Here is a 57,671-nt window from a genome sequence, read left to right as displayed (position 1 = left end):
CTTCTTTTGAAAAAGTTGGCAAGGTTTCGGGAACATACAAACCGCCGTCAGGCGCGAGGCCAGTTAAAACTACTTCTTCAAAAGAAAGCGCTGGCGCTATGCCGCGAGTACTGATGTATTTCACTTTATTAACCTTTACGAAATTTCAAAAATTAAGATTTGGCGCAATTTACTTTAGAGATTCGACACGAATACGAATCACTGGAGCAGAAATAGAATCCAGTGATTCAATTTTGCTAATTGCCGCAATCATTTTCTTTTCTTGCACACGATTGGTGAGCAATATCAGCGGCACAGTCGACTCACCTTCTTTCGCTTCTTTCTGAATCATGGCTTCAATACTGATGCCTGAATCACTCAAAATCGTAGCGACTTTTGACAAAACACCGGGCTTGTCTTGCGCAGACATACGCAAGTAGTAAGCGGTTTCAATGTCATCCATTGAGAGGTGTTGTTGTTCGGTGACAAACTCATCCTGGAACCCAAGATAAGGAACACGATGCGCTGGGTCTGCAAGCAAAGTACGCGCAACATCAACAATGTCGCCCACCACAGAAGAGCCCGTTGGCTCAGCGCCTGCACCAGCACCGTAATAAAGAGTGGGGCCCACAGCATCGCCTTTCACCAACACCGCGTTCATCACGCCATCGACGTTTGCAATTAAACGTTTTTCTGGAATCAAGGTTGGATTAACGTGCAATTCAATACCACCCGCTGAACGACGGGCAATACCTAAATGTTTAATGCGGTAACCCAGCTCTTCGGCATAATTTACATCTTCAGTTGAAATTTTGGTGATGCCTTCGGTAAAAACTTTTTTCACATCCAGCGGAATACCAAACGCCAAGGATGCCAAGATCACCAACTTATGGGCAGCATCAATACCTTCAACGTCGAACGTAGGATCAGCTTCGGCATAACCGAGCTCTTGCGCTTCTTTAAGTACATCTTCGAATGTGCGACCTTTATCGCGCATTTCAGTCAAAATGAAGTTGGTGGTGCCGTTGATAATACCGGCCAGCCACTCAATGCTATTCGCCGCCAAACCTTCGCGGATGGATTTGATAATTGGGATACCGCCTGCAACTGCAGCTTCAAAGGCAACTGTTACGCCTTTAGCTTTGGCCGCTGCGAAAATCTCATCGCCGTGGTGAGCAATCAGTGCCTTGTTAGCGGTGACAATGTGCTTGCCGTTGGCGATAGCGGTTAATACCAAATCCTTCGCCACTGTGGTGCCGCCAATTAACTCAACCAATACATCTACTGCTGGGTTGTTAGCCACTTCGAAAATATCACGCGTTACCGCGTAGCCGGAGGTATCCACTTTTGGATTGTCACGACGCGCACCAATTTGCACAATGGAGACATTGCAACCTGAACGAGCATCAATCAGGCTCTTGTTGCGTTTGAGGATGTTTACAGTGCCGCTGGCGACAGTTCCAAGGCCGCAAATGCCCACGTTGACCGTGCGCGTAGATTTGACTGAACTCAAGTGAATTCCCCTAAGCAAGAAGCAGATTAAAAAAGGAAAGGAACACGAACTTTAATGCCGACTTTCAAAAAAGACGGCCACCATACTCACGGAAGTCAGGGCTGTCAATGTGCCAGCCCTGCGGAAAAGCGAAGTTCTAAGGAAAAAGGAAAATCACAAAATTCCCAGCTCTTTAGCGAGCTGTTTGGGCGGTAAATAACCCAAGCGGATATTGCCGTCAGGCATCCAAAGCGCAGGAGTTGCATTCACCCCCAAACTCACGCCCAAATTGAATTCGGCTTCCACTGGATTGGTGCAGGTAGCCGCAGGTACGTCATAACCTTCCTTGATCTTGGTTAGCGTGCCCTGCTTGTCCTTCGAACACCACGCCGTTACAAGCCTATCGGCTGATGGGCTGGGAATACCCGCTCGAGGGAAAGCCAAATAACGAATCTCAATACCCAGCTTGTTGTAGTCCGCCATTTCACTGTTTAACTTACGGCAGTAACCACAATCCACATCGGTAAACACATAAACAACCGCTTTCGTAGCCGCAGGCTTAAAGATAATCGCATCTTTGGGATTAACAGTTGCGAGCATTTTTTTGCGCTCCGCAACCAAGGCAGGATCTTCCCATTTGGTGTAACCAGCCGCCGTCACATTAAAGATATCCCCTTGGATAAATCTGCTGCCATCGGCAGTTACTAGCAAATCACTCCCACCCACTGTGACCAAATACAGCCCTTCAATTGGCGATGGACGGACAGACGTAATTTTGTACTGAGGAATGGCTTGTGAAATCTTGGCGGTAATCACGGCTTCCGGTGTTGGGCGCTTGATGAGATTACCCGGCGCATCAGCAGCCAAGGCAGCACCCGCGCAGCAAAAAGCCGCAAAACCAAGCCAAGCAGATAGGCGTTTAACAAACATAACTAACTCCAACAATAATTAACCGCGAGGATGATGCGCAGCGTGCTGTGCTTTCATTCGCGTACGTGCGATATGGGTGTAAATCTGTGTTGTTGATAAATCACTATGCCCTAGGAGTAACTGTACCACCCGCAAATCGGCTCCATGATTCAAGAGATGGGTTGCAAACGCATGTCGCAGCGTGTGCGGTGATAAAGGCTTATCAATACCTGCCACTGTAGCCCAATGTTTGATGCGATGCCAAAAAGTTTGTCGTGTCATGGCCTGCGCACGTGTACTCGGAAATACTACTTCATCAGGCAGATTATTCAGCAAAAAAGGTCTCGCCTCACGAAAATATTTCTCCAACCAGGCCGCCGCTTCTTCGCCCATGGGAATCAAACGCTCCTTACTGCCCTTCCCCATAACCCGAATAACATTTTGTCGTAAATTGATTTGCGGCATAGTCAGGGTTACCAATTCAGTGACGCGCAGACCGCACGCGTAGAGAACCTCTAACATAGTGCGATCCCGCAAACCTACAGGATCATCCAGATCAGGCGCGCCCAACAAGGCTTCGACATCAGCTTCGGTTAAAGATTTCGGAAGGGAGCGAGGTAATTTCGGGCTTTCGATCAAAGCCATGGGGTTTTCTTGCAAAACACCTTCGCGCAACTGATGGCGATAAAACCCCCTCATACACGATAGAAAACGAGCACTGGAACGACTCTGGAGCTTTTGTTCCAATCGGTACGCAAGGTATAACTGTAAATCGGCCGAGGAAACAGCCAGCAAATTTTTTCCATGAACGGAAAGCCATTGCGCAAACAAAGTTAAATCTGTTTTATAGGAATCGAGCGAGTTTTTACTCAGGCCTTTTTCCATCCAGATTGCGTCAAGGTAAAGCGCTATGACGCTTTCCTCCTGAGGAGATAAGGCCTGCATTGCAGTTACATCATGGCTCATTGAACGATCCAAGTTTTCAAAACCTACAAAACAAAAAAGCCAGAGCAGTTACCTGCTCTGGCTTTCGCGGTAATAGCAAGCTGCTATTAAACCAATTTTTCCTTAATACGTGCAGCCTTACCAGTAAGGTCACGCAAGTAGTACAACTTAGCTTGACGCACATCACCACGACGCTTCAAGGTGATGCTCTCGATTTGGCGAGAGTGAGTTTGGAAAGTACGCTCAACACCTACACCGTGAGAAATTTTGCGCACGGTGAAAGCAGAGTTCAAACCACGGTTACGGATAGCAATTACAACGCCTTCAAAAGCCTGTGAACGCACGCGATCACCTTCTTTTACTTGCACTTGAACTATAACGGTATCGCCTGGTGAAAACTCGGTAACGTTAGCTTTCAATTGTTCAGCTTCGAGAGCCTGAATAATTTTGTTAGTCATTGATATTCTCCTAAGAGTCTATAGCTTCACAGCTAGAGTATGTCGTTATCAAGGTCCCGACGATAATCCGTCAACAGCTTTTGCTGTTCCTCGGTTAAGTTTATTGCTTGCAATAAATCTGGCCTTTTCAGCCATGTTCGCCCTAACGCTTGTTTCAAGCGCCAGCGCCGAATCAGTTCATGGTTACCAGACATTAAAACCTCTGGAACCCTCATGCCTTCAAATTCTTCCGGCCGAGTATAGTGCGGGCAATCTAACAAGCCCGCCGTAAACGAATCTTGCTCCGCTGATAGCGCGTGCCCTAAAGCCCCCGGAATTAACCGTGTTACCGCATCTATCAACACCATCGCCGGCAACTCGCCACCGCTTAAAACATAATCACCGATGGACCATTCCTCATCGATAACCGTGTCGAGCAAGCGCTCATCTATGCCTTCGTAGCGCCCTGCAACCAAAATCATGTTGTTGTAACTTGCGAGCTGTACAACACCTGCTTGATCGAGCGTTCTACCCTGTGGCGACAGGTAAATCACTTTGGCTTCACCGCCAGCCCAAGTTTTAGCTTCCTTTATGGCATCGCGCAAAGGCTGAACCATCATCACCATGCCGGGACCACCACCGAAGGGGCGATCATCCACCGTTGAGTGGCGATCATGAGCAAAATCCCGTGGAGTAATGGTTTTCAACTCCACCAAACCTTGCTTGAGCGCGCGGCTGGTAATACCAAAGTTGGCGATAGCGCCAAACATATCGGGGAAAATTGAGATGACCGCTATCTTTAACGGTGACTCGTTTGTCTGTGGTTGATCGTTCTGTGATTGATCTTCCACCACAACCCCTCAATGCTTTTTAAATCTTCTTGTTTAAAATTCTGGATCCCAATCAACCAGTATTTCGCCTGCAGTTAAATCTACAGAAAGTACAAATTGCCCGGGAACATAGGGCACTAAACGCTCTTTTTGGTCGATGGACTCGGTATCACCTTGTACCACCAACACATCGTTAGCACCTGTTTCAAACAGCTTAGACACAACCCCCAAACGCTGACGCGAACCGGAGAATTGTGTGTATACCGCTAAACCTTCAAGCTGGCTCCAGTAGTATTCTCCGTCATCCAGCTCTGGCATCAGATCGCGTTCAATCGCTATATCGAAACCGGTAAATTCCATCGCCAAATCGCGATCATCTACACCAACGATATGCGCGACGAAGGCGTCGCCATGAGGTCTTGCATCATCAATCTCAACCTTTTTAACCCCATGTGCAGTTTTTAACCACCACGGATGATACTCAAAAAGGTTTTCTTGCGGCTCAGTGTAGGAGTGGACTTTTACCCACCCTTTAATTCCAAATACCGCAGTAATTCGCCCGACGTTAACCAGATTCGATTTAGTAGACATCAGGCAAACGCGTCAATTAAGCCGCTTTTTGGCTTTTTACGAGAGCAGCAACGCGGTCGCTCAATTGAGCGCCTTGGCCAACCCAGTGAGCCAAACGATCAGCATCAATACGCAAAGTTTCTTCTTGACCACGAGCAACTGGGTTGAAGAAACCAATACGCTCAATGAAACGGCCGTTACGAGCACTGCGGCTGTTAGTTACGGTCAAGTGATAGAATGGACGGGCTTTAGAACCGCCACGTGACAGACGAATAGTTACCATTGAGGTCTTCTTCCTGTGTTTATTTAGAGGAGAGCAAGAATGCTCTCGGTTAGAAAAATGTTAATCGCACAACAAGGTATGCGAAAGGCGCGGCATTTTAAGGGAAAGCTCTGGGTTTGTATAGACTTTGTTTAGCCTGTCAAACACTAGATATAGGAAATAACCACTCCAAAAGAGGGCTATTCCCCACTATGACTACTTGGCCGTCATATCCGCAAATCGATTAGGGAGCTGCAGATCGACTGGATGAGCAAAGCCCGGCAAGGTTACTTGAGATTGGCTCAGCGTGATTTGGCTTTCGTCAATCAGGTTTTTGCCAAAGTTGTAAATCGTCTCATAGTTGCCTGCAAGCGCCTGTTGATCATAAGCCTTGGCTTTGGCTGTAGTCGCTTCGCGGCGCGCAGCATAGCCAGCTACGGCCTCTTTGCCGTAACGACGTTCCAGCATAGATTCCACAACATGGGGCGCCAGCACATTCGCGGTAGCGTTATTGCCACCGAAGCCTTTGGAATTTAGGAAGGCGATATCCAAGGGAGCATTTTTACGGTCAACATCAGTGGTAGAAATCTGCAAGCGATCTGCAAATACGTCATCCGCTACCTTATCAATCGTCTTAATACCCGGGATTAAACCGTATTTGAACACCCCAAGGCTCGCGATCAACTGCTCGCCACTCGCCGCTGACAGAGAATGCCCAACATAGGCTTTTACCGCGGACACAGGCCAACTCGTAATACCAAACGTTTGCGCCACCAGATCAAAAATCTGCGACTCAGTGACGCGGTTTGCTGGAGTACTAGAACCGTGCGCCTGAATCATAGAACGCTCGCGAACTGCTTCATCACCAAGCAACGCGCGCGCCGCGGCTACCGCTTTTGCCATGGTGATGTAGTTGCCCGGACCGGGAGCCGAAATAGATTTTTTAAAACCATCAGCATTAATAAACACATCACTCACAGCTCCGTGAATCTCCGCGCCCAGCTCGATTACCAAAGCGTCATCCATCAGCACGATATATTGGCTGGCCTCTGCCATGGTAAAGCCGGCGTTTTCGCCGAAAGGACGGCTTGTACGGCGAGGATCAGCCTCTTCAGCGTTATCTAGCTTTTTAAGCTTGTCTTCACTAGCCAAAGCACCCATTGTGGCATAGCCGTCGATGATCTCAGGAAGGATAGGCGCTTCGGCGTTACCCACCACGGCTACACGGCATTTGCCGGCAATAATATCTTCAACGGCTGCGCGTAGATTGTAGAGAAACGAGGCACAAGCGCCCACGATTGCACCGGTATGCCCTACACTGCCGAGCACATAAGCGTTTACGAAATCCGCCGGCATGGTATTTAAACCCAGAGGACATTGCTTAGCGCTAACTCGGCCGCCTTTAAGACGCGACTGCAGCAAACCGCCAAAACCGTTTTCATCCATTTGGCTCATTACGTTACTGGCGTAAACGCCGATTTGGTCGGGATTAACGGCATCCATAACACGCTGCCATTCAATCCCCATGGATTGCACGGCATCAGACGCGCCGATTACAGCCAATTGCAGCGCGCGCGGATGGTAATGGGAATTGTAGAGGGCGCCAGGATTAAAACCACGTGGCAGTTGGCCAGCAGATTTAACGGGGATATCGCGGTAGCTATCAAACTTAACTTCAACTGCGCCAGAGGTGGCGACCCTTACGCGGTCATCATCCAACTCGGTCAGCTGCCAGCCAGCAGGAACTGGCTCAGGTAAATCGCGACGGCGCAGCTCAAACACCATAGGCTCATCGGCAGAACCCAAGACCGCATTTTTTTGCCAGTGCGCAGCATCTACATCAAAAAAAGTTTTTTCGATCCGACGAATCAAGGTGCCATCTAACACCGCCGCACCATACGTAGACTCGATTTGGGCAAGGTTCAGTGGTTGGCCATCCAAACTTTGGTATTCACCGCCTTCAGACTTAACCAAGCCCATCATAACCGCCAGTCCCGCAAGAGTTTCCTGGCGCTCTTGCGCTGGCAAGCTTTCAATGACCATGCGGCGGTATGCATGATGACCCGAACTACGGCCCGCAGCACTAAAACCACCGAAGCCAACGATAATAGGTAAATGCGACATCTGAACCTCTGCATTAATTGCATCCAATGCAGGCAGTGTATTGTGACCGACGTACAAAGTCATGGTCATTTCAGCCATAATGCAAGGCAATTTAGTCAATCACTATCACGAACATGCAAAATACCCGTATCACATTCGTTTTAATGGACGACATGCTCGCCACAAGCGCTACCCTGCCCTCAGAAATGCTGATGGCGGCTCAAAGTGCTGCTCTTATGAAACATAAGACATCCAACAATCCGACACCACCGCCCATTCAAATCAGCACTGTCAGTCTAACGGGTGAATCGGTACTAACTCGCTCAGGCTTACGCTGGCAGCCGGATAGCGCGCTTGAAGACTCGAGCGGCAGTCAGCTCATCTACATTCCTGGACTTTGGCGAAACCCTCGACCACTTATCAGAAAGAGCCAAGCACTACTGGATTGGTTGGAAAAGGAATATCAAAACGGCGCATTGATTAGCGCGGTAGGTACGGGGTGCTGCTTTTTGGCGGAAGCAGGATTATTGGACGGAAAAGCTGCAACGACTCACTGGCACTACTTCGACCAGTTCCAAAAAGATTACCCACTGGTACAACTTAAACGGCAATACTTTATTACGCAGGCGGGAAATCTTTATTGCGCTGCCAGCGTCAATTCACTTGCGGATTTAACTGTTCATTTTATCCAGCGATTATTTGGAAAAGAAATTGCAAATCACGTCGAGCGGCATTTTTCTCATGAAATCCGCCGCGCTTATGAAGCAAGTGGATTCTTCGAAAAAGAACACAATCTTCATCCAGATGAAGATATAACTCAGATCCAAATTTGGTTACAGGATAATTACCACCGCGATATAGTGATGGCGCAACTGGCAGAAAAATTTGGCATGAGCACGCGAACCTTAAACCGTCGATTCAAAGATGCAGTGGGCATATCGCCATTGGATTTTTTGCAGGAAGTCAGAGTCAATATTGCAAAAGATTTATTAAAAACCAGCAACCTTTCAATTAGCGAAATTGTAGATAAAGTGGGCTATCAGGATGTAGGATTTTTTACCGCTTTATTTAAAAAGCATTTGGCAACGACACCTATGGCTTATCGCGAAACAGTGAGGGCCAAGCTGTTTAGAGCATCTTAAAAAAACAAAAAACCCTCGGAGAGTTTCCGAGGGCTGGATAAACAAATAGATTAAGCCGCGACTATTGATGCATCTTTTGAAGTCGCATCATTTTCAGCATTTGCAGCTGCGACGTGCGTCAACTTATCTGGCGCGGAGCTTGTCCCAATTGGGATGGTACGTGGCTTCATTGCGTCGGGAATAATGCGCTGCAAATCGATATGCAATAAACCATTTTCATAATTGGCTGATTGCACTTGAACGTGGTCAGCTAATTGAAAGCGACGCTCGAAACTACGCGCAGCAATACCTTGGTGCAAATAGGTTCTTTGCTGTTCTTCTGCCGCTTTGTTAGCGGACACGGTTAAATTGTTTTGGTTAACTTCAATATTAATTTCAGAGCGATCAAAACCCGCAACCGCCATAGTGATGCGGTATTTATCTTCACCCGTGAGCTCGATATTGTAGGGTGGATAACTAGGCTGATTTTGTTCAGCACGGTTCAAACTATCGAGAATATTGGCCATACGATCAAAGCCAATTGCAGAACGGTATAATGGAGAAAAATCAAAATTACGCATAAACATATCCTCAATTCTGAGCAATATAAGAAAATGACTTATCACTGGGATCAAGTCGGATTATTGAGCAGCTCCCAAATGGGCAACTGCAATTGAGATATGTAGCCACTTAAAATCGTTTCAAGCCTTCCTGCAAAAAAAATTACATTTAATTTCGCACCATAAAAACCCACAACAACACCTAGCCTTCAATAGTTGCACCATAACTAGGAGATCGGCGAGCCTTATTCTTTATAAAACTTAAGAAAATAGGCAGAGACGAAAATGTTATTAAACCGACAAAACTTTGCCTTGCTATTTAGCCCTGAAGGGTCAATATTGAAAATGAGGACGACGGTTTAAGCCCCTCTCCTCTACCATAAAACGTTAAGGAGCTTAATGATGAAAACTGCTGTCGATGTTCTGTATCGTGATTTGGATTCTTCTGCCGCACTCAACGAAGTTATTACTAAGAAACTTGAAAAACTAAACCGCTTTTCCGACCAAATAATGCACAGCCGCGTTGTTTTAGACACCCCCCACAACCACAAACACAAAGGCAAACAATTCCGAGCCTCCATTGAAATCGACATTAAAGGGCACCCCATAGCGGTCACCCAAAACAACGAGTCCATTCACCTAGCTGTGCGTGATGCTTTTAATAGCGCAGAACGTAAGATCAAACAAATCACCGCCCGAAAAAGAACACTTCAATAGCAAAATTCCAATGCATAAAAAAGCCGGAGGCTCTCGCGAGGCTCCGGCTTTTTTATGCTTCAGAAACTTATTCTTTTGCCAACTGTGCAGACATAATGTCAATCAAACGATTGAAGTTAGAAAGAGAATTCATGTGAGCGTAAATGAGTTCCATACCATCTTTTTTGAAGAGATCTAAGGCTTCTTCATCACTAATCGCTTTTAAGTTCTCACGCTTAACCACAAAAAAACCACCAAGATTCAATTTAACCTCTTCCTTACCTTTGAAAGAGATATTGGCAGCCATAGGCTCCAGCAAACCCAAGTCGTGAAGTTTTTTGCTGAAATTACGTGTTAAAGGCGCGTGGGACTGATAGTCTTTTTGAAATTCGATAACAGCGTTCAAAAAGTCTGAATTAGTACCATCTTCTTTAAACAAACGCTCACCGCGGCTACCATCTTGAACAACAGCCGAACTGCCTTCATCAATACAAAGAGCCATCACATCCGCACCTTCTGAACCACCCAGAATGAACGGATAACGACGCACAAATGCGGGAACATAGCGCGTGATAAGCGTATTTTTTTCGTTCAGAAGCAGATTTTGTTCCTCTTTCAAACCCATAACTGCCAGAGGAACATACTCTCCCTCAACATTGGTTTTGGAAAAAATAATGGGGAATTCGGCTGCCGCAACAGATATTTCACTGGCGAGAATAGGCACAGAGTTTAAATGGCTGATATATGCGTGGTTTTGAACATCCACAGACCAGTTAGCGTGTTTTTCAGATAATGGTTGAATGTTGTCGTAAATCATTAATTGCTTTGACACAGGGATACCTCTTCTTATTTTGATGCACGGAGTGCTCTTATAAATGAACGCGTTTTGAAATGAAGGCGAATGGTAGCACTTTGACTCGCGGGTGCCACTAGATTGGAATTAAATCTTTAGAACAATTAATTCGCATATATTGAGCAATAAAAAAGGCGCTTATAAAAAGCGCCTTTCAAAAATGGTCGGAACGGCGGGATTCGAACCCACGACCCCCACACCCCCAGTATGGTGCGCTACCTGGCTGCGCTACGCTCCGACAATAAACTTGCCTGATCAGCACTGTCACCCAGTGCTTCAAGGGACGGGCATAATACCCTAAATCATTTGGATTGCAAGAAACTAATGGGACCAGTTTGAACCTATTTATAAAGGACTAAGATTCGCTCTTAGCGAGACTTCAATACCTTTAAAACTTGTTCCAACTCACCAATCATCTGCGTTACTAATTGCGAGAATTGATTGATATCTGTTTGAGAGGTTTCGCTACTCATTTGCAAGCGCGCACCACCAATGGTGAACCCTTGATCGTAAAGCAAGGAGCGAATTTGACGAATAGTCATAACGTCTTGACGTTGATAGTAACGGCGATTACCGCGGCGTTTAACGGGTTTTAATTGGGGAAATTCTTGCTCCCAATAACGCAACACGTGCGGCTTAACCGCACATAGCTCACTTACCTCACCAATGGTGAAGTAACGTTTCCCGGGGATAACCGGGAGTTCGTCGTTATGACTGGGTTCCAACATAAGCTTCTACTCGAGCCTTAAGTTTTTGTCCGGGACGGAAGGTCACTACCCTGCGCGCGCTGATCGGAATTTCTTCACCAGTTTTCGGGTTGCGGCCCGGACGCTGGCTTTTATCACGCAGTTCAAAGTTACCAAAACCGGATAACTTAACTTGTTCATTATTTTCAAGTGCGTGGCGAATCTCTTCAAAGAAAAGCTCCACCAACTCCTTGGCTTCACGTTTATTTAAACCGAGATCTTCATACAGCTTTTCAGCTAAATCCGCTTTGGTTAAAGCACCATCCGACATAGTTATTTTTCCTATTAAGAGCTGTCATAGGGCTATCTAAGGGTGGCAGCAAAGCTAGCCTCCAACGACTTAATGACCGCGTCTATGGAAGCGTTAACTTCATCCTCGTTAAGAGTGCGTGATGGATGCTGAAAGGTCAAGCCCAAAGCGACACTTTTTCTATGTGGATCAATGCCTTTGCCCATATATACGTCAAACACCTTTAAGTCTGTCAGATGCTCGCCAGCGGTAGCGGCAACCGTATCCATCAAGGTTTTGGCCGCCACTTGGCGATCCAGAAGTATTGCCAAATCGCGGCGCACTTCCGGGAAACGCGATAGGCTGGCGAAAGAAGGAACGCGAGCCTCAGTAATTGCAGACAACGTTAGTTCGAACAAAAACACGTTTTTGGGAATGTCCAACTGCTGCTGCAAGGTAGGATGCAAAGCACCTAGGTAACCCTGTAACTCGCCATTCAGATAGATAGCCGCTGTTTGACCGGGGTGCAACGCCGAATGCTCACCAGCCTGAAAGGTGAACTCTTTCGCATTACCCGTGACCGCCAATACTGACTCGAGATCACCTTTGATATCGAAGAAATCTACCGACTCAGCCACATTCGCCCAAGCTTCTGGCAAACGACTACCGTATATCAGGCCAGCCAACATAGCTTCTTGCTGTAAACCTTCAACACCGCCTTTTTCACTCGGCACAAAGCGCAAGCCTGTCTCGAACAAACGAACACGTTCCTGCTGGCGATTCAGGTTGTTGCGCAATACAGTCACCAAACCAGGTAGCAAGCTGGTACGCATAGCAGCAAGATCAGCACTGATTGGATTGCGAAGCACCACCGGCTCGCGTTTTGGATCAAACAACGCAGAGAGTTTAGGTTCGATAAAACTGAATGTGATCGCCTCTTGATAGCCACGAGCTACCAATTGACGGCGAATAGCTGACACGCCCAATTTTGCTTCGGGGCGCTCGTCAATTTGGATAGGCGTCGCCAAAGCGCGAGTTGGAAGACGGTTGTAGCCATATACGCGAGCCAACTCTTCAAGCAAGTCGGCCTCGATGGAAATATCGAAACGATAGCTAGGCACATTGAAAGTCCAGCCTTCGGCATTTTGGGAAACCAGGCTCAGGCCCAGACGAGTCAAAATATCTACTACTTCACTATCAGCCATCTCCAAGCTCAAACCGCTGATAATGCGAGCTTTACGCAAAGTCACTCGGCGCTCTTTAGGCAAGTGCTCGTTGGTAACATGAACTAGAGGGCCAACTTCACCACCGACGATTTCAAGTAAGAGTGCCGTCGCACGCTCCATAGCTTCAACTTGCAAATTGTAATCAACGCCGCGCTCGAAACGGTGCGAGGAATCGGTATGCAAACCATATGAACGCGCACGACCGGCAACCGCTAATGGATTGAAGAACGCACTTTCAAGGAAAATATCGCGGGTTTCAGTGGTTACTGAGCTTGGCTTGCCGCCGAATACGCCGGCGATCGCCAAAGCACCTTGTTGGTCGGCAATAACCATAGTGTCAGCGTTGAGTTTTACTTCCTGACCATCCAATAAGGTCAAAGCCTCGCCCTGATTCGCCAAACGAACGTCAATGCCGCCAGATAACGTCGACAAATCAAAAGCGTGCATGGGCTGACCGAGTTCGATCAGCACGTAATTGGTCACATCGACAACCGCATCAATGCTGCGCAAGCCAGCACGAACGAGCTTATCTTGCAGCCAAGCTGGGCTTGGCTTAGTGATATCGATATTGCGGATGACGCGACCAACATAACGGCTACAAGCGGCACCAGCGGACAATTTAACGGGGAAAGTATCGGTAATCGAAGCAACAACAGGACTGATCGCTGGCGATTGGACAGGAGCGCGGAACAACACACCCACTTCGCGCGCAATACCTTTAACGCTCAAGCAATCACTGCGATTTGGTGTCAAATCCACTTCGATAAGCTTGTCGTTGAGGTTCAAATACTCGCGAATATCTTTACCTACAGGTGCATCAGCTGCCAATTCCCATAGGCCCGTATCATCATCTCCCGCCTTAAGCTCGGTTTGGCCGCAGAGCATACCGAAAGACTCGACTCCGCGCAGTTTTGCCTTTTTAATGTGCCATTTATCTTCTGTAGCTTCGCTGGCGCCGGGCAATTCTGCACCAATGGTGGCGAACGGAATTTTGATACCGACACGTGCATTCGCTGCACCACACACCACTTGGGTTGGGCCATCTGGCAGACCTGCCACTTGAGTTACACGCAATTTGTCGGCGTCTGGATGTTGCTCGCAACCGACGATTTCACCGACGATGACACCGGTAAAATCACCGGCAACAGATTCAATAGCGTCAACTTCAAGGCCAGCCATAGTCAGCTGGGCAACCAGTTCATCAGTGGTAACAGCGGGATTCACCCACTCGCGCAACCAGGATTCGCTTACTTTCATAATCTTTTATTCCGTAGATCAGGTCAGCGGGACGCGTAACCCGACATTATTCTTTGGGTTCATCATGTCGGGTTACGGCTTCGCCTAACCCGACCTACAGCAGAATTAAAATTGCTTTAAGAAGCGTAGGTCGTTCTCGAAGAACAAACGCAAATCGTTTACGCCGTAGCGCAACATCGCCAAGCGTTCTACGCCCATACCAAATGCAAAACCGGTATAGGTTTCTGGATCAACACCACTCGCTTTAAAGACTTCTGGATGAACCATGCCGCAGCCGCCAACTTCCAACCAGCCGCTGTTTTTGCACATGCGGCAGCCTTTACCACGGCATTGGGTGCATTGAATATCCATCTCTGCCGAAGGCTCGGTGAACGGGAAATAGGAAGGACGGAAGCGCACAGGAACATCGGCCTCAAAGAAGGTTTTGAGGAACTGATCCATGGTGCCTTTTAAATCGGCGAAGCTGATGTCTTTATCAACAACTAAGCCTTCAACTTGGTGGAACATGGGCGAGTGAGTTACATCGGAATCGCAGCGATAAACACGGCCGGGACAAATCACACGAATCGGTGGAGTTTTGTTTTCCATGGTACGCACTTGTACGGGCGAGGTGTGCGTGCGCAATACGTGAGTGTCGTCCACATAAAACGTATCGTGCATGGCGCGCGCAGGGTGGTGCGAAGGAATATTGAGTGCTTCAAAGTTGTGGTAGTCGTCTTCAATCTCTGGGCCGACTTCGACGGTGTAACCCACCGCAGAGAAAATGTCTTCGATGCGCTGCAGGGTGCGCGTCACGGGATGCAAACCACCTGTATGTTGACCGCGACCAGGAAGAGTAACGTCAACCACTTCGCTCGCGAGTTTTGCCGCAATAGCAGCTTGCTCAAGTGTTGCTTTGCGAAGGTCCAAGCCAGCTTGCACAGCATCTTTAGCTTTGTTGATTTCTGCACCGGCAGCGGGACGCTCTTCTGGCGACAACTTGCCAAGGGTTTTCATCAGCGCAGTAATGCTGCCGTTCTTACCCAAGTAATCCACACGCACTGCGTCCAGCGCGGCAAGGTCTTGGGCTTCGCTAACTACTTTGAGCGCTTCTTCAGTAAGCGCAGCGAGATTTTCCATCTGCTATTCCACTAATTTTTAAGATTTTTCGATAGGTATTCTTGGGCGATTAATTCGTGATTCTGTACTACACGATCAATCACTTTACTTAATAATTCTCTCGCGAACTCAGGATCGAGTCCGTAATGATTTGCCAATTCAACAATTCGATTAAATTGGACGGCTTCACGCTGAATATCTTTTGCTGGTAATCCGTGTTTCGCCTTGTAGTGACCGACTTTAGTCGTCACTTTAAAACGCTCAGCAAACATTGCCACTATGGCGTTATCAATATTATCGATGCTTTTACGCAGCTCCTCGAGACTTTCCATAAATCCTCCGCACCGAAAACAAAAAAGGGAAGGAACCAAAGCTCCTCCCCTTTCATCGCGTTCACAGCGGTGTTAATTGCTTAACACCTGAAGTCGTTGGACGATTAAGCAGCCAGAGCTGATTTAGCCTTCGCAACAACTGCAGCAAATGCTGCTTTATCATGCACAGCCAAGTCGGCCAATACACGACGATCCAATACGATGTTGGCTTTTTTCAAGCCAGCGATCAATTGGCTGTAAGTCATGCCTTCAGCGCGAGATTGAGCATTGATACGAGTAATCCACAAAGCGCGGAAATTACGCTTTTTAACGCGACGGTCGCGGTAAGCATATTGACCAGCTTTAATAACAGCTTGCTTGGCTACACGGAATGTACGTGAACGTGCACCATAATAACCTTTTGCTGCTTTCATTACTTTCTTGTGACGACGACGCGCCTCTACACCACGTTTTACACGAGCCATTTTCTAAACCTCTTGATGATTTACTAGGTGAGCCAGATTAAATGGCACGGAACATACGCTTAACGCGTGGTACATCCACTGCATCAACGATGCTAGTACCGCGCAATTGGCGCTTACGTTTAGTAGTCATTTTGGTCAAGATGTGACTCTTGTTGGCGTGTTTGAACTTGTAGCCTGCGCCAGTTTTTTTGAAGCGCTTTGACGCTCCGCTGTGTACTTTAGCTTTGGTTGCCATGGGGTAAAACTCCACACATATAGATAAACGAATTAAATAATCAAGGCAGCTAAAAGCCCGACTATTTTCTCTTTTTAGGAGCGATCACCATAGTCAATTGCTTACCTTCCATCTTGGCAGCTTGCTCTACGGTGCCCAACTCGGTTAGGTCTTTCTCGATGCGTTGCATCATTTCCATTCCCAACTCTTGGTGGGCGAGTTCGCGGCCACGGAACTTGAGCGTTACCTTGGCTTTGTCCCCATCTCCTAGGAAACGTATCAGGGCTTTTAATTTAACCTGATAGTCACCTTCTTCCGTCCCTGGTCTAAATTTCATTTCTTTAATTTGCTGCTGCTTTTGTTTCTTCTTAGCAGCTGCTTTGGTTTTCTTGATCTCAAAAAGATGTTTGCCGTAATCCATAATCTTACAGACTATTGGATCGCTATCAGCAACGATCTCCACTAAATCCAGAGTGGCGGCTTGCGCCTGAGCCAGTGCCTCACTTAGAGGAACAATACCGACTTGTTCGCCTTCGGCATTGATTAAACGAACTTGTTTAGCTTCGATCTGATCGTTGATCCGCGCTTTTTTGGAATTTCCTTTAGCAGCGGGGGCGTTATCTCGTTTGATAGTTGTATCTCCAATTCATTAATAGGAACAAATCTTACTGGCCTGTTTACTGAGTCGAGGTTTCTTCGACAGAAAGCTCTTTTTTAAGGGGCAAGAACTCTGCCTCGACGCGCTATATCGGCGGTCAAGTGCTCGATGAAGGCTTCCAGATTCATTACACCCAAGTCTTTTCCGTCCCTTGTGCGAACTGCTACAGAGTTGTTTTCAACCTCTTTGTCGCCAATGACGAGCAGGTAGGGAACCCGCTGAATTGTGTGCTCGCGGATTTTAAAGCCGATCTTCTCATTTCTCAAGTCCGAAATGGCGCGGAAGCCCTTATCACGCAAGGTTTTTTCCACTTTCTTCACGAAATCGGCCTGATTGTCGGTGATATTGGCAACAACCGCCTGTACGGGTGATAACCATACTGGAAATGAACCCTCGTAATGCTCGATAAGAATACCGAGGAAACGCTCAAACGAACCGAGAATGGCACGGTGCAGCATCACTGGACGTTTGCGGGCGTTATCTTCCGCAACATATTCAGCATCCAAGCGCTCAGGCAACACATAATCCAGCTGAATAGTACCGCACTGCCATGAACGACCTAAGGCATCCTTGATTTGGTATTCGATCTTCGGACCGTAGAAAGCACCCTCGCCCGGCAATTCTTCCCACTCCAAACCAGCGGCGCGCAATGCTTCACGCAAACCATTTTCAGCCTTTTCCCAAGTTTCCAAGGAACCAGCGTATTTCTCTGGACGGAGCGAAAGTTTCACAGCAATGTCGGTGAATCCAAAGTCGTCATACACGGATTTGAGCATTTGGTTAAAAGCAGAAACTTCGCTCACCACCATGTCATCGGTACAGAAAATGTGGGCGTCGTCCTGCACAAAGCCACGCACCCGCATAATGCCATGCAATGCGCCGGATGCTTCGTTGCGGTGACAGGAACCGAATTCCGCCAAACGCAGCGGCAAGTCTTTGTGCGAGCGCAAACCGTGGTTGAAGATTTGAATATGACCAGGGCAGTTCATGGGCTTCACCGCAAAATCGCGCTTTTCCGACTCGGTAGTAAACATATTTTCGCGATAGTTTTCCCAGTGGCCGGACTTCTCCCACAAGGTGCGATCCATAATCAACGGCGTTTTAACTTCGTCGTAACCCCATTCGATTTGCTTGGCGCGCATGTATTGTTCAATTTGTTGCCACAAGGTCCAGCCTTTCGGGTGCCAGAACACCATGCCCGGAGCTTCATCTTGTAGATGGAACAGGTCGAATTTCTTGGCGAGTTTGCGGTGGTCGCGCTTGGCCGCTTCTTCCAACAAGTTCAAATAGGCCGCCAACTGCTTTTTATCGGCGAAGGCAGTGCCGTAGATGCGTTGCAGCATTTTGTTGTTGGAGTCGCCACGCCAGTAGGCGCCTGAGGTGCGCATTAGTTTGAAGTTAAGGCAGAAACGCATGTTAGGCACGTGGGGACCACGGCACATATCCACGTATTCTTCGTGATGATACAGACCCGGCGTTGCATCTTTGGGCACGTCGCGGTCGAGGATTTCCAGCTTGTAGGTCTCTCCACGCGCAGTGAAAACATCATAGGCTTCTTGCCAGGACACCTTCTTTTTCACCACGTCATATTCGGTTTTTGCCAATTCGAGCATGCGCGCCTCAAGCGCTGCAATGTCGTCCTCGGTAAGCTTTTGCTCAAGATCGATGTCGTAATAGAAGCCGTTATCAATGGTCGGGCCAATAGCCATTTTCACATTGGGGTACAACTGCTTGATGGCGTGACCGAGTAAGTGCGCACAGGAGTGGCGGATAATTTCCAAACCGTCTTCATCTTTGGGCGTGAAGATCACTAAGTTGGCGTCTTCAGTGATGAGATCGTGCGCATCCACACGCTGGCCCGATTTATCGCCATTTAAAAAGACGCGACCGCCCAAAGTTACCTTGGCCAAACCAGGGCCAATATCGGCAGCAACTTGGTACACGGACACGGGAGTATCGAATTGACGTTTTGAACCGTCGGGGAGAGTAATAACAGGCATTTCAATTTCCTCAGTGGTGACCCCTACCAAAGGTCACTTGATGATTAGTAAGTCGTAACGAGCTGCCCCAAAAAGGCAGGTCGGCGAGTATAAAAAGTGAAGCCACGTATAGCCAGCAAAATTTCATGTGACTGGGTGTAACATTCAGCTAACTGCCTTATCCAATACTCAGGGCTGCTCTTATGGTAATCTGCGCCAAAAATTAAGACCGAGCTGCAACCATGACGATGCCGCAACCCTTATACACGGACGAGCAAGTATTAATAGCCGAGCTGATAGCCGGTAATGATCGCGCTTTCTGTGAAATCATTTCCCGCTTCCAGCCAACCATGCTCACGATTGCGCGCGCGATTTGCGGCGATACCTTTGCAGACGATATCGTTCAGGATGCGTGGGTGGCGATCTATAAAAATATTCGTACGTTTGAGGGGCGTTCCTCGCTAAAGACTTGGGTTATCACCATTGTGAGTAACGAGGCAAAAGCGCGCTTGCGGCGCGAATCGCGCAAGTTGTCGCTGGATGAGCTGGACGGCGAAGTGCCCGGCAGTTATTTGGATGGCAACCGCTTCAAAAATGATGGACATTGGCAATCGGCTATTCCCATATGGAGCTGCGAATCGCCCGACGAATTATTGGAAGAAAAGCAATTGCACCATTGCATTAATAAAACACTCGAGCTGTTGCCCAGCGCGCAAAAAGCAGCGTTTATTTTGCGCGATATTGAGCAACAGTCTTTCGACGAGATTTGTGAAATTTTGCAAGTGAGCGCTGCTAATGTGCGTGTGCTTGTGCATCGTGCGCGTCTGACGCTTATGCAAGTCATTGATCGCTATCAGGAGACAGGCTCATGTTAATTTTCAAACTGATGAGCTGTCAGCAGGTTGCGAAAGTAGCGAGCGATTACCTCGACAACCAAACAGACGGAAAACTTAACCTCAAAATTCGCCTGCATTTGATGATGTGCGCCAATTGCCGACGTTTCGTGAAGCATTTAGGTCTGACTAAAACCCTCGCTCCACAGGTCGTGCGCACTCACCACGCACCTGTGGATGCCGAAGCAGTTTTGAAGAGAATCAAAGAGAGACCGCAGTAAAAACTAGATGCTGTAACTCAACTCATCCAACTCCACCAAGGTGATTTGGTTTCGACCATTTGCCTTGGACTTATAAAGCGCGTTATCGACTTGGCGATAAATAAATTCGGGCGATTTCGGCTGCGTGCAAACACCAAAACCACAAGAAATCGTCACGCGGTTGTAGGGCGGATTGGCTTTGTGCGGAATATTCAAGGCCTCTACTGCGCTGCGAATATTGTTCATGAGCTCAATGACATCCTCACGCGTGCGACTGTGATATTGTAAAAAGAATTCCTCGCCACCAACACGGTAAGCCGCATCAGACGTTCGTTGCAAATGCTCGCTAATGACTTTACCGATATTGCGTAACACATCATCGCCTGCCGAGTGCCCGTAGGTATCATTAAACAGCTTGAAGTGATCAAGATCGAAAATTGCAATCCCCACTACCAATTCGGGGCTGGCAGCAACACTCAATGATGAAAAATGGCGCTCGAATTTATTGCGGTTGAGCAAACCAGTGAGCGTATCTATATGGCTATAGGTTATGGATGTAACGTCGGTGAAGATCCAGATTCTGGATTGACCCAAATCACGATCCAAAAAAGATACGCTGCGGCGACGGAAAACACGCCCATCGCGCATACGAATTTCATCATCAAGGGTTTGCGTGGTTTGATGAAGAGCTTCCACAATGCGCATAAAACCTTCCGGGTCGACGAGCTGAGATAGAGCAAACTGCATAATCGCCCTACCCTCATCGGCAAGCTCTATGTCTTGAGGGATATGCCACATCTCGCGAAACCGCACATTGGTATAGACCACCTGGCGCTGGCTGCTGACAATCAAAATGCCGTCCGGCAAGGCATCGAGCACGTTTTCAAGTAACTCGGTGTTAAGAACTTGGTAATCCATAAATGTAGCCTGTTGTTTTTAGAAGCTGCCTAGTATTTGTATGGGAGGCAGCATAGCTCAAATCGCATGGTTCGCTGAGTTTGTTAGTACGCCATTATAGTTTGTTGTATAGTTTTACAAATAACGCATCATTTCACGACTCTACTTTGTACCCGCCTGCATGCTTAAATTCATCAATACCAAATCGCCGAGCTTAATCATCAGTGTGACAGCGGGCGTAGCGATCCTATTATTAGCGTGCTTTCCTGATATTTTTTTTCCATTCCTGAGCTTGGAGCGAACCAAACTTGAACAGGGTGAGGTTTGGCGATTATTGACCTGCAACTTCGTTCACTTTGGCTGGCCGCACAGCCTCATGAACCTCGCCGCCTTTGGGATTTTTAGCACTGCTTTTGCCGCAGTGTTTTCCGGATTGCGTTATGTGGGATTGATATTTTTTTGCTGCATTGCCGTTGGGCTTGGTGTTTACACTTTGAACCCAGAGTATGAAGTCTATGCGGGCCTCTCAGGCGCCATTCACGGGTTCTTTGTTGCAGGTTTATTGCTTAACAAGAAGCATGCGTGGTGGGTAAATTTTATGTTAGTCGCAGCGCTCTTCGGCAAAATTTTTATGGAACACCAACCCGGCTATCAAGCGACTGAATTACAGTCGCTCTTGCCCGTCGCCGTTGCTTACGACGCTCACTTATATGGTGCTTTGGCTGGATTGGTTTTTGGTGGAAGTTGTTTGCTACTGGATTTCAATCACCGTAAAAAAACTAATCGTTAGCGTCATCATCTCCCAAAACCATATTGCCACCAGCTTCTTTGCCCAAACGTAGCAAATGGCTTGCACTTTTAATTTGCGGATCAACCCCGTCGCGCATGTAATTGCTCACACCTGCACTGAAATACAGCCGCTTGGGCGCGCCATTAATAATGCATTCTTCTGATGACAATAATTGACGCACGCGGCTAATTAATGCCACGGCTTTTTCATTATCTAAACCCGGCAGCAACACATAAAAATCATCGGCATCCGCTCGGCAAATCAAAAAACGATCCAGCATATTGTTCAAGCAACGCGCCACATGTTTAAGCGCTATGTCGCCAGATTCATGACCGTATTTTTCGTTAAATTCGCGGAAGTGATCGACGTTAATTACAGCTAGAGCCAAAGGCATGGATTTCTCTTGTGCATTGCGATAAACCTCCCGCGCCGCATTAAAGAAATGGTGGCGGTGATATAAACCTGTGAGGTGATCGCGCTGAGCAGAACGTGTGATTTGCTCAACCAATTCCAGATATTCTAGGTTGTGAATAATGCGGCAGTAAAATTCTTCCGGGTGAAAAGGTTTGCGCAAAAAATCATTGGCACCGTGCTTAATAAATTTTGCAGACAAGGCTTCAGTGCTCTCACCCGAAACGCCAATCATAATCAAATCGGTTTTGTCGTACTTGTAACGTAGATTTTTGACCAACTCAAAACCGTCCATACGTGGCATGTTGTAGTCGGTAATGAGTAAACGTATGTCTGGATTTTCCAACAAGACTTTAATTGCTTCAACACCATCAATCGCTTCGACCACTTGAAACAAATGGCGGCGAAATAAATTGGCGACGTGTTTGCGTGACATATCGGAATCGTCGACAACCAAGACTTTAATCTGTTGGTTTTTTTCCAAACGCTCGATAAGCGCAACCGCTTTGTTGTAAGCGTAGCGGCCTTCTTTGGTTACGTAATCTACGATGCCTTTGTTAAACAGCTGCTCGCGCTTTTTGTCGTCGTAGCTGCCGGTCAGGACAATGGTGGGAATTTTTTGCGAGAGTGTGTAATCAACGATCTGACCGTCTTCAGCATCGGGCAAATTTAAATCCACCAAGGCAGCAAAGATCTCATTAGCATATTGAGCGACGGCGTCCTGTGCCTGAGCCATGTTGGATGCAAACACGGCTTGATAGTGAGGGTACTGAGCGACAAGATGCCGAAGCACCTTGCCAACCATGTCACTGTCTTCAACGATCAGGACTTTTTTCATTTGTGGCACTCAATAATTATTGGAATAACTTTGAGTGTAGCCCAGCCTTGAAAAAATGCTTTCTAATCAACAGGAAACCCGTTTTTGCTCCTGTATCACGCCCACAGAAAGGCGGATATTTTTGTATTAAACAAGAAACCGCTAAAGACTTTTTGCGCTGCTGGCGACGCCACCGATGCCGCGCCAAAACACACATGCAGCGGCAATAAATGCTCTTCGCGCGGGTGGCAAAAAAGCGCTTCGGGAGCTTGTTTCCACTGAATTAATCGCTCGTCCCGCTCCCTTTGGTTTAGCTCACCAAGCGTTAGAGTTTCGGTCAACCAGTCGTCAAAACGTTCACTGCGCGCAGGCGTCGAAGCATTACCGGAAAAGAAAGCATTCATGTTGTGGAATGACATACCCGAGCCCAAGATCAACACACCTTGCTCCCTTAAAGGCGCAAGTGCTCGCCCGATTGCGATATGAACGGCAGGATCCAGGCTTTTCAACAAGGACAACTGCACTACTGGAGTATCGGCCTCAGGATACATCAGCATCAAGGGTACAAAGCTACCGTGATCTAAATCGCGACGGGAATCTAAACGCGATTCAATGCCATTAGCCGCTAACAGATTGGCCATATGCTGAGCTAACACCGGGTCTCCGGCAACAGGGTACTTAAAAGCATAGGACTCTGGCGGAAAACCATAGTAGTCGTAAAGCATACCCGGCGCAGCGCTGCTGGAAACGCTCACCAGAGATTCTTCCCAATGCGCAGTGACAACCACAATCGCTTTAGGCAGAGGCAACTCAGCCGAAATGGATCGCATAAATGCTGTGAGTTCACGGTGATTAGGTTCGCCTAACAAGGGCATGGGGCCTCCGCCATGGGGAACAAAAAGTACCGGCATTAGGAAATTGCTCATAAACACCTCGTCATTCGGTTTTGAGCAGCATAATCAATTCGGTGAAAGATAGGGTTCGCTTTAAGCGATGGATTACAACGAAAAAATGAATCAATCCAGCAGGTGTAATTAATCCGTTAGCGGCATGGCCGACTTGTTGTGCTCGCGCAGGGATTCGTAGATGGCAGCCGTGACAATGATGGCTCCACCTACGAGTGTCGACTTATCGGGGATACTTTTCAAAATAATCATTCCATACACAACCCCGTAAACAGGCTGCATACAGGCGACTAACCCCACCGTCTTTGCTTTTAGGTAACGCAAAGCGTAGCCGAACAGGGTGTGTGAGAAAGCGGTAAAAAATAATCCCAAAATGACGATAAGAATCCAGTCATGCTCATTGGGAATATTTTTAGAAGTGAGAATAACGGGTGTCATCAAGAGCGCGACAACCAAAACTTGGTAGCTCATAGAGCGCGCCGACGACTGACCACTAAACCAGTAGCCCAGCAGCAAATTGCGTAACGCGAAGGTGAAGGCAGACAAAATCCCCCAAAGCACACCCTGCGTCATGGAGTTTGAGAAATCGAATTCGGGTACAAGGAAATAAATCCCAACCAACACAAACATACCGCTGGCAACGTCGCCCCAATCGATCTTGGTGCCTTTGAGCAGAGGCTCCATAAAAACCGTCATTACCGGGTAAGCGTAAAGCGACAACATACCAATGGCGATATTGGAAACCTGCATGGAATGAAAAAAGGTAATCCAATGGACGCACAGCAAAACACCGAGCAACAACATACGACGATAGTCACGCGCAGAATCCAACGCGACTCGCCCTTCACGCCACCACACCCACGCAAACAAAACGCCGGCCGCAATCCAAGTGCGGTAACCCGTAATGTCCCACGCAGGTAAATTAATGATCTGCGAAAACAACCCCGTAGCCGCCATTAAAAATGCGCCTACGTGCAGAGTTATTAACGCCGACTTTGTGGATGACATGAATTAAACCAACTCAACTTTATTACGCCCGCGAAATTGTTCGCGGTCTATCTTTGCGATTTGTTAACGACGCCCGCCGTTGCGGCCGCCCGTTCCGCGATTGCCACCACTGCGATTAGTTCGCGCGCCGCCGCGCGGACGATCCTCGCGTGAACCTTTGGGTGCTGGTGGTAAATCCGGTGGCGTTAGCAATAAATATTCAGGAGGTTGCTCGCACTTAATTTCTTTACCCAACAATTTTTCTATCGGTTCCAAACGGAAAGCATCGTCCTCACACGCAAAACTAATTGAGGTGCCCGACTTGCCCGCACGACCGGTACGGCCGATACGATGCACGTAATCTTCCGGCTCTTCTGGCAGCGTAAAATTCACTACGTGGCTGATATCACTAATATGAATTCCGCGTCCCGCTACGTCTGTCGCGACCAACACTTTCATATCGCCATTTTTAAACGCATCCAAGGTTGAAACGCGTTTGTTTTGCGTGATTTCGCCAGACAACAAACCTGCGTTTACACCGTGGCGAACCAATTTTTCCTGCAGATCACGGCATTCATCGCGGCGGTTGGCAAACACAATCATGCTCTCTGCATGTTCTTGTTGAATCAAGTTATAGAGCAAAGTGTATTTTTCTTCAGTCGATACCAGATAAACGTGCTGCTCCACCGTTGAGTTGGCAACGTTTTCGGGCTGAATATCAATGGTGACGGGCTTGTAGGTCCATTGCTCTACCAAGTTGCGAACATCGTCAGTAAAGGTTGCGGAGAAGAACAAGGTTTGGCGATCTTCACGCTTGGGTGTTTGACGCACGATTTGACGCACTTGCGGAATAAAACCCATATCTAGCATGCGGTCTGCTTCGTCAATAACGAGCACTTCTAGCTGATCAAGATACACATCTTTGTTGCCACAAAAATCCAACAAACGCCCCGGTGTTGCCACCAGAATATCCACCAAATCCTCATGCAAATGGCGCTGTTGTTTTACGTAATCCATTCCACCCACAAGCGTGTGAATTTTTAAATCCGTGTACTTACACAGCAGCTTTGCATCTTCCGCAATTTGTATAACCAACTCGCGCGTAGGTGCTATAACTAGCGCGCGCGCTTCACCCGCGTATCGCTTTTCGGCGATTGGGTTTTTCAATAAATCGTCGATAATTGCTGTTAAAAACGCTGCCGTTTTACCTGTACCGGTTTGGGCTTTGCCCACCACATCTTTACCTTGTAACGCGTGCGGTAAGGATTGCGCTTGAATCGGTGAGCAGTAGCTAAAGCCCAAGTCGGCAATAGCGTGCATAAGATCAGGCTCTAAATCCAAATCTTGAAAACGAGTCTTGCCCGGCACTTCTTCAACGACAAACGAAGCGGGATCCCACGGCTCACGTTTTACCGGCGGTTGTTTTGGTGTTGAACGAGGCTGTTGGGGGCGTTTGTTTTGAGCGGGGCGATCAGGCTTTGAGCGAGGCTTCTTGTCGCGGGTATTACTGTGCTCACGCGAACCAGAAGGCTTTTCCGACTGCCGGGGCTGCCGATTAGATTCGTTCTTTTTAGAGCCTGAAGCTGACGATTGATTGGAGGACGGAGCTTGCGATGCGGGAGCTTCGTTTGCGCCTACAAGTTTTTTTAGAAATTTAACGATCAAAGTGATTTACCGGAATGAAGATGAATGTGTTCAAGTATACAGATTAGTATGATAATTTGCCTGCAAATTAGCGGCCATTCCGCGCAAAAGCGAGCAAATATCGGCATTTAAGCAGGATTTTCCAGCCAAAGCCAAGCTTGCAGAAAAATATCCCTAGCGGTTAATCTCCTTCCAACTGCCATATCCCTTCACACTTTGGTGCCATTATGAAGTTTCACAGCCTGCAGCACGTTCCCTTTGAAGATGTTGGTAGTCTTCTCACTGATATTCAGACCAAGGGGCATAGCTTGACCACCACACATTGGTACAAGGGCGAGCAAGCATCTGATCTAGACACCTTTGACGCGCTGATCGTAATGGGCGGCCCAATGGGCGTTTACGATGAAGACCAATATCCTTGGTTAAAAGCGGAGAAAGAATTTATTCGCGAGACTATTGCGGCTGGCAAAAAAGTATTAGGGATTTGTTTGGGCGCACAACTCATTGCCTGTGTATTGGGTGCACCGGTCACACGAAACCCGCACCGCGAGATTGGTTGGTTTCCATTGCAAATAAATGAAAGCGTTAAGGACCATCCGGTAGCGAAAATCTTGTCAGCTTGCGAGAAAGTATTTCACTGGCATGGAGACACCTTTGCGATTCCCGCTCAAGCACAACTACTCGCGTCAAGCCAAGCCTGCGCTCATCAAGCCTACGCAATTGGCAATCAGGTTTACGGATTTCAATTTCATTTGGAAACTACGGAAACATCTGCCAGTGCTCTCATCCAAAATTGTCCAGAAGATTTAGACAATTCCATCTACGTGCAAAACGCCGATGAGATTATGCGAGACAAGAAAAACTTTGCAGCCATCAATGACGCAATGAGCGCTGTGTTTGCTCAATGGATCAGCTAAGTATTAAGGCAAACCTTAGGGATGATTTTTAAACTTGCACGCCAAACAGGTGCCCTACTGCGGCAGTTAACCCCATAGCGATAGCGCCCCAAGAGCACACACGCCAAGCCCCTTTTATAACACCGGCACCACCCACTTTAGCAGCCAAGCCGCCGAGAAATGCGAGTGCAATGAGCGAGCTTGCTGCAATTGCAGTGAGCAACTGTGACTCCGGTGCAAGCAGAACCACAATTAGCGGAATCAAAGCTCCGACAGCAAAGGTTGCTGCAGATGTTAGTGCGGCTTGTAGCGGTCGAGCTTGTAGAAATTCAACAATCCCTAATTCGTCGCGCGCATGAGTTGTCAGCGCATCGTGAGCGGTAAGTTTTACGGCGACTTGATGTGCGAGCTCGCGATCTAAACCGCGAGCCACATAAATTTCGGTGAGTTCGCGCAATTCTGCGTCGGGCTGCGTTGCTAACTCGTAGGTTTCACGCGCTATATCTGCCGCTTCAGTATCGGCTTGCGAGCAAACAGAAACATATTCACCCGCAGCCATCGACAAAGAACCCGCAACCAAACCAGCAATGCCCGTGAGCAAAATCGTATGACTTGAGGTTTGGGCCGCAGCAATACCCATCATCAAGCTGGCGGTAGAAATAATTCCGTCGTTTGCACCAAGCACCGCGGCGCGCAACCAGCCGAGATGTTGAACCTTATGGTTTTCGCCGTGACGCATGGTTTTTCTCCTCGAGAATGAGAGAACAACGACTAAATTATTTTTTCAAAAAAGACATACGCAACAGTGTATTGTCTTTTAATTTGTAATGATGAAACAACCCGGCGGCGGCGTGCAGTCCAATCAAAAAGTAACCCAAGCTTCCTCCAACCTCGTGGGCTTCATGCAGGAAGTGGTTTATCGATTTATTTTCTCCCATCAGCCTGGGCAACTCAGCCAACCCCCAAAAAGAAACGGGATAGCCGTGTGCGTTAACCATTAACCAGCCGGTAATAGGCATTGCAAACATAAATACGTAAAGTGCCAAGTGCATTAATTTAGCGAGCAATTCTTGTTTGGCATCGGGCGCGGGAATAATGGGCGGCACTTTGGTGAACACGCGCACTAGCACACGCACAACGACCAATAACAAAATAGAAACACCGAGAGAAAAGTGATTTGCTTTTAATGCAAAATGCTCTGGACTACCTTCGGGATAGGATTCACTGAGTTCCATTGTTACATAGGAACCAATAATCAGTAACAACATCAACCAATGCAACGAAATTAATGCGGGGTTAAATTTTTTTATTTGGGAACTGTTATCAGACATAAATACCTCACATTGCGTTAATTTTTTTAGTTGCGCACGAACGCCACCACTATTATGCGACAAACAACGCCACAGGTAAAACCAGTGCTTCGTTGTTTTACATCAAACGCGAGATATTTAATCCTTAAAAACAATAATGCTCGCCAAAGCGAGCATTATTAAATTCATTTAACCTAAACTTATCTTGCTTTTGGTGATTGCGGTTTTATATTGCCGCAATCGCCACCAAGCCACTTTCCAGAATGCGTTCCCTGAATGGTTTCCATTTTTCCGTTGATCTCGGTCGTAAACTTGGTGGTGCCTGTATAGGACTTATCGTTTTGGAAAACAATTTGCCCTTCGCCACGAGTTGGATGCTCGCCCTTACAAACGTAAGTAGCTTTTAAAACGCTTGCAGATACCTGAGTAATATTTTGCTCGCAATTTTCATCCGCTTGCGGCATATCGCCACGGTCTATTTCTTCTTGCGTGACGCATGCTTTTACGACTGTGCCATCTTTGGAGATATGTACACCTTGGGCTGGTATATCTATGCCTTTATCAGACATTTTTACCCCGTGCTTTGCCATCATATCCTCCATCATTTTGCGCTGTTCAGGCGGCATGTTGGCCATTTGCTTTTTCATTTCTTCCATAGCGTGGTTGGCTTGTTCCATTTGCGCTTCGTTTAAAGCTCCCACGCTGTTTTCATTCATCTTGAAGGTGTGCTCCCACAAGCCCGGTTTCATGTCCACATGAATCGCGTAGGCATTAATACTCATCGCTGAAGCTACAATGAGTCCTGTCAATTTAGCTAATTTCATTTTCATCTCCCATTAAATAATTCACGAACATTCTGAGTGTAAAAAAGCCGCTTGTAAAAGCGGCTTTGAAATCTTAATGCTTAAGCAATTTGAGCAAAGTTGGTTCCATTGCCTTAGCCCAAATCTCATAACCCTTTTCATTAGGATGCAACAAGTCAGGCATTATATCTTTCGACAAAATCCCATTTTCATCCAAGAACGATTTGTTGATATCAAGGAAATACACCTTTTTGTTATCCGCAAAGGTCGAAATAATGGCGTTGATTTTGGTATTGATTTGACGCAACTCGCCGTCGGGTTTTTCATCGCGCGGGAAAATCGCCAACAGCAAAATTTTGGTATTCGGTAAACGCTTTTGTAACTCTTCAATATCACGCTTGATTGCCGCTGCGGTAAGTTCAGGCTTTTCTTGACGGTGGCCAGTGTTGTTAGTACCAAACATCAACACCGCAACTTTAGGATTCAAACCTTCAACTTCACCTTGCAACAAACGCCACAATACGTTTTCGGTGCGGTCGCCACTAAAGCCCAGATCAATTGCATTGTATTTAGCGTAGTTACGATTCCAAACATTAAAACCATCGCGCTCCCAGCCTTGGGTGATGGAATCGCCAATAAAAATCAACTGAGCATTTTTGCGGGTTTTGATTTCTTCTAATTTTTGCAAATGACGTGGATGCCACCAACTTATGGACCACCATTCATTCAACATGGAAGGAGTAACAGCAACAGTTTTGTAATCCGGGCAATTCACGTTTGTGGTGCCAGATTTTTGAATATTTAGGTTAGCGATAGCAACTTTACCCTCGCCACCAGTTTCTAGTGAGAACGGCAAGCGCACAGCGGAAAAATCATCGCCATCTTGTAAGAAGCACTTCAGCGGTACACTTAGATGTTGCCAACCTTTACCGATTTGATCGCGGGCCTCTAACAGATAGGGAATCTTACGCTCACAACTTTCGCCAGCGCATTTGGACTTAAATGCTAAACCACCTTTTGCAAGCTCGATCACATTGAGATCAAAATTGACTACGCCATTAGTCATATATTCACGTAAATCCAATGGTGCAGTAGCTTCGAAATTAAGAGCTGCGCGCCAAGAGTCTTTCCACGCAAACGTAAGAGCATCGCCAACCGCTGCTTTGTCTGTTTTGGTTACGCTTACATCTGCATTAGGGGCAGATGAACCAGCAACCTTGGCAACTGACGCTGAATTTGCCTCAAGAGTTTGCTGACCAACAGGACTTTCAACAACAACACGAACAGACGAATTTGCTTGAGCTGAATATAGATTCACACCGGTCACAACCGGAGTAACTACTGCTGGCTTTTTCTCAGCAGATTTTTGCTCGCTGTGCGTGCAGGAAACCAACGCAAGACTTAAACATCCAATCATGGCTGTGCGCCACATTGCAGGTTGTTGTTGCATAAATATTCTCCCGTTATCTTATTAGAGGATTATGGATCGCCAAAAAGCAGAATTCCCGCCAAGCGGGAATTCTAACTAATATTTCGTTGAACAAACAAAGACTGGTTAACGGCCTTCGTTACTCAATGCATCTGCAATTTTACGCGCAGATACTTTAAGCCGCTCAATAACTTGTTCGTATGTAATTGATTGCGATTTGATAGTGATGAAGGGTACGTTAAGAATTGCTGTTGCGCCATTTAAACCCAAAATCGGCACACAAATATCTGTAACACCTTCAACGAAATCACTTGCGGATTGCACGTAGCCGCGCTCGGCAGCTACTTTTGATTTTTGCAAAAAGCGTTCAATGGTTTCAGCGTCGGAAGAAGCACGCAGTTGGGGCAACCAACGTAACTGTGTTTCAGCGGGCGCAAAACCATAAAGCAACAAGCCGGAATTAGCCTCTACCAGCAAACGACGATAACCAACACGCACCGAGAAACCCAAATCCATAGGGCTTTCAATTCGCCCCACCACTACGATTTGATCGCCAGAAGGAACAATAAGATGACACGACTGGCCGAGTTCCCGCGCCAAATCTTTCATCACAGGAAGGGAAGTTTCCAACAGTGAACGCGCTGAGCCCTGTGCAATACCTAGAGTAAATAGCTTATTCGTTAGCATATAACCATCGCGCCCATCGGGCGACGATTCTATGTACCCGCGAAACTCAAGCGCCAATACCATTCGAAATAATTCGCTCACAGAACGACCTAGCGTTACAGCCATTTGTGACGTTGTCATAGGAGCGCCATTACGGGCTAATAGCTCTAGAATATCCAAACCCTTTTCAAGCGCGGGTGCCCTATATTTCCGGTCTTCATCCGCTAATGATTCATTAATAGTGTTGTTAGCCATGATTTTTTATAAATGTAATTATGAAAATTGCCGATAGACTGCTGTTTAAGGCTCGCACGAGCACCACAATAGCAGATATTTATATGTGAAAACACGAATTGCTTGTAAAACGCGACCAGATAAAGTCATTTATACCATAACATAAAAATACGTAGGTGAGAGATGCACGGGATAGGCTATTTCTATCTTCTATCAAATTTCTTAACGAGTTGAACGCGAGACGGATTAATCAGGAGTATCAAAGCGAAGGGCCGAAGGCCCTTGCAGCCCACTATTAAAGACTGGCAGGATCTATCCAGAGTTCAGGGCGATCTATAGGTGTTTCTTTAGAGTTGAATGGATTGTTAAGCGGTATAACTACACGGTTTTTTAAATTTCCTTTCGAAATCGCCTCTTGTACGCTGGGAGCACTCAAAAACACTTTCTCAAATGAACCATCAGCTATGGCACGATTCAAACCCAGCTCCAAATCACGTGCAAGTTGTTTATTGTTCTTGCTGACAAATAAATAAAAATCCATTTTGTATACCAGCATTAAATGCTTTTCCACCGCGAGATTTAAATTGGGTCGCTTTTCAACTTCACTGAAAGGCTCAAACACAGCGCGGGGAAAGGCGTCAAAACGTCCGCCGTCCACCATAAAAAATAAATTTTGATACTTCATGGTTTTTACTACTTTTAAACCATTGGCTTCCAAAATCTTTGTGTCAATCCAAGCAGTACCTTGACCCAACGGAATTTGGCGCAAATCTTCAATGTTATTTACTTTATCGAACTTTGCTTGATCATCCTTTCGAATGATTAAAAGCCTGTGTCCCAACAAACCTTTAAACATGGGAATTCGAATAGGTTCAAGTTGATCTTCAAGTTCTTTGCTGGTACCAGCCCACATAATGTCTAACTTGCCGTTCAGGGTGTCTTCTTGCAGGCGGGTTTGCGTCATATCATCTGTGACAGGCTGAAATTCTACTTTCCGTCCTAAATGCTCAAACGCCAGCTTAATCATAGAGGCCATGTAGGGGCCATTAGGATCAGCATCCGATAAATTTATCTTATAAGTTTCAGCAGAAGCGGGATAAACAGTTATTAACAGAGCCGCTACAGATATAAAAAATGAAAAAAACTTACACATTTTTACGCTCATTAAGAACAACCCCAAATTTACATGCCGTGAGTATAGCTAGGTGAAATTAATCATAAGTTTAGTTTTGCTAAGAACTGGTAATTCATCTCAACAAAAAAAACCCTCTGCTGGCGACAGAGGGTCCTTATAGTCACAATGAAAATTATCGAGTTACTTAACTTACTCTTAGGTTAGTTCATTTTGGTTTCGATTGTCATTAATTTGTTTTATAGGTAGCCATACGAATTTTTAATACATGTGGGCGCTTGCCGAAATTCAATCCCCAATCCGTTTGGTCACCATTCCAAACGCGCTCCATTACCCACTTACCTTTTTCATAATGCCCCTCTTCAACCCGCTCAATCATATATTTGGAATCTTTTATTTCTGCAGAAGGTTTGAACTCAACGCGAGCTTTAAACGCCGTAACGAGATATTCGTTCTCACTCAATTGCGCTATAAGCGCACCGCCGCTAGCCACATCATTACCCGTTGGAGGTGCAGTGAAAAACATAGGGCGACCGTAAGTGACTTCTGCATTCCATTTCCCTAAATCCAATGTCTGCGTCAGCGATTCTGCAATTTTTTTGCTGGCAGCCTCTTTATCTTCTTTGCTTGCATCTGGCTTAGCCGCCATTTTTTTCAAAGCTTCGCTATCGACAGGTTCAGACACACCCCACACTTTATTTTCAAAGCTTAATTTCGCCCATTCACGGGCCATTGGTGCTAGCACACGATAGTGTTGCGCAAAATTTTCAATAATCTCGTCATCGTATTTAGCAGCACCAAGCGGATAATTTACATAATCGGTATCGTCCATACCGAATGGAGAAAAGCCTACACCGCCTTTACCCAAGGTATCAAAAAAATAACGGGCGTAGGCTTGGCTATTACCGATTTCTGGAACAAACAATGGGTTGTCTTCACGCGAATATTGCTCTAACCACTTCACCACTGTTTTATGATCTGGGTTGTAAATGTCTGGCGCTACGGCATCCAAACTTGGTGCGGCTGCTTTCCAAATATGGATAACATTATCTGTTGCGCCACCCTTCTCCCAATTGGTTGGATTGAATGGATCACGCAGCGCGACATTGGCGTACATGGGCAAAGATTTAATCGCCTTTCCTGCAGATGCCAATTCTTCGCAGAACTTTGCTATGTAGTAGGCATGAAAAAATTCGTCTGCATCCTTACCAAATACTTGCGGCCACGTGCCCGCTTTCACGCCAATTTTTTTTTTGAGATCTGCAGGTACCGCTGAATTGAATACCGCATTTGCCATTGGCGAAAAATCACGATCAGAACCCCAAGTACCAGCTTCGTTTTCAACTTGAACCATAATGACGGTATTTTGCTCGTCCACTTTTTTGAGATGAGTCATTAACTGCAAAAATGCTTTTTTATCAGCAGCGAGAGTATTTTTCCCCAAAGGCGATAAAGAATTTAAGGTATCGCCCGTTTTTGTTACCACACGCGGAAAACGTTCATTATTTAATTTCACCCAAGCTGGTGTGTAATGCGGCGCATTGTTTTTCCAAGTTCCAAACCACAACAACACTAAACGCGCATTTCGCTCTCTCGCTTGTTGCAGCAACGTATCGACATAGGAAAAATCAAACTTACCTTCAACCGGCTCAATTTGTTCCCAGGCAACCGGAATTTCTAAAGTGTTGGCTTGCATTTTTTCGAAGCTTGGCCACACATATTTTAAGGTGTCCGGATAATTGCTGGAGTTATTCGCTTGCATCCCCAGCATCAGAAAAGGCTCGCCATCCACCATGAGTGCGTGACGACCATTTTTGGTCACAAACTCCGGTGTAGATACTGCCTGAGCAATAAATGGCGTACACAAAAAACCACATAGAGCTAAAGTAGAAATTGTGGTCCTACGAAGATTTGATAGCTTGATCATGGAGGCCTCGCTAAATTTTATTTTTGGTTGATTTAAATCGATTATTTATGAAAACCCATGGTAACAAATTAACTCGATCCACCGAGCAAAACTAGGGTAAATATATGTCAAAAAATAAACCCCATAACGCGTTACCGTTACGGGGTTTATTCACACCTCACGTTTGCGAACTAAAATTAAAACTTAGCTCTCAAACTAATTGAGTAACGCGCATCTTGTGCATAAGAATAGGCAACATGATCACCGGCTTTTATTTGATCCATGATACCAATGGTTTTTGCTTTCAGCAGGTTACTCGCTTCTAAAGTAACGGTGTAGTTATCCATGAAGGTGTAACCAATAGATGCATCCAACTGACCATAATCATCGTTGTAAATTGGAATCGCTGCCTTGCCTGAACCATCTGGGAAATCCGGATTGAATCCATTACTACCCCACGCGATCAAATATTTACTGCGCCATGAATAGGCCAAGCGCGCAGAGATACCATCTTTCTCATACATCCCCACAACGTTGAATGCATTCTTAGACAATTGATCGATAGGCATCTGGCCGTATTGATCTTTGTTAGTATCGATTGGTGCAGCGCCGTTACCTGTACCTGGTTTGGGCAATGGAATATTAGCTTTGCTATCGATATAGGTGTAGTTAACATCCAAGCCTAAACCATCAAAAGGCGCTGGCAAGGTATCAAAGAATTTGCTGGCACCAACTTCCATACCCTTGATATCACCTGAACCTATATTGGCCAACCAGGTTGCGGTACCTGCAATACCATTAATATTGAAGTTCGATGTACCTCTTCTAAAGAAATCATCAACTTCCTTTTTGAAGAATGCGACGTGTGCCATTCCACCTTTTTCATCAAAGTACCATTCAGCAGAAACATCAAATTGTTTCGCCGTCATTGGTTCCAAATAGGGGTTGGTGTCTTGGCTAAGCGTGAAGTTGTAATCGCTAATACTGGTTGGTTTGGTGATTCCATCTTTAACTGCAGCACTAATAGTCATACGCGCTTGCATGTCAGAAAAACTTGGAGCCCAAATCGCTTTTGATGCCGCAAGACGGATAAACAAATCCTCAGTTGCTTTCACTCTCAAGTTAAAGCTTGGCAACACATGGCTGTAATCATTTTTCGCATCAAAATCACCGGCATTTGCACTTTGCAGAACCGTACCATCAGGCAACTTAACTTCGTTGGTGGTAAGGTGGCCGTGAGCAACATTGTCTGTTTTTACAACACGCACACCAATGTTACCGTCAACCGGCATAGACAAATCATCAAAGCCGTAGTTAACCATGATGTAACCAGAGGCCGTTTTTTCCTCTTGGGTATTTCTGTAGGCTTCGTTGGTCAAGGCGTTTTTATCGTTACCGCAATACCAGTCGTTACAACCCGCATTGACACCCTCGGTAGTTGCCCAGAAATTCTTAACAGCATTTTCGGAATAAATATAACCGGCTGCAGGAACTTGTACATCGCCACGTTGGAAATCATTAAACGAATAAAGCGTTAAATATTTTGACGCTTGATCCCCGGTAACCTTGGTAATTTGGTTTCGGTTACCGCCGCCCGCGGTCCATGTGTCGTAACGGGTTTTCCAATCGTAACCGGTGTTAATGTTGTCAGCGGTTTTCTCTGAATAACGTGCACCGGCTTTAACAGATTTAATAATGGAATCATCGAAGCTGTATTCCACATCAAAACGACCCGTTTTTGCATCGGCCTCGTTACGCTCGAAGTGAGTCATTGCTTGACCAAGCGTGTAATTCGCGTAATTAGTCATGTACTGAGGATCAATATAAATTGATGCGCTTTCAGTACCTACGCCATCCAAACGCGCGGTGGGTGGGAACAAAATAACACCGAGCGTGTAGTCGTCTTTGTTTGCTTCTGCCTTCACGTATTGTAAATCAGCCGAGAACTTCCAGTGATCATCTGGCGACCATTTGATGCCGGTCGAATAATCGGTGGTGGTCGAAGTGCCCGGAGTCCAGCGCGTACTTGTACCAAAGTTCAACCCCCAGTCAGCAGGATTTGCAACTGTAACATCACCGGAAATCATTTCGCCATTTGCGCCGTATTTCCAATTTTTTGCACTGGTTGGAACTATGGCGTTATCGCCGTTAGCACTATTTAAAAAGAATGCGTTTTCATCGTATTCAGATTTCAGTTTGCTTTGGAAACCAGTGAGATAAACTTCTGTTTCGTCATTAGGCGCCCATTGGAACGCAGCGTATTTGCCATCGCGCTGACTGAAATAATCGTTGCGACGCCAATCCACACCCTTAGAAACCCATTGATCTTTTCCATCAATAGTTCTTGGCAAGAATGGACGAGAGTAAACCTGGTCAGAACGGCTCGCCAATTTGGACGTTGATAAATCAATTAAAAAACCGAATTCACCTGCATCGGTAGACCAACGGTTGCTGTACAAGCCGGAGTATTCTCCGTTGGTTTCTTTAATTTGATCACCGTAGTTACCTTTGATGGTAAAACTCGCTAGTTGACCTGCTGAATCAAACGGCATACGAGTACGCAAGTTCACAGTACCACCCAGGCCACCTTCGATCATATCGGCAGACGGACTTTTGTAAGTATCCACCGCGTACATTAATTCCGCTGGAACATCCTCAAAACTCAAACCGCGACCGCTTGCCGCAGAGAAAACATCGCGACCATTTAATTCAGCGCGAACTTGCGTCAAACCGCGAATAGATACACCACTACCCTCTGCAGCTGGGTGTTCCGCATCATTATTGGTATAACGTCCAACTGAAACACCCGGTACACGTTGCAAGGCTTCCGTTACACTGCGATCAGGTAACTTACCGATGTCCTCAGCAACAATTGAATCTACAATAACGTTAGATTTTTTCTTTACTTCCTGTGCGCTTTGAACACTTGCACGCTGACCTGTAATTACAATCTCTTCCGTACTTTCGGCTGCTTCGGCAGCATAGGCTTGCACGGAACCCATAGCACCAAACACCAAAGACATGCTTGACGCAAGCTTGATGTAAACCGGTAATTTCTTTTTCAGAAATGTTTGTTGGTTTTTACTTATCATTGTCGTTCTCCAGTTAGAATAATTAACACCCAATTTTTTCGTCACTTATGATTGTGACTTTTTTGCAACTCCATACACTTGCAACTTCACACGCTTGCCTTTGATCTCGCATTGCGAAACCCAAGATCAATGTTTGACTGTATTTAGGAGATAGGTCTTATTCGCTGTTGCGACGAATGAACCTGTATCACCAGTAATGTCGACAGTGACTTTTTTACCGCTATCTTTTTCAATAAGTGAAAATGCCTTTCTGAAAATTGAATTTTTCAGCCTTACCTTTCCGCTAAGTCCCGCCGTTAAATCCGCCTCATCTAGCTCGCCATTTTTCCAAACCAAATCAACACCCCAATTACCACGTGCGCGTAAACCCTTGACTGAACCGTTTGACCAAACGCCAGGTAAAGCGGGAAGCAGTTGAATTTGATTGTTTTGGCTTTGAAGCAACATTTCGGCGATACCAGCGACTGCGCCGAAGTTGCCATCAATTTGAAAAGGTGGATGGTTATCCCATAAGTTAGGTAGAGTGCTCATGACAAGCTGATCTGATAAAAGCTTGTGTGCGCGGTCACCATCTAAAAGGCGAGCCCAAAGATTTATTTTCCAAGCCTGTGACCAACCCGTGCCGCCATCGCCGCGCGCATTTAGGCTGGTGCGCGCTGCTTGAAAAAATTCTGGTGTTTCCGCTGAGTCGATTTGACGTCCAGGATGCAAGGCAAATAGATGGGAAATGTGGCGATGTTGATTTTTAGGATCATCAATATCTTGTTGCCACTCTTGCAACTGCCCCCATTTACCGATACGCAAACCGGGATCTAAATTGGTGAGAACAGCGCTTAACTTTTTCGCAAAATTTTCATCGCCGAGAGTATGTGCTGCCTCAGATGTGTTACGTAAAAGATCGAACACGATCTGTTGCGACATAGCAGCGCCTGCAACAAATGGCCCCTGCTCTGGTGAAAAACTAGGTGATACCACCCACTTACCACTGGGATCTTTTACCAAAGCATCCAACCAAAATTGCGTAGCACCTTTCATCAATGGATATGCGTGCACGCGTAAGAATTTTGTGTCACCGCTAAATAAATAGTGTTCGTAGAAATGCTGAGCCAACCACGCACCCGCTTCCGGTTGCCAAAACGCCGTTGGCCAATCGATAAGCCCCGTGAATCCCCAAATATTGGTATTGAGAAAAAGGGTCCAGCCACGCGCACCAAATAGTTGTTTGGCGGCTTGTTCGCCTGGCAAGACCAAAGACTCTACAAAATCGAAAAACGGCGGTAATGTTTCAGGCAAATTTGTGGTTTCGGCTAACCAATAATTCATCTGCAAATTAATGTTTACGTGGTAATCATCATTCCACGGAGGGGTGTTAGACGCATTCCAAACGCCCTGCAAATTTGCAGGTAAAGAGCCTTTGCGCGACGATGAAATTAATAAATAGCGCCCGAACTGAAAATAAATTGCTTCCAGAGTTCGATCTAAATTCGCGTCACCTTTGCGATATTTATTAAGTATTTGAGGGGTCGTTAAATCTGTTGATACTTGCCCCAAATCCAAGGTCACACGACCAAAAATTTTTTGATAATCTGCCTGGTGATCAGCCAAAAGTTTATCGAAAGACTTTTTGCTGACACGATCCAATGTGCTTTCAATGACTTTTTTGGGGTCTTCGCCACGATATGATGGATACCGTTGAGCGTAATTAGTACCGGCTTTAAGAATGATAAGCGCAGAGTCAGCGCCCACCACTTTCACTTCATTTTCTGTTTCGCTAACCGGCGTGTTGGCAATAACGGCAAAACTCGCTCGATAACCTAAACCGTTGTCATTCAAGTTTCCGCTCGCGGTTATACGCCCCTGTTTAACAGTGATTTGCAGGCTACGATTATCGGGAATATTGAAACTCGCGTTAACATTGACCGACTTGGGTTTATCGGCACTCACACGAACTGCAATAACGCCATCGGGATAACTGGCAAAATATTCGCGCAAAAAATGAATACCATTTTGCGTATAAGTGACGCGCACCAACCCCTTATCCAAGTCCAGCTCACGGCGATAATCTGAAAAACGCCCAATCGGCTCAAATTTCAGAACAAGTTCGCCAAAATTTTGGTAATCGCCGTAACCGATCGCTTTATGTCCCAGACGCTTGGCAGCCGCTTCAGGCGTTAATTCACCCACCTCTTCGATCTGTTTGCGCACAGACACCAAATTGTTTATCTGTGATTCCGACGGTATTCCGAAGTCATAACCTTGTTTTGAACCTGGCCCACCCGTCCAGAGTGTCTTTTCATTGAATTGCAGCCGATCAATTTCAACGCCCCCCATCACCACCGCGCCCATTGCGCCATTGCCAATTGGCAAACCTTCACGTTCCCAATTGGCGGCGGGCTGATCAAAGGAAATTTTTAACGCGGGTTCTGCGGCGCAAACAAAGCTATGAGCGAACAAAAGCACCAGCGGTAATAGCCGCTGGCCACGAGAAAGATGCCGAAATGCGTTAAGCAATCTAGCCCGCATGGGTTCGCCTTGAGTTTAAGAATGGAATTAAAACGATTTGTACTATAAATGGTATTTATGAGTTATTTTTTCGCATATTAAGCCATGTTTTTCATATATGCAATATTTGTCACTTATAATTATTTTTTGCAAAATTAATTTTACTTATGAAATCAAATGGAAGGCGCCAGCAACTCCTGTTACGCGAGGAGAGTAAAGAGGGGATGAACTGAGAAATAGAGATTCGAACGCCTGAATCTAAAGACACGAGGAGCTAAAAATATGATTTTGGTAAGTGCGCAGTTTGAGGTGTTGCGGAAACAAAGACTGCTGCCACTGATAGGGAAGGAGCTTATTCGCTAAACAATTAGGCACCCTTTAGGACAAAAGATGCCTGTAGATACTCAATCCAGATTTACGGTTTTAAGGAAATCCGAGTGTGAAGGGGCATGAACTATGCCTTTTTGAATTGCGCTGGCCATATTTCTCATAAGCCGCTCGACTCTAGGCCAATCAGCGCTAGGTTCAATCTCTGCGGGTTCAACCCCGAAACCACAGAACATACTTACCCAACTTTCTGTCTTGAATGACTCCTGCTCTCTTAGCCTAATGTCACCGTTTGCTTTGAACCCCTCAATTTTAACTTCGAGCGTGGAAGGTATGCTCATAGCTCTAACATAATCCCAAAAAGAGCCTTTTCTGCCATTCAATTTGTAATGCAAAATAATAAAGTCCCTTATTCTTTCGTATTCGAGCTTATTCAAACGATTGGCTTCTGCAACATTCTTTTCATCTATTTCAAAATTGATTAAAAATGCTGATAGCTTTTCGATACCCGTTTGAATTAATGAAATGCTGGTGGACTCCAAGGGCTCTAAAAAGCCACTTGATAAACCAATAGCCACACAATTCTTACTCCAAAAATCCTGTCTCATGCCCGTATTAAACTTAATTAGCTTAGGCTGCGTCAGGCATTCCCCTTGAAGATTCGCTAGCAGCTCCTCTTTGGCGGACTCATCAGATATAAATCGACTGCAATAAACATATCCATTCCCGACTCTGTTCTGCAAAGGTATGTGCCACTGCCAACCGGAAGTTCTAGCTGTTGACCTTGTAAATGGATCCGGCGCCGACCACTCCTTTGTCTGAACAGCGAGAGCACTATCACAGGGCAACCAGCAGCTCCAATCATCAAACTTAACATTGAGTGTTTTTCCGATTAAGAGTGACGAAATACCAGTGCAATCCACAAACAAATCACCGCGAATAAAACGCCCATCCTCAAGCCGCAACTCTTTAATAAATCCTGAGCTTTGATCCAACAAAACATCCACAAGCTTTCCTTCCGTTCGCTTTACCCTTCTAGCCTCTGCAAAACTGCGTAAATATTTTGCGAACAAGGATGCATCAAAGTGGAACGCATAGTTATACCAAGCCAGCCGAGACTCCTCTTCAAAATTGGGGAGCGCAAACTTCCCTGCTCTCGCAAGCTGTGTGCACAAACAGAACTTTTCCAAACTTAAATCTAATCCATGGGTTCTTGCGGACAGCCAGGTTTTATAAAAGCTTCTATCTTCCAGCGCTACACCGTAATCCGCGAAAGGGTGGAAAAACCCCATAGATTCTTCGCGCCACCCGTCAAACTCAATTCCAAGCTTAAAGGTCCCGTTGGTTGCATTCAGAAATTCTTTCTCACTGATTTTTAGCGCTCTTATGAATCTATGGATACCTGGAATGGTGGCCTCGCCAACGCCTATAGTTCCGATTTGATCTGATTCCACAAGCTCGACGGAAATATTTGAGGACTCCAACCAACTAGCTAGATATGCTGCCGTCATCCAGCCAGCAGTCCCACCTCCAACAATCACAATCTTTTGAATTGGGCGCCCCATAATCAACCTTATTTTATATTTAAAATATATTTTATATTCGATGATGTCGCCTTTATACCTAAACACCTGTGTTACGTCAAAACCCTAGGTTGCACTTTTGCTTGCTGGCATAGCTGTTGCTCTAATTCTTTTCAGATACTTTAGGCGCTTAAATCCAGCCAGTTTGCGCGGACACGACCTCATTTAGGACATAAAATGAAGAGCACCAGCACCAACATGAAACATTCAGACTCGTCGCTTGCACCAGCAGCCAACGAGAAGGTTCGTCGGTTTACCGAACTTTTTCATCAGCGTTTAGATGCTTTGAACCTGATAAAGCAGCTCAACCATATGGTTAAGGCCGTGCAACGCCACCGAGGTATGAGCATGGGCTTGTTGGGCGGTAACGCTCTTTTCCGTGAAGACTTCACGCGCCTTCAACATCAAATTGCCGGAAGACTAGAACTTTTCAGCACCTTTACAGGAAGAGCACCTAACTTATTGCCATCGCGCGATTTGGAAAACCTCCACAGCGCGTGGCTCACCATAAGTCACGACTGGCAAGAAGACTCCGTTATCGATAATTACGAGTTACATTGCCATCTCATCGAACAATTGCTCGCCATGATCGCTGCACTTGCCAAGCAAATGGAACAACCTATTGCCGCTGTGCTGGCTAGCGCGGAGCCGACGAAAATTTATGCTTCATCCACCGTTTATCCAAATCGCTTTAAACAGTTAGAAGTTCTACATTTTGCTACACGCCTTATGCCTTCAGTGGCGGAACAAATAGGTCGTATCCGCGCTCTGGCAACCTACACCGCCGCTTTGGGCTTTTGTGATGCCGATTATGCGAGCAAATTACGTTACGCCATTCAATGCACGCGCGTTAACAATGAAAAGCTCCGCAATCAAGCAAAACGTATGGAAGGTATTTTGGAAAAAGACAGCCCTTTACTGAGCCAACTCAAAAGCTACGAAATAAAGCTCACATATTTGCTCGATATGATTGAGCAAGATGTTTTACACGAAGGGCATGTTACGGCTGACAGCAACAAGTTGTTCGAACTAGCGACCGATATAATTGATATGTACTTAAACAATGTTGATGAGGGCACAGCGCTCATAGAGCGCTGGCATAACGACGAAGTTGAAAATTGGATTGCAGCAATTAACTAACAATTGGAACAACTACGCTAGGCTTAGGCATGCCCCCAACGCTGAATTAATTTATGAATTTCCTCCATGGCGTGCGGGGTTAAGTCGATAATACTGAAACCCGTCCAGTGTTTACCGTTTTGATCAGCGGCACGAGTCCACAGGCAATCCACTCCCACGCGTAAAACTTTTTTATTGTTTTGCTCGTCAGGAATATGCATATCCAATTCGTACAACCGATCCTCTTCCAAAGGAACGTCCCCCACCAACATTAGGCCTTGTGTGTGAATATTTACCAAGCGCCCCAAATATATGTCTCGAAGGCTGTCATAAACATCCACGTCCCCGCTAATCAAATGACGATGGAGCGAACGATCACAATTTTGAGGAGATAAATCGCTCATAGTTAGTTACTCGCGTTGCTAGCTTCCGCCGTTAAATTACCCGCGCGCTCGTTGAGAGCCTGGTAGATATTTTCCAATGCACGTTCAAAGAAAGGCTTGGTGCTGCCCGCAATTACTCTCGCTTTACCTGCGATCATCTCGCGCGCCAACTGCAATCCCGCAATTAAAGACACTTTTCTGCCTTGTTGGTCAACCAGCATATAGTGGTTAGTTTTTTGGTTGAACCAAGCTACTTTTAAACGTTTGCCATCTTCAAATTCAAACCATGTGCCAAACTCAATCATCTTTAAGCTATCGACAATTTTTGTTTCATCAGCGGTTTGTGGTTGCAAAATATCGGTGGTTTGACCCGCCTTTTCTGCCGCCATATTTTCAAGCTTGGTACGCATGGGTGCCGGAGCAGACTCCGCTTTTTTGCTCTGTAAGGCGAGGCGTTGCAAAGCGACAACTGCGTCAATTAACTTACGACCTTTCGCTTGTTCATAACCGATGGTTTCAAAACCATGCTCAAGCGTTGCGATTAATGAGTCTTGCTTTTCCATTTGCTTAACCTTTTCGGCCTGCAAAGTTTTAGGCTCAAGGCTCCACAGCAGATCATCGACAACGGCAATTGCGCGATGCCATGAATCGGAGTTTCACCATAAGCGAAGCAATACGAATCAGTAATCAGACCAAGGCTGCAATAACAAAAGCAAAATTGCCGAAGGCATATGAAACCATCGGTGCGGCCTGCCGTTTCATTGTTAACCTGCACTTTGCTTCACGTAATTTTTCTTCGCCCCTGCGCTTTTCCAGCGCACGGCGCTCCATCAATTCCTGGCGGCGCGCTACGTTGTGGGTATAAGCATTAAATTCAATTAAAGAGTTCGGCGAACAGACGTACGTCGTTTTGAAATCTTCCAACGCGACGGAAAACAGTAATCTTGATCTTATTAAAATTTCAAACTGATCTGTTCCGTCATTGCTCACTTAGCGAACACCTGCTTCCGCCAAGCTATTCAAAAGTACGCGTGCGGGATGCTCTGGCTGCTCAAAAAATCTTTATCAATAAACGCAATTTTAAAAGGGTGTATGCAAATAGCTGAGCAACGCTTTGACAGAATCAGGCAGATGTTCGTCAGATAACATGTACTCAAATAGCATGCCCCACCAAATCAAATGGTTTGCATATCCATGGCTTCCACCGCGCCATTTTCGTTTTCGCTGGCGATCTGCCGCATCATCATTTAGCTGACTTGCTGCACCGCTTGCGGTGCGAGTGTCCGGGATACCGGTACCGGCATTTTCTGAACACTTGCTGAGTTGCTGCCAGAGTTGTGCTTTGCATGCCATCCAGCACACCAGCTTCATTGATCGCTGCTATAAACACGCAAATTCTGCGTGCAATTTGTTGTGGCTGTTGGTTATAAGCTGAGTCGGCCGCTGTTATATGAAGCTGCTGCCCTACGAGACGCGGTGAAAAATTTACGGCACTACGGAGTGCATCCTGCACTATCGATTATCCTATGGCCTTGGTTTGTAATGTGCGCCTGCAAACCATTTAAGCAAACGCGGTGAGCAAGAAACTGCTTTAATGCCTGAAACGTCGGTGGATTTATGCCACTTAGCAAACGATCGCTCGCACGGCGATGCATGGCGTCTGCTGCAGACTGCTCAGGTAACTCGCCCAAAAGGATTTATATCCAGCGGGTCATCTGCAACTTGATCCTCAAGAAATACTAGACGTCCAGATGAAGAGCATTGACCCAAGGCACAAAACGTAAGTTGGGCAATAGATTCGACAGATTCAATAATCATTAATCTCGTCGTAAAGGCCTTCGAGCTGGCCAATAACTTCCTGATCGAATATTTTGTAACCAATGATCTTGGTTTTGCGCTTCATATCAAACTGGAAAGCACCTTACGCAAACTTCATAAATTGTACTGGGCTGGCGGGGTTGCTGCCGTTCATCCAGCTTCTCACCATCGTTCAGCAAAGCTGACGCTGCTGGAGCGCCCTCATTGCGCCTGCACGCCAAAAGCCTTCCGCACGGTGCGTAATGGAGAATTGATGGCAATCGTTTCTTCCGAATCGAATGCTCAACAAGCGATAACATATCGCCTGTGAAACGCTCTTCACCGGTTAAAGTATTCAGGGTTTTGTTCTTAAATTTGACGAAACCGTTACCCAAATGCTGGCAAAACTCCTGTTCCGCAGGTTGCTGCACAGCTGAAATCAGGTTTTGAACTTCAAATAATGCGAGCTGCTCTTTATTGGATTTGGCTTGCTCAGCATGCTCCAAAATCTCTTTACACCAATGACGCCAAAAATTAGGAAATACTCGATAGGCAAAACCACGCGTTAGGTCGCGGCAATGTTTCAGATGTTGGATCACTATCTGCTCAGACATGGGAGCAAGCGTAGAACCCGAACGCTTATTGGCATCTGCGCCAAAAGACCCTAAATTTTGCATAGATTTTCCTGCATTTATATCCATAACCTTCATAGTCCCAACCGTCCTAATAAAAGTGTAAGTCCTTTTGTATTAACCAAAAGCTTTGTCTACCGACAGGCCAATCCGAGCCCTTTAAAGCACCAAAATTCACATCTAACAATTCTAGCAGTTTCTCGGGCATTGGCTACAGAATGAGTACTGTGTCACCAAATTCAACAAAGGCTTATACCGGAATTTTGCGTCAGTCGCCATCACACAAGATTACATCCGGTTAATAAACAGGCTGTAGCACCAAATAAGGACACCAAACATCATTCTTGCACCCAAAAAACGCACCAAAAGGCAACAAAGAAATGAGTTTCTTAGATAACGCTTGGGTTTAACCAGCTTGAATGCAAGTTGGTATCCATATTGCTAAATCCATACCGTAACGAGATATACCTGATCCGCACTCTGAGTGGTTTGGATATTCGACGATTGAAATAGAAAGCTAGGGTTCCGGTTGCTTCTGTGAAAGAAGCAATGCCTGGTCCGAGAGCTTTCGACCCCAGCGGCGCAAGCCTTGAGGTTACACGGCGGGATAAAAGCCCGGGAGATCATGGCCTAAAGCCTGTTAGCAAAGCATCGCGATGGTTGTGCACATCCATGATTTGTACAGATTTTAACCGCCAGAGTGCTCTCAGCTTTTATAACAACTCTCAGCCCCCTGAGACCATACGGCCCGTAATCTTAAAAACCGCTGGAGGTTTACATGCTATCTACCACCACCAAACGCCTTGTTGGCAAAACCTTTTTAGCTTCTGCCCTACTCTTTTCCTCGGCTATTGCATCGGCAAAACCTTTTAACGTCTGTTGGTCCATCTATGTTGGTTGGATGCCGTGGGGCTACGCTGCCGAGCAAAAAATCATCGACAAATGGGCAAAGAAATACGGGATTGATATTAAAGTCACCCAAATCAATGACTACGTTGAATCCATTAACCAATACACCGCCGGTCAATTTGATGCCTGCGCCATGACTAATATGGATGCCCTGACCATTCCCGCTGCCGGTGGCGTTGATAGCACTGCGTTGATCGTGGGCGATTTCTCTAACGGCAACGACGCCGTCATCTTAAAAGGCGACAACAAAACCTTAAAAGATATTAAAGGCCAAAACGTAAACTTGGTGGAGTTGAGCGTATCTCACTATTTATTAGCACGCGCGCTGGAAAGCGTGAAACTGAAAGAATCTGATGTAAAAGTGGTTAACACCTCAGACGCCGACATGGTTGCCGTTTATGGCACCAAAGGCGTAACCGCTGTGACCACTTGGAACCCGTTGGTGGGTGAAATCATGGCGCAACCACACACCAGTAAAGTGTTCGATTCATCGCAAATTCCCGGTGAAATTATGGATTTGTTTGTGGTGAACACCGCAACACTGAAAGCAAACCCTGCCCTTGGCAAAGCCTTGGTGGGCGCGTGGTACGAAATTATGAGCACCATGAGCGCGCAAGATGCCAAAGGCATTGCAGCTCGTACTTCAATGGCGAAAGCATCCAGCACTGATCTCGCCGGTTTCGACTCACAACTCAAAACTACCAAAATATTTTACACCCCAGCTTCTGCAGTGGAATTTGCAAAAAGCGATGCACTCTTAAGCACCATGAAAAAAGTAGCTGAATTCTCTTTCGCACACGGCCTGCTCGGTGAGAAAGCAAAAGATGCTGCCACTGTTGGTGTTGAAGGCCCTAAAGGCGTGTATGGCGATAGCAAAAACGTGAAATTGCGTTTTGATACCACTTACATGCAAATGGCCGCAGACAACAAGTTGTAATTTCCTGCTCGATTGGAAGTGAGTGATTCGTCGCTCACTTCACCCAACTAAAATAAAAAGTGTTTACCCGAATGGGGATTGCTATGAAACGGCTTATTAACCTGACACCTTCGAAACCTGTACGCTGGTTGTTAGGCATTTTACCTTTCGCCATTATTATTTTTATTTATGTAGTCGCATCTGATGCACGCCTTGCGGAAAACGCTACAGACAAATTACTACCCAGCCTTGGTCAAATGGGTGAAAGCATTCACGCTTACGCATTAGAACCGAGCAAACGTACCGGCGAATATTTATTTTGGATTGACACCTATTCCAGTTTAAAACGTTTAACACTCGGCATTGTTATCGCAGCTATTATCGGCTTCACCTTTGGATTATTAACTGGCGCGATTCCTAGCTTCCGCGCGCCCGTTTCGCCACTCATAACCGTTATTTCACTAGTACCACCCATGGCGTTACTGCCTATTTTATTTATTGTATTTGGGTTGGACGAACTTTCTAAAGTCGCACTCATTGTGATTGGTGTTGCGCCCTGTATCGCGAGAGATTTGCAACGCAGCACGCTCGAAATCCCGCAAGAACAAATTATCAAAGCGCAAACTTTAGGAGCATCATCGCTGCAAGTGTTGCTTCGCGTCTATATTCCACAACTCTTGCCCAGACTCATCAGTTCAGTTCGCTTAACACTAGGATCTGGCTGGCTGTTTTTGATTGCCGCAGAAGCAATTGCTTCAACAGACGGATTGGGTTATCGAATTTTTCTGGTTCGCCGTTACATGTCTATGGATGTTATTTTGCCTTACGTGGTATGGATCACCTTACTCGCATTTATAATCGATTGGCTCCTGCTTAAAACCAGCCAAAAATGTTTTACCTGGCATCACCAAGGAGCACACTAATGGCTACGCCTTTAATTACCGCAAAAAATTTGTGGAAAAAGTACGGCAACAACACGGTGCTCGAGCGCATCAATATCAACGTGAACGCTGGCGAATTTATTACCATGGTGGGTACATCCGGCTGTGGAAAAAGTACGTTTCTTAAAATGCTGCTGGGTATGGAAGAACCTACATCAGGCGAACTGCTGCTCGACGGAAAACCCATTCCCAACGAACCTGACCAATCGCGTGGCATCGTATTTCAGCAATATTCTGTGTTCCCACATTTAACCGTGTTGGAAAACGTTATTCTCGCGCGCGAGTTTGAGCAATCGCCTTTAATTGGAAAATTGTTTGGCGGAAAAAAACAAAAAGTCATCGACGAAGCAAAAGCCTTATTGGAGTCCGTTGGATTAACAGCATCACTCGCAAAATATCCTCACGAATTATCCGGCGGTATGAAGCAGCGCTTGGCAATTGCACAAGCACTCATTCGCCAACCTAGAATTTTATTACTCGACGAACCCTTCGGCGCTCTCGACCCCGGCATTCGCGCCGATATGCATCAATTGATTTTAAAGTTGTGGCGCGAACACAACTTGACTGTGTTTATGGTAACGCACGATTTAAGCGAAGGTTTTTATTTAGGAACGCGCTTATGGGTGTTCGATAAATTACGCCGAGACCCACACGCACCAGAAGCTTACGGCGCAAACATTACCTACGATTTACCCGTTACACGTAAAGAAACAGAAATACCGAAAGAAATAAAAGCAGCTGAGGTTGCACTATGAGTGAGATGTTTTACACAACAACTATTCCAGGCAACGGCCATTGGTCGTTGGAAGTCCGTCGCGGCACTTTAATGAAAATAACCGATATTGAAGGTGGCGCTAATGTGGGCATGTTGTTTTACAACCCACGCAATTTATTGGAACGCTACAACGCGCCAGACACGCTAAAATGCCAGCACACGTTTAAATTACAACGCGGCAATTGTTTGTATTCTGATATGGGCAGAATTTTCGCCTCAATCATAGAGGACCATTCAGCGAACGGCGAGGGAAATTGGCACGACACCGTGTGCGGTAACAGCACTGCTGAACAGATTGAAAAACAATTTGGAAAGCGCGATTATCAAAAAGATCGTAACTCATGGTTACAAAATGGTAGCGATGCCTTTTTGGTTGAACTTGCGAAATATGGTTTGGGTCGCGCGGATATGGCATCTAACATCAACTGGTTTAGTAAAGTGGTTGCTGACGAGAACGGCAATATAAAGCTCGACACCAAAAATCAAGCGGCAGGTAACTCAGTCACTCTGCGTTTTGAAATGGACACGCTCGTACTATTACATGCCTGCCCTCACCCGCTTACACGCGCAACAAGCTATCCATTCAAGCCTGTTCAAATCGAACTTGGTGAAGCAGAGCCAGTGAGTGAAGACGATTACTGCAAAAACTTCCGCCCAGAGAATCAACGCGGCTTTCAAAATAACGCTCTTTATTACCTTGCAGCAAGATAAGGGTTACTGCCATGCCTCTCATTGAAAGTAAATTAACAGCTGATACTTGCACTGCTCGTCATTATGTTGCGGCGGGAGATTATTTTTTAGGTGAAATAAAACAAGGGCAAACGTTTCGTATTGTCGACTTAGAAGGCAACCAAGCTGCTGACGTTTTATTTTATAACGCCAAAGACCCAAGTGAGCGATACAGCTCAATGGATACCATTCGTCACCAAGGGAATCTTTATCTAACAGCGGGCACAAAATTAATCTCCAACGCCAACCGCGAACTTCTGGAAATTGTTGCCGATACTTGTGGTCGCCATGACACGCTCGGCGGCGCATGCGCAACAGAAAGCAATACAGTTCGCTACAGTTTGGAAAAACGTTGCATGCACGCCTGCCGTGACAGCTGGATGCTCGCAGTTTCAGAACATCCGGAATTTGGCATTAGCAAACGCGACATTACCCACAACATCAATTTTTTTATGAATGTCCCCGTTACTAGCCAAGGTGGTCTCACCTTTGAAGACGGAATTTCTGCACCGGGTAAATATGTTGAGCTGACTGCAAAAATGGATATCGTTATGTTGATTTCCAATTGTCCGCAATTGAACAATCCTTGCAATGGTTATAACCCAACGCCCATCGAAGTATTGGTGTGGAATTAATGGGCTCTGTCATCCTCGCGCAGCGGGGATCCAGTTGTTAGCTTTAAAACTTAATTTAATTGTTTTTAAAATCAAGAGCTGGATCCCCGCTGCGCGAGGATGACGACTCCCAAATTAATAGTTACAAATATCTTCAGTGGACGACCACTGTCGTATGAATACCAGCAGGACGACCTGCCGGAGCAAAGATGTTTACCAAAGTACTAATCGCCAACCGCGGCGCCATTGCCACCCGCATTATTCGTACGCTAAAAAAACTCAATATTAAATCCGTTGCAGTTTACGCAGAATCAGATGCAGATAGCTTGCACGTCCGTTTAGCCGACGAATCCTTTTCGCTCGGTGAAGGTGCAGCCGCACAAACCTATCTTGACCGCAAAAAAATTATCGCCATTGCACAACAAACCGGCGCGCAAGCGATTCACCCGGGTTACGGTTTTCTCAGCGAAAATTCAGGGTTTGTTGCTGAGTGTGAAGCAGCAGGTTTGATTTTTATTGGCCCCACCGCAGAGCAAATGATTACCTTTGGTTTAAAACACAAAGCGCGCGAACTTGCGCAAGCGGCACAGGTTCCACTCTGCCCCGGTACAGATTTGCTAAACAATATCGACGATGCCAAGCAGGCTGCAAACACAATCGGCTATCCCGTAATGCTTAAGAGCACAGCTGGCGGCGGTGGAATTGGTATGCAGTTGTGCAACAGCGAATCCGATTTAGTGGGCGCGTTTGAAAGCGTAAAACGCTTGGGCAAAAATAACTTTGCGGACGATGGCGTTTTTCTTGAAAAATTTATTGCTGCAGCCCGCCATATTGAAGTGCAAGTATTCGGCGACGGCAAAGGCACAGCGGTAGCCATTGGTGAACGCGATTGCTCAAGCCAAAGACGTAACCAAAAAGTAGTAGAGGAATGCCCAGCACCAAATTTGCCAGAAGCGCAGCGCCACGCTATGCAGCTTACCGCCGAAAAATTGCTGGCGTCCGTTAATTACCGCAACGCAGGTACCGTAGAATTTATTTACGATTCCAAAGATGAAAAATTCTATTTCCTCGAAGTAAACACTCGCCTGCAAGTTGAGCACGGTGTAACAGAAGAAGTTTACGGCGTAGATTTAGTGGAGTGGATGCTACGACAAGCCGCCAACGAGTTAGGCGACCTGAAATCTCTCCGCTCACCCTTGCATGCTAAAGGTCATGCTATTCAAGTACGTGTTTACGCTGAAGATCCTGCGAGAGATTTTCAGCCCTGCGCGGGCCTACTCAGTAAAGTGGAGTTTCCAGCAACGGATAAAAACTTACGCATCGACTCCTGGATTGAAAGCGGCATAGAAGTACCCGCTTACTTCGACCCCATGCTTGCAAAAATCATTGTACATGGTGATGACCGCACAGACGCGCTTCAAAAATTATCCAATGCGCTGGACACAACTGAACTTTACGGCATTGAAACTAATTTAGGTTATTTGCGCTCGCTCCTAAAAGACGAAACGCTTTTAAGCGGAAAAATGACCACGCGTTATTTAAATCAATTCCGTTTTAAACCTGCGCGCATCGACGTTATTCAAGGCGGCACTCAAACCACTATTCAAGATTACCCGGCGCGTACCGGTTATTGGCATATTGGCGTTCCTCCGTCCGGCCCCTTCGATAATTATTCTTTCCGCCTTGGAAATCGATTACTGAATAATAACGAACGCGCCGCTGGTTTAGAAATCACATTGCAAGGCCCCATTTTAAAATTTGGTTGCGATACGAAAATTGTTATTACCGGCGCGGAAATTGATGCCAAGCTGGATGGCGAAAGCATCGCCATCAATAAAGTCGTAACTATTAAATCAGGTCAGCAGTTGCATCTGGGGCGAATCACTGAACGCGGTGCGCGCGCTTATTTGTGCGTTGCAGGTGGAATTCAATGTCCAGATTATCTTGGCGCTAAATCAACATTTACCCTAGGCCAATTCGGTGGCCATAATGGGCGCGCATTGCGTGCTGGTGATGTGCTCGCACTCGATGTTGCAAACTGCAATCCAACAGCATATCTGTCTGCTTCAGTAGAAAATTTAAAACCTCTAATCACCAACAATTGGCAATTAAGAGTGATTTATGGCCCACACGGTTCACCTGATTTTTTTACAGAAGAAGATATAGAAACCTTCTTCAATGCAGATTGGGAAGTTCACTACAACTCTAGCCGCACAGGTATCAGGCTGATTGGCCCGAAGCCTAATTGGGCTCGCACATCGGGTGGCGAAGCGGGAATGCACCCGTCCAATATCCACGACAATGCCTATGCATTTGGCACTGTGGATTTCACGGGTGATATGCCGGTTATTCTCGGTCCGGATGGTCCGTCACTCGGTGGATTTGTTTGCCCTGCAACAGTCATCAGCGCTGACTTATGGAAGCTGGGTCAATTACGTGCTGGCGATAAAATTCGGTTTATTCCCGTAAGCATTGATGACGCCGTGCTTATCGAAAAAACACAGAACGCAAATTTAAAGGCGCTTACAAGCACGGAGATTAAATGGTCTCCTGTAAAACCTGCTACACCCCTCGTAGCACAGTTGGCTAAAGCAATTTACGGAGAAGATATTATTTACCGCGCCGCGGGCGATCATTTTTTATTAGTTGAATATGGTGCGCTTGAACTTGATATTAAATTGCGTTTTCGCGCACATGCGCTCATGCAATGGCTGCAAAAAAATCCTGTTGCCGGTTTGCGTGAATTAACACCAGGCATTCGCTCTTTGCAAGTGCATTACAACAGCCATGAAATTTCACTCAGCGCGTTACTGGCCCATTTGCAACACGGCGAGAAAGAACTCATCACACAACTTGCACAGCTCAGCGTTCCTTCGCGCATTGTGCATATTCCCTTGAGCTGGGATGACGAAGCCTGCCAAACGGCAATTCAAAAATATATTCAATCCGTGCGGGACAATGCACCATGGTGTCCCAGTAATTTGGAATTTATTCGCCGTATTAACGGACTGGACTCTATCCAAGCCGTAAAAGATATTGTTTTTAGTGCTTCTTATTTGGTGATGGGATTGGGCGATGTTTATTTAGGTGCACCGGTAGCAACTCCGGTAGATCCACGTCATCGTTTGGTAACCACGAAATATAATCCTGCACGTACGTGGACGGCTGAAAACTCTGTAGGGATCGGCGGCTCTTACATGTGTATTTATGGCATGGAAGGTCCGGGTGGCTATCAGTTTGTCGGGCGCACGTTGCAGATGTGGAATCGTTACCGCAAAACCGCCGAATTCAAACAACCTTGGTTGCTCAATTTCTTTGATCAAATTCGATTCTACGAAGTCAGCGCCGACGAACTGAAACAAATTCGTCGCGATTTCCCGCAAGGTCGCTACTCCATAAAAATTGAAGATAGTCAATTTAGTCTGCAGGAATACGAGCAATTTATTGCTAACAATCAGGCATCAATCGCGCAATTTACCGAACAACGTGAACATGCGTTTGAAGAGGAACTCGCGCGCTGGCACGCCAATAGTCAATTTAATTACGAGCAAAAAGAATCGGCGGAGGAAACCGACGAAGTAGAAATTCCTGAGGATGCAATTCGCGTGGACAGTTCCGTGTCTGGCAGCGTGTGGCAATCCTCAGTTAGTGTGGGACAAGACGTAAAAGCTGGCGATGTGTTGCTCGTATTGGAATCCATGAAAATGGAAATCAATATTACAGCGCCTTGCGCAGGCAAAGTCTCCCACGTGTTAAAAACCGAAGGGATGCGTGTACAAGCGGGGCAAACACTGGTCGTGCTCGAAGGTTAACTCCAGCACCCGTGCCTCATCATTAATCCTAATAAGTTATTTATGAGTGTAAGCTGAATGAAAAATACCTGCCTAACAGGACTTAAGCAATTCGTGCGACCCAATTTAATAAAACCTATAGTAAAAATTGCGGTAGCAATCACTACGTGTTTTGCTCTCGCAAATCCGGCTTTCGCCGCTGATAAAAAAGCTAACTTTAATATCGCTTGGTCTATTTACGCCGGTTGGATGCCATGGGGATACGCTGGCGAAAAAGGTATTGTGGATAAATGGGCAAAAAAATATGGTATCACCATTAAAGTGACGCAAATCAACGACTACGTAACATCCATTAATAAATTTAGCGACGGCACCTACGATGGCTGCGTTATGACCAACATGGATGCTATGACTATGCCCGCTGCATCGGGTGTGGACACAACCGCGTTGATTTTAGGTGACTACTCAAACGGTAACGATGCAGTTGTCCTTAAAAACTCGACTGATATTAAGGATATTAAAGGCCGTACCGTTAACCTCGTTGAGTTTTCCGTTTCTCACTACATTTTGTTGAGAGCATTAGGAAAAAACTCTCTGAGTGCACGCGATATTAAAATCCAAAACGTGTCCGATGCAGATGTTGTACCGCTCATGAAGAAACCAAGCATCACAGCGGCCACTCTATGGAACCCGCAGCTCAGTTTTATTATTGGCCAAGCACCAAACATTCACAAAGTATTCACTTCCAAACAAATTCCCGGTGAAATTATCGATATGCTCGCCGTGAATACGGCAGTGCTCAAAGCCAACCCGGATTTAGGCAAAGCGTTAGTTGGCGCATGGTTTGAAACTATGCAAATCATGTCTAAAAACGACACCGAAGGTAAAGCAGCGCGCACCTACATGGCAACTAACGCAGGAACAAGCCTTGCGGATTACGACACGCAATTACGAGATACTGAAATGTTTTATACCCCCGCAAAATCCTATGATTTCTCCACTAATACGCAGTTAGCACAAACTATGGAATTAGTGCGCAGCTTCGCGAAAGATATAGGTGTTAAAAACGCAGATGATATTGGCGTTCAATTGCCAGACGGTTCTGTTCAGGGAAGCAGCAAAAATATTAAATTACGATTTGATACACACTTCGTAAAAATGGCAGCGGATGGAAATCTGTAGCAAGGAAATTTTAACAATGGCAAGGCGAGTAAAATACTCGCCTTTGCGCACCACCCATTAGAAAACTTACAAATTCGGTAACAAACAGATTATTGCCTTACTGATATCACTCCAAAAAATCAGGACTGTTACATTAACAAACTTTCCACGACGTAAATATTTCCTTGAACGTCTCCTAGAATAAGATTTTCTTTCATACATGCGTATGGCGCAATCCATCTAGACTTTGCCAATTGCGAAGTTAATCTAGCCTTCTTCTCCCAAATATTATTACGCTTTTCAAACATATCTACAAAATAGGTTTCCTTATTTTCCAGCTTATTCACACCTTGAATAGCCACCATCTTATCGCACGCAAGAGCGCCAACATATTTATCATTCGCATCTATCGGCACAATCGTAGAATCATAATCAAATTTTTCAGACTGCCGACTATAGATATATACAGGTTCATCATGATCGCTTGAAACCAAATAATTATTTGACGCGGCTATTTTATGCCCGAAGTTGAAAACCTTTTCTTGTGGCGGAGACAGACTATCCAGAGCAACCCATTTTCCACCGCGATTCTGAAATAAATAAACCACGCCTGATTGCACATTTCTCGCAGAACCTATCGCAAGCATGTCATTTGACAGAGACAGGGACTCGCCAAAACTATGAGCGTCTCGATTTTCAAAAGGAATTAAGGTTTGCTTTAAGCTCCAGTTTTTACCGATTTTTCTAAAAAGATAAACCTCCCCACTGGTTTTTCGTCCCGATAAAAAACCTGCCCAATAAACATGTGCTGAAACAATAATGTCGCCATTATGAATAGCTATATTCTCACCAAACCCTGTCAACCAATGATTTGATGAACGAGGAAACGGAATAGTGGACTCCTTATTCCATTCTCCATTTTGCAATCGGAATACGTGAACAGCTCCGCTCCCGTTCTTTTTAGCGAAATCCACTTCCCCCACAACAAGCAGATCACCGGAAATAGCCACCGAACAGCCAAAGGTTTGCGATAAATCATGATCTAATTGAACCATGCTTGTTTTCTTCCATTCGCGTCCATCGCGCATAACAAGATGAACAGCGCCTCTGCCCGAACCTGATGGAAAACGGTCACAAACACCTACAGCCATGCGCTCGCCATCTATGGCTATTTGTTTAATTTCGTAATCCTGCGGAATATCAACCTGAAATTTAGGTAATAACGAAATACTAGTTTCGCCATTTGCATAAGCCGTAAGGGATATCGAAAGCCCCATCAATAAGAGCGAAGTAAAACGGAACACAAAAACCACAGCTAAACCCCACTATTGAAAAATTATGCCGGTATAGTTCTATCTGCCGCCCACAAGCGCAGTTGGGTGATTTGTTCTGCCATAACGACCGAGAGCGGACTGGTATTAAGAATTTCGTTAAGCAAAATTTCCGTGGTGAGTTTTGTTCCTGCAGATGCAGCTGTATACATGGCAGCGACGATTGCCTGTTCTATTTCTGAACCTGAG

Annotated in this window: 55 protein-coding genes, 1 tRNA gene, 1 pseudogene and 1 riboswitch (2 of these 58 running past the window's edge); of the genes and pseudogenes, 14 read left to right on the top strand and 43 right to left on the bottom strand. The window is 46.1% G+C overall.

All coding sequences use genetic code 11. The features are described 5' to 3' along the window. The 9 genes from thrC to U1F02_RS07250 all read right to left on the bottom strand — a co-directional run. On the bottom strand, window positions 1–124 hold the 5' end (the start) of the coding sequence (gene thrC / locus U1F02_RS07290) for a threonine synthase (RefSeq protein WP_409989712.1). Its footprint begins 1,274 nt before the window's first position; the window shows 124 of its 1,398 coding nt (coding positions 1–124); the start codon lies at window positions 122–124; its stop codon lies beyond the left edge, outside the window. A gap of 45 nt (window positions 125–169) precedes the next feature. After that, on the bottom strand, window positions 170–1,492 hold the full coding sequence (locus tag U1F02_RS07285; protein WP_409989711.1) for a homoserine dehydrogenase: 1,323 nt from the start codon (window positions 1,490–1,492) through the stop codon (window positions 170–172). Between the two features lie 153 nt (window positions 1,493–1,645). After that, entirely contained in the window at window positions 1,646–2,401 is a 756-nt protein-coding gene (locus U1F02_RS07280; RefSeq protein WP_409989710.1) for a thioredoxin fold domain-containing protein, read from the bottom strand. An 18-nt stretch (window positions 2,402–2,419) separates the two neighbouring features. Beyond that, window positions 2,420–3,346 carry a site-specific tyrosine recombinase XerD gene (gene xerD / locus U1F02_RS07275; RefSeq protein ID WP_409989709.1) on the bottom strand — a complete coding sequence of 309 codons (927 nt, stop codon included), beginning with the start codon at window positions 3,344–3,346 and terminating at the stop codon, window positions 2,420–2,422. 86 nt (window positions 3,347–3,432) lie between these two features. Next, a complete protein-coding gene (rplS, locus tag U1F02_RS07270) occupies window positions 3,433–3,783 on the bottom strand; it encodes a 50S ribosomal protein L19 (protein ID WP_409989708.1) in 351 nt (116 codons plus the stop codon). Between the two features lie 32 nt (window positions 3,784–3,815). Then, window positions 3,816–4,532: a tRNA (guanosine(37)-N1)-methyltransferase TrmD gene (gene trmD, locus U1F02_RS07265; RefSeq protein WP_409989934.1), complete on the bottom strand. Its 717-nt coding sequence runs from the start codon at window positions 4,530–4,532 to the stop codon at window positions 3,816–3,818. A 114-nt stretch (window positions 4,533–4,646) separates the two neighbouring features. Next, window positions 4,647–5,183 (bottom strand): ribosome maturation factor RimM, encoded by a 537-nt coding sequence (rimM, locus tag U1F02_RS07260; RefSeq protein WP_409989707.1) that lies wholly within the window; start codon window positions 5,181–5,183, stop codon window positions 4,647–4,649. 16 nt (window positions 5,184–5,199) lie between these two features. After that, entirely contained in the window at window positions 5,200–5,445 is a 246-nt protein-coding gene (gene rpsP, locus U1F02_RS07255; protein WP_409989706.1) for a 30S ribosomal protein S16, read from the bottom strand. Window positions 5,446–5,640: 195 nt separating this feature from the next. Beyond that, window positions 5,641–7,548 carry a beta-ketoacyl synthase gene (locus tag U1F02_RS07250; protein ID WP_409989933.1) on the bottom strand — a complete coding sequence of 636 codons (1,908 nt, stop codon included), beginning with the start codon at window positions 7,546–7,548 and terminating at the stop codon, window positions 5,641–5,643. Window positions 7,549–7,661: 113 nt separating this feature from the next. Here U1F02_RS07250 and U1F02_RS07245 point away from each other — a divergent pair, with 113 nt between their 5' ends. Next, window positions 7,662–8,669, top strand: coding sequence for a GlxA family transcriptional regulator (locus tag U1F02_RS07245; protein WP_409989705.1), 1,008 nt, complete (start codon window positions 7,662–7,664; stop codon window positions 8,667–8,669). Window positions 8,670–8,719: 50 nt separating this feature from the next. Here U1F02_RS07245 and U1F02_RS07240 read toward each other — a convergent pair whose 3' ends face one another. Further along, window positions 8,720–9,229, bottom strand: a complete 510-nt coding sequence (locus tag U1F02_RS07240; RefSeq protein WP_409989704.1) for an Hsp20 family protein — start codon at window positions 9,227–9,229, stop codon at window positions 8,720–8,722. A 378-nt stretch (window positions 9,230–9,607) separates the two neighbouring features. Between U1F02_RS07240 and U1F02_RS07235 the strand changes: the two genes are divergently transcribed. Beyond that, entirely contained in the window at window positions 9,608–9,925 is a 318-nt protein-coding gene (locus U1F02_RS07235; RefSeq protein ID WP_409989703.1) for an HPF/RaiA family ribosome-associated protein, read from the top strand. 67 nt (window positions 9,926–9,992) lie between these two features. Here U1F02_RS07235 and U1F02_RS07230 read toward each other — a convergent pair whose 3' ends face one another. The 11 genes from U1F02_RS07230 to thrS form a co-directional block, all read right to left on the bottom strand. Continuing rightward, window positions 9,993–10,736, bottom strand: a complete 744-nt coding sequence (locus U1F02_RS07230) for a SapC family protein (protein ID WP_409989702.1) — start codon at window positions 10,734–10,736, stop codon at window positions 9,993–9,995. Window positions 10,737–10,918: 182 nt separating this feature from the next. After that, window positions 10,919–10,995, bottom strand: a tRNA-Pro gene (locus tag U1F02_RS07225). 130 nt (window positions 10,996–11,125) lie between these two features. Next, entirely contained in the window at window positions 11,126–11,485 is a 360-nt protein-coding gene (locus tag U1F02_RS07220; RefSeq protein ID WP_409989701.1) for a MerR family transcriptional regulator, read from the bottom strand. Continuing rightward, on the bottom strand, window positions 11,466–11,774 hold the full coding sequence (gene ihfA / locus U1F02_RS07215) for an integration host factor subunit alpha (RefSeq protein WP_189417686.1): 309 nt from the start codon (window positions 11,772–11,774) through the stop codon (window positions 11,466–11,468). The genes U1F02_RS07220 and ihfA overlap by 20 nt, the downstream gene beginning before the upstream one ends. A gap of 32 nt (window positions 11,775–11,806) precedes the next feature. Then, window positions 11,807–14,215, bottom strand: a complete 2,409-nt coding sequence (gene pheT / locus U1F02_RS07210; protein WP_409989700.1) for a phenylalanine--tRNA ligase subunit beta — start codon at window positions 14,213–14,215, stop codon at window positions 11,807–11,809. 105 nt (window positions 14,216–14,320) lie between these two features. Beyond that, on the bottom strand, window positions 14,321–15,334 hold the full coding sequence (gene pheS, locus U1F02_RS07205) for a phenylalanine--tRNA ligase subunit alpha (protein ID WP_409989699.1): 1,014 nt from the start codon (window positions 15,332–15,334) through the stop codon (window positions 14,321–14,323). 11 nt (window positions 15,335–15,345) lie between these two features. After that, window positions 15,346–15,645: a chorismate mutase gene (locus tag U1F02_RS07200; protein WP_409989698.1), complete on the bottom strand. Its 300-nt coding sequence runs from the start codon at window positions 15,643–15,645 to the stop codon at window positions 15,346–15,348. Between the two features lie 104 nt (window positions 15,646–15,749). Continuing rightward, on the bottom strand, window positions 15,750–16,109 hold the full coding sequence (gene rplT, locus U1F02_RS07195) for a 50S ribosomal protein L20 (RefSeq protein ID WP_409989697.1): 360 nt from the start codon (window positions 16,107–16,109) through the stop codon (window positions 15,750–15,752). A 37-nt stretch (window positions 16,110–16,146) separates the two neighbouring features. After that, a complete protein-coding gene (gene rpmI / locus U1F02_RS07190) occupies window positions 16,147–16,344 on the bottom strand; it encodes a 50S ribosomal protein L35 (protein ID WP_409989696.1) in 198 nt (65 codons plus the stop codon). 61 nt (window positions 16,345–16,405) lie between these two features. Next, window positions 16,406–16,954 carry a translation initiation factor IF-3 gene (gene infC / locus U1F02_RS07185; RefSeq protein ID WP_409989932.1) on the bottom strand — a complete coding sequence of 183 codons (549 nt, stop codon included), beginning with the start codon at window positions 16,952–16,954 and terminating at the stop codon, window positions 16,406–16,408. An 83-nt stretch (window positions 16,955–17,037) separates the two neighbouring features. Continuing rightward, the gene (gene thrS, locus U1F02_RS07180) at window positions 17,038–18,981 is read right to left on the bottom strand and encodes a threonine--tRNA ligase (RefSeq protein WP_409989695.1); all 1,944 of its coding nucleotides are present in this window, start codon (window positions 18,979–18,981) and stop codon (window positions 17,038–17,040) included. Between the two features lie 221 nt (window positions 18,982–19,202). Between thrS and U1F02_RS07175 the strand changes: the two genes are divergently transcribed. Continuing rightward, window positions 19,203–19,835: an RNA polymerase sigma factor gene (locus U1F02_RS07175; protein WP_409989694.1), complete on the top strand. Its 633-nt coding sequence runs from the start codon at window positions 19,203–19,205 to the stop codon at window positions 19,833–19,835. Then, entirely contained in the window at window positions 19,829–20,074 is a 246-nt protein-coding gene (locus tag U1F02_RS07170) for a zf-HC2 domain-containing protein (RefSeq protein ID WP_409989693.1), read from the top strand. Before U1F02_RS07175 ends, U1F02_RS07170 begins: the two co-directional genes overlap by 7 nt. A gap of 3 nt (window positions 20,075–20,077) precedes the next feature. On the opposite strand, the gene U1F02_RS07165 is transcribed toward U1F02_RS07170, so the two are convergent. Further along, window positions 20,078–20,971, bottom strand: a complete 894-nt coding sequence (locus U1F02_RS07165; RefSeq protein ID WP_409989692.1) for a diguanylate cyclase domain-containing protein — start codon at window positions 20,969–20,971, stop codon at window positions 20,078–20,080. A 160-nt stretch (window positions 20,972–21,131) separates the two neighbouring features. Between U1F02_RS07165 and rrtA the strand changes: the two genes are divergently transcribed. Then, window positions 21,132–21,740: a rhombosortase gene (rrtA, locus tag U1F02_RS07160; protein ID WP_409989691.1), complete on the top strand. Its 609-nt coding sequence runs from the start codon at window positions 21,132–21,134 to the stop codon at window positions 21,738–21,740. On the opposite strand, the gene U1F02_RS07155 is transcribed toward rrtA, so the two are convergent. From U1F02_RS07155 to rhlB, 4 genes are all read right to left on the bottom strand, one after another. Next, complete coding sequence (locus U1F02_RS07155) at window positions 21,730–22,989, bottom strand: response regulator (protein WP_409989690.1); 1,260 nt, start codon at window positions 22,987–22,989, stop codon at window positions 21,730–21,732. The two genes, rrtA and U1F02_RS07155, sit on opposite strands and share 11 nt — an antisense overlap. A 95-nt stretch (window positions 22,990–23,084) precedes the next feature. Further along, window positions 23,085–23,894, bottom strand: a complete 810-nt coding sequence (locus tag U1F02_RS07150) for a DODA-type extradiol aromatic ring-opening family dioxygenase (RefSeq protein WP_409989689.1) — start codon at window positions 23,892–23,894, stop codon at window positions 23,085–23,087. Between the two features lie 108 nt (window positions 23,895–24,002). Further along, window positions 24,003–24,881: a DMT family transporter gene (locus U1F02_RS07145; RefSeq protein ID WP_409989688.1), complete on the bottom strand. Its 879-nt coding sequence runs from the start codon at window positions 24,879–24,881 to the stop codon at window positions 24,003–24,005. A 63-nt stretch (window positions 24,882–24,944) separates the two neighbouring features. After that, window positions 24,945–26,525, bottom strand: coding sequence for an ATP-dependent RNA helicase RhlB (rhlB, locus tag U1F02_RS07140; protein WP_409989687.1), 1,581 nt, complete (start codon window positions 26,523–26,525; stop codon window positions 24,945–24,947). Between the two features lie 206 nt (window positions 26,526–26,731). On the opposite strand from rhlB, the gene U1F02_RS07135 reads away from it, so the two are divergent. Next, window positions 26,732–27,421 (top strand): type 1 glutamine amidotransferase, encoded by a 690-nt coding sequence (locus U1F02_RS07135; RefSeq protein WP_409989686.1) that lies wholly within the window; start codon window positions 26,732–26,734, stop codon window positions 27,419–27,421. A 28-nt stretch (window positions 27,422–27,449) separates the two neighbouring features. Here U1F02_RS07135 and U1F02_RS07130 read toward each other — a convergent pair whose 3' ends face one another. From U1F02_RS07130 to U1F02_RS07085, 10 genes are all read right to left on the bottom strand, one after another. Next, window positions 27,450–28,139 carry a VIT1/CCC1 transporter family protein gene (locus U1F02_RS07130; RefSeq protein ID WP_409989685.1) on the bottom strand — a complete coding sequence of 230 codons (690 nt, stop codon included), beginning with the start codon at window positions 28,137–28,139 and terminating at the stop codon, window positions 27,450–27,452. A gap of 37 nt (window positions 28,140–28,176) precedes the next feature. After that, entirely contained in the window at window positions 28,177–28,731 is a 555-nt protein-coding gene (locus U1F02_RS07125) for a cytochrome b (RefSeq protein ID WP_409989684.1), read from the bottom strand. 179 nt (window positions 28,732–28,910) lie between these two features. Continuing rightward, window positions 28,911–29,534: a DUF3617 domain-containing protein gene (locus tag U1F02_RS07120; protein WP_409989683.1), complete on the bottom strand. Its 624-nt coding sequence runs from the start codon at window positions 29,532–29,534 to the stop codon at window positions 28,911–28,913. Window positions 29,535–29,607: 73 nt separating this feature from the next. Further along, a complete protein-coding gene (locus tag U1F02_RS07115; protein WP_409989682.1) occupies window positions 29,608–30,963 on the bottom strand; it encodes a putative glycoside hydrolase in 1,356 nt (451 codons plus the stop codon). Between the two features lie 105 nt (window positions 30,964–31,068). Further along, window positions 31,069–31,863 carry an IclR family transcriptional regulator gene (locus U1F02_RS07110; protein WP_409989681.1) on the bottom strand — a complete coding sequence of 265 codons (795 nt, stop codon included), beginning with the start codon at window positions 31,861–31,863 and terminating at the stop codon, window positions 31,069–31,071. Between the two features lie 274 nt (window positions 31,864–32,137). Beyond that, a complete protein-coding gene (locus tag U1F02_RS07105) occupies window positions 32,138–32,995 on the bottom strand; it encodes a substrate-binding periplasmic protein (RefSeq protein ID WP_409989680.1) in 858 nt (285 codons plus the stop codon). Window positions 32,996–33,203: 208 nt separating this feature from the next. Continuing rightward, the gene (locus tag U1F02_RS07100) at window positions 33,204–34,901 is read right to left on the bottom strand and encodes a DUF5597 domain-containing protein (RefSeq protein WP_409989679.1); all 1,698 of its coding nucleotides are present in this window, start codon (window positions 34,899–34,901) and stop codon (window positions 33,204–33,206) included. Window positions 34,902–35,077: 176 nt separating this feature from the next. Next, window positions 35,078–37,972, bottom strand: coding sequence for a TonB-dependent receptor (locus U1F02_RS07095; protein ID WP_409989678.1), 2,895 nt, complete (start codon window positions 37,970–37,972; stop codon window positions 35,078–35,080). 126 nt (window positions 37,973–38,098) lie between these two features. Continuing rightward, the gene (locus U1F02_RS07090) at window positions 38,099–40,495 is read right to left on the bottom strand and encodes a glycosyl hydrolase family 95 catalytic domain-containing protein (RefSeq protein WP_409989677.1); all 2,397 of its coding nucleotides are present in this window, start codon (window positions 40,493–40,495) and stop codon (window positions 38,099–38,101) included. Window positions 40,496–40,878: 383 nt separating this feature from the next. Further along, on the bottom strand, window positions 40,879–42,432 hold the full coding sequence (locus tag U1F02_RS07085; RefSeq protein ID WP_409989676.1) for a tryptophan halogenase family protein: 1,554 nt from the start codon (window positions 42,430–42,432) through the stop codon (window positions 40,879–40,881). A gap of 129 nt (window positions 42,433–42,561) precedes the next feature. On the opposite strand from U1F02_RS07085, the gene U1F02_RS07080 reads away from it, so the two are divergent. Continuing rightward, entirely contained in the window at window positions 42,562–43,524 is a 963-nt protein-coding gene (locus U1F02_RS07080) for a hypothetical protein (RefSeq protein WP_409989675.1), read from the top strand. Between the two features lie 23 nt (window positions 43,525–43,547). Here U1F02_RS07080 and U1F02_RS07075 read toward each other — a convergent pair whose 3' ends face one another. The 5 genes and pseudogenes from U1F02_RS07075 to U1F02_RS07055 form a co-directional block, all read right to left on the bottom strand. Further along, a complete protein-coding gene (locus tag U1F02_RS07075; protein WP_409989674.1) occupies window positions 43,548–43,907 on the bottom strand; it encodes a PilZ domain-containing protein in 360 nt (119 codons plus the stop codon). 2 nt (window positions 43,908–43,909) lie between these two features. Next, window positions 43,910–44,527 (bottom strand): annotated as a pseudogene (locus U1F02_RS07070) (DUF1631 family protein); the annotation flags it as partial. Between the two features lie 46 nt (window positions 44,528–44,573). Continuing rightward, window positions 44,574–44,876, bottom strand: a complete 303-nt coding sequence (locus tag U1F02_RS07065; protein ID WP_409989673.1) for a hypothetical protein — start codon at window positions 44,874–44,876, stop codon at window positions 44,574–44,576. A 90-nt stretch (window positions 44,877–44,966) separates the two neighbouring features. Then, window positions 44,967–45,257: a hypothetical protein gene (locus U1F02_RS07060; RefSeq protein WP_409989672.1), complete on the bottom strand. Its 291-nt coding sequence runs from the start codon at window positions 45,255–45,257 to the stop codon at window positions 44,967–44,969. Between the two features lie 533 nt (window positions 45,258–45,790). After that, entirely contained in the window at window positions 45,791–46,360 is a 570-nt protein-coding gene (locus U1F02_RS07055) for a DUF1631 family protein (RefSeq protein ID WP_409989671.1), read from the bottom strand. A 461-nt stretch (window positions 46,361–46,821) separates the two neighbouring features. Further along, window positions 46,822–46,939, top strand: a riboswitch (guanidine-I (ykkC/yxkD leader). Window positions 46,940–47,093: 154 nt separating this feature from the next. Here U1F02_RS07055 and U1F02_RS07050 point away from each other — a divergent pair. The 7 genes from U1F02_RS07050 (at window position 47,094) to U1F02_RS07020 (ending at window position 56,172) form a co-directional block, all read left to right on the top strand. Continuing rightward, entirely contained in the window at window positions 47,094–48,161 is a 1,068-nt protein-coding gene (locus tag U1F02_RS07050) for a putative urea ABC transporter substrate-binding protein (protein ID WP_409989670.1), read from the top strand. A gap of 83 nt (window positions 48,162–48,244) precedes the next feature. Then, entirely contained in the window at window positions 48,245–49,063 is an 819-nt protein-coding gene (locus U1F02_RS07045; protein ID WP_409989669.1) for an ABC transporter permease, read from the top strand. Continuing rightward, a complete protein-coding gene (locus U1F02_RS07040; protein WP_409989668.1) occupies window positions 49,063–49,836 on the top strand; it encodes an ABC transporter ATP-binding protein in 774 nt (257 codons plus the stop codon). The genes U1F02_RS07045 and U1F02_RS07040 overlap by 1 nt, the downstream gene beginning before the upstream one ends. After that, a complete protein-coding gene (locus U1F02_RS07035) occupies window positions 49,833–50,567 on the top strand; it encodes an urea amidolyase associated protein UAAP1 (protein WP_409989667.1) in 735 nt (244 codons plus the stop codon). Before U1F02_RS07040 ends, U1F02_RS07035 begins: the two co-directional genes overlap by 4 nt. An 11-nt stretch (window positions 50,568–50,578) precedes the next feature. Next, on the top strand, window positions 50,579–51,220 hold the full coding sequence (locus U1F02_RS07030; protein ID WP_409989666.1) for an urea amidolyase associated protein UAAP2: 642 nt from the start codon (window positions 50,579–50,581) through the stop codon (window positions 51,218–51,220). Between the two features lie 188 nt (window positions 51,221–51,408). Next, a complete protein-coding gene (gene uca / locus U1F02_RS07025) occupies window positions 51,409–55,011 on the top strand; it encodes an urea carboxylase (protein WP_409989665.1) in 3,603 nt (1,200 codons plus the stop codon). 57 nt (window positions 55,012–55,068) lie between these two features. Continuing rightward, on the top strand, window positions 55,069–56,172 hold the full coding sequence (locus U1F02_RS07020) for a putative urea ABC transporter substrate-binding protein (protein WP_409989664.1): 1,104 nt from the start codon (window positions 55,069–55,071) through the stop codon (window positions 56,170–56,172). A gap of 128 nt (window positions 56,173–56,300) precedes the next feature. On the opposite strand, the gene U1F02_RS07015 is transcribed toward U1F02_RS07020, so the two are convergent. Both U1F02_RS07015 and U1F02_RS07010 read right to left on the bottom strand, forming a co-directional pair. Next, window positions 56,301–57,464 (bottom strand): FG-GAP repeat protein, encoded by a 1,164-nt coding sequence (locus tag U1F02_RS07015; protein WP_409989663.1) that lies wholly within the window; start codon window positions 57,462–57,464, stop codon window positions 56,301–56,303. 23 nt (window positions 57,465–57,487) lie between these two features. After that, window positions 57,488–57,671, bottom strand: partial view of an AAA family ATPase gene (locus tag U1F02_RS07010; RefSeq protein ID WP_409989662.1) — the 3' end only. 1,298 nt of this gene lie beyond the right edge of the window; 184 of the gene's 1,482 nt are visible here — the last part of the coding sequence; its start codon lies beyond the right edge, outside the window; its stop codon occupies window positions 57,488–57,490.

Origin of the sequence: Cellvibrio sp., assembly GCF_046347455.1 — a bacterium.
In the GTDB taxonomy this organism is placed as follows: Bacteria; Pseudomonadota; Gammaproteobacteria; order Pseudomonadales; family Cellvibrionaceae; genus Cellvibrio.
Note: the sequence above shows the minus strand (reverse complement) of the source record. Positions and strands in the feature narration are given on the sequence as shown.

Bases quoted from the DNA above. Each gene is read 5' to 3' on its own strand.
- U1F02_RS07280 (WP_409989710.1), bottom strand. From the start codon at position 2,401: ATGTTTGTTAAACGCCTATCTGCTTGGCTTGGTTTTGCGGCTTTTTGC.
- xerD (WP_409989709.1), bottom strand. From the start codon at position 3,346: ATGAGCCATGATGTAACTGCAATGCAGGCCTTATCTCCTCAGGAGGAA.
- rplS (WP_409989708.1), bottom strand. From the start codon at position 3,783: ATGACTAACAAAATTATTCAGGCTCTCGAAGCTGAACAATTGAAAGCT.
- trmD (WP_409989934.1), bottom strand. From the start codon at position 4,532: ATGTTTGGCGCTATCGCCAACTTTGGTATTACCAGCCGCGCGCTCAAG.
- rimM (WP_409989707.1), bottom strand. From the start codon at position 5,183: ATGTCTACTAAATCGAATCTGGTTAACGTCGGGCGAATTACTGCGGTA.
- rpsP (WP_409989706.1), bottom strand. From the start codon at position 5,445: ATGGTAACTATTCGTCTGTCACGTGGCGGTTCTAAAGCCCGTCCATTC.
- U1F02_RS07250 (WP_409989933.1), bottom strand. From the start codon at position 7,548: ATGTCGCATTTACCTATTATCGTTGGCTTCGGTGGTTTTAGTGCTGCG.
- U1F02_RS07245 (WP_409989705.1), top strand. From the start codon at position 7,662: ATGCAAAATACCCGTATCACATTCGTTTTAATGGACGACATGCTCGCC.
- U1F02_RS07240 (WP_409989704.1), bottom strand. From the start codon at position 9,229: ATGCGTAATTTTGATTTTTCTCCATTATACCGTTCTGCAATTGGCTTT.
- U1F02_RS07235 (WP_409989703.1), top strand. From the start codon at position 9,608: ATGATGAAAACTGCTGTCGATGTTCTGTATCGTGATTTGGATTCTTCT.
- U1F02_RS07220 (WP_409989701.1), bottom strand. From the start codon at position 11,485: ATGTTGGAACCCAGTCATAACGACGAACTCCCGGTTATCCCCGGGAAA.
- ihfA (WP_189417686.1), bottom strand. From the start codon at position 11,774: ATGTCGGATGGTGCTTTAACCAAAGCGGATTTAGCTGAAAAGCTGTAT.
- pheT (WP_409989700.1), bottom strand. From the start codon at position 14,215: ATGAAAGTAAGCGAATCCTGGTTGCGCGAGTGGGTGAATCCCGCTGTT.
- pheS (WP_409989699.1), bottom strand. From the start codon at position 15,334: ATGGAAAATCTCGCTGCGCTTACTGAAGAAGCGCTCAAAGTAGTTAGC.
- U1F02_RS07200 (WP_409989698.1), bottom strand. From the start codon at position 15,645: ATGGAAAGTCTCGAGGAGCTGCGTAAAAGCATCGATAATATTGATAAC.
- rplT (WP_409989697.1), bottom strand. From the start codon at position 16,109: ATGGCTCGTGTAAAACGTGGTGTAGAGGCGCGTCGTCGTCACAAGAAA.
- rpmI (WP_409989696.1), bottom strand. From the start codon at position 16,344: ATGGCAACCAAAGCTAAAGTACACAGCGGAGCGTCAAAGCGCTTCAAA.
- thrS (WP_409989695.1), bottom strand. From the start codon at position 18,981: ATGCCTGTTATTACTCTCCCCGACGGTTCAAAACGTCAATTCGATACT.
- U1F02_RS07175 (WP_409989694.1), top strand. From the start codon at position 19,203: ATGACGATGCCGCAACCCTTATACACGGACGAGCAAGTATTAATAGCC.
- U1F02_RS07170 (WP_409989693.1), top strand. From the start codon at position 19,829: ATGTTAATTTTCAAACTGATGAGCTGTCAGCAGGTTGCGAAAGTAGCG.
- U1F02_RS07165 (WP_409989692.1), bottom strand. From the start codon at position 20,971: ATGGATTACCAAGTTCTTAACACCGAGTTACTTGAAAACGTGCTCGAT.
- rrtA (WP_409989691.1), top strand. From the start codon at position 21,132: ATGCTTAAATTCATCAATACCAAATCGCCGAGCTTAATCATCAGTGTG.
- U1F02_RS07155 (WP_409989690.1), bottom strand. From the start codon at position 22,989: ATGAAAAAAGTCCTGATCGTTGAAGACAGTGACATGGTTGGCAAGGTG.
- U1F02_RS07150 (WP_409989689.1), bottom strand. From the start codon at position 23,894: ATGAGCAATTTCCTAATGCCGGTACTTTTTGTTCCCCATGGCGGAGGC.
- U1F02_RS07145 (WP_409989688.1), bottom strand. From the start codon at position 24,881: ATGTCATCCACAAAGTCGGCGTTAATAACTCTGCACGTAGGCGCATTT.
- U1F02_RS07135 (WP_409989686.1), top strand. From the start codon at position 26,732: ATGAAGTTTCACAGCCTGCAGCACGTTCCCTTTGAAGATGTTGGTAGT.
- U1F02_RS07130 (WP_409989685.1), bottom strand. From the start codon at position 28,139: ATGCGTCACGGCGAAAACCATAAGGTTCAACATCTCGGCTGGTTGCGC.
- U1F02_RS07125 (WP_409989684.1), bottom strand. From the start codon at position 28,731: ATGTCTGATAACAGTTCCCAAATAAAAAAATTTAACCCCGCATTAATT.
- U1F02_RS07120 (WP_409989683.1), bottom strand. From the start codon at position 29,534: ATGAAATTAGCTAAATTGACAGGACTCATTGTAGCTTCAGCGATGAGT.
- U1F02_RS07115 (WP_409989682.1), bottom strand. From the start codon at position 30,963: ATGCAACAACAACCTGCAATGTGGCGCACAGCCATGATTGGATGTTTA.
- U1F02_RS07110 (WP_409989681.1), bottom strand. From the start codon at position 31,863: ATGGCTAACAACACTATTAATGAATCATTAGCGGATGAAGACCGGAAA.
- U1F02_RS07105 (WP_409989680.1), bottom strand. From the start codon at position 32,995: ATGTGTAAGTTTTTTTCATTTTTTATATCTGTAGCGGCTCTGTTAATA.
- U1F02_RS07100 (WP_409989679.1), bottom strand. From the start codon at position 34,901: ATGATCAAGCTATCAAATCTTCGTAGGACCACAATTTCTACTTTAGCT.
- U1F02_RS07095 (WP_409989678.1), bottom strand. From the start codon at position 37,972: ATGATAAGTAAAAACCAACAAACATTTCTGAAAAAGAAATTACCGGTT.
- U1F02_RS07090 (WP_409989677.1), bottom strand. From the start codon at position 40,495: ATGCGGGCTAGATTGCTTAACGCATTTCGGCATCTTTCTCGTGGCCAG.
- U1F02_RS07080 (WP_409989675.1), top strand. From the start codon at position 42,562: ATGAAGAGCACCAGCACCAACATGAAACATTCAGACTCGTCGCTTGCA.
- U1F02_RS07075 (WP_409989674.1), bottom strand. From the start codon at position 43,907: ATGAGCGATTTATCTCCTCAAAATTGTGATCGTTCGCTCCATCGTCAT.
- U1F02_RS07060 (WP_409989672.1), bottom strand. From the start codon at position 45,257: ATGAAGCTGGTGTGCTGGATGGCATGCAAAGCACAACTCTGGCAGCAA.
- U1F02_RS07055 (WP_409989671.1), bottom strand. From the start codon at position 46,360: ATGCAAAATTTAGGGTCTTTTGGCGCAGATGCCAATAAGCGTTCGGGT.
- U1F02_RS07050 (WP_409989670.1), top strand. From the start codon at position 47,094: ATGCTATCTACCACCACCAAACGCCTTGTTGGCAAAACCTTTTTAGCT.
- U1F02_RS07045 (WP_409989669.1), top strand. From the start codon at position 48,245: ATGAAACGGCTTATTAACCTGACACCTTCGAAACCTGTACGCTGGTTG.
- U1F02_RS07040 (WP_409989668.1), top strand. From the start codon at position 49,063: ATGGCTACGCCTTTAATTACCGCAAAAAATTTGTGGAAAAAGTACGGC.
- U1F02_RS07035 (WP_409989667.1), top strand. From the start codon at position 49,833: ATGAGTGAGATGTTTTACACAACAACTATTCCAGGCAACGGCCATTGG.
- U1F02_RS07030 (WP_409989666.1), top strand. From the start codon at position 50,579: ATGCCTCTCATTGAAAGTAAATTAACAGCTGATACTTGCACTGCTCGT.
- uca (WP_409989665.1), top strand. From the start codon at position 51,409: ATGTTTACCAAAGTACTAATCGCCAACCGCGGCGCCATTGCCACCCGC.
- U1F02_RS07020 (WP_409989664.1), top strand. From the start codon at position 55,069: ATGAAAAATACCTGCCTAACAGGACTTAAGCAATTCGTGCGACCCAAT.